This window comes from Phytopseudomonas straminea (assembly GCF_900112645.1).
In the GTDB taxonomy this organism is placed as follows: domain Bacteria; phylum Pseudomonadota; class Gammaproteobacteria; order Pseudomonadales; family Pseudomonadaceae; genus Aquipseudomonas; species Aquipseudomonas straminea.
Genome location: NZ_FOMO01000003.1, coordinates 285436 through 342765, shown reverse-complemented (window position 1 = coordinate 342765; position 57330 = coordinate 285436). Strand labels below are relative to the sequence as shown.

Here is a 57330-nt window from a genome sequence, read left to right as displayed (position 1 = left end):
ACAACCTGGCGCTGTTCACCTTTGGCAAGGAGCCACGGCAGTTCACCTCGGCGCTGGCCAACCAGCATCTGGAGTTGTTGGGCAACAACGTCGGCGTGCTGCAACTGCTGATTCCGCTGGTAGGCGGCGGCATCGCCCTGGCGTTGTTTCTGGTACGCCGCCATACCCGCCTGGGCAAGGTGCTGGAAGCCTGCGTGCAGAACCCCAGGGCGGCGATGCTGATGGGCATCCGCGTCAACCGGGTGGTGGCCGTGGCCTTTGCCGTGTCGACCGTGTTCGCCGCCATCGCCGGCCTGCTGATCGCGCCACTGTTCAGCGTGAATGCCGAGATGGGCCTGCTGTTCGGCCTCAAGGCCTTCGCCGTGGCGATTCTCGGCGGCATCGCCAGCGCTGGCGGGGTATTCGCCGCCGGCCTGCTGTTCGGGTTGGTCGAGGCGCTGGTGACCCTCTATTTCGGCTCGGCCTTCACCCAGTTGTTCACCTTCGCCCTGGTCATCCTGGCCCTGGCGCTGCGCCCCAATGGCCTGTTCGGCAGCAAGACCCTGGTGAAAGTATGACCCTGAAGAATTCGCTGTTCGCTCCCGCTTCCCTGGCCCTGCTGACGCTGGCCTGCATTGCCGCCACGCTGCTGCTCGACAGCTACTCGCTGCTGGTCTTCACCTTCTGCGCGCTGGCCGTGGTGGTCGGCGTGGGCCTGAACATTCTGATCGGCCTGAGCGGGCAGATCTCTTTCGGCCACATCGCCTTCTACGCCATCGGCGCCTATGTGTCCGCGCTGCTGACCATGGCCGGCCTGCCCCTGGGCCTGGCGATGATCGCCGCCGGCCTGGCCTGCGCGGCCATCGGCGCGTTGCTGGCGATTCCGGCCCTGCGCGTCAGCGGCCCGTACCTGGCGATGATCACCATCGCCTTCGCCCTGGTGGTGCACCACGGCTTGATCGAATGGCGCTCGCTGACTGGCGGGGCCAACGGCCTGATGGGCATTCCCATGCCGGAAATCGGCAGCCTCGATCCCAGCGTGAGCCTGGCCCTGATCGCCAGCGGCCTGATGATCGTCGCCCTGGCGCTGTTCCAGCGCCTGCGCCGCAGCGGCTGGGGCATGGCCATGCGCGCGGTGAAGTCCACCGAGATCGCCGCCCGCTCCCTCGGTTTCAACCCGGTGCAGACCAAGACCCTGGCCTTCGCCCTGTCCGCCCTGCTGACCGGCCTGGCCGGTTCCCTGGTGGCGCCGCTGATGATGTTCATCAACCCGGCCTCGTTCCCCTTCTCGCAATCGATCCTGTTCGTGCTGGCCGTGATCGTCGGCGGCAGCGGCACCCTATTCGGCCCACTGCTCGGTGCCCTGTTGATCGTGCTGCTTCCAGAGATGCTCTCGGATTTCGCCGAATACCGTCTGCTGATCTTCTCGGTGCTGCTGCTCTGCGTGCTCTGGGCTGCACCGCGAGGGCTGCTCGGCACCCTGGCCAGCCTGTGGCTGCGACCTGCCCACCAGGCCGCCCCGGCGACTTTCGATCAGGCGCAACTGAGCGCCTTCTTCCAGCAGGACAATGCCGCCCCCGAAGGCCTGAAGGTCAAGGACATCGGCATCCGTTTCGGCGGCGTGCAGGCGGCGCAGCACGTCAGCCTGCAGGCGCCACCGGGCAGCATCACCAGCATCATCGGCCCCAATGGCGCGGGCAAGACCACGGTGCTGAACATGATCAGCGGCTTCTACACACCGGACAGCGGCAGCATCGACTTGGGCCGCCCCCTGGCGGGCCTGCCGGCCTGGAAAATCGCCCGTGCCGGCATCGCCCGCACCTACCAGACCACCCAGCTGTTCGGCGAACTGTCGGTGCTGGAGAACCTGCTGGTGGCCATGCAGCAAGGTCGTATCGGCATGCCCTTGAAGTGCGCCAGCGAAACCCGCCGCCAATTGGCGCTGCAGTTGCTGACGCTGGTCGGTTATGGCGGTTCGGTGAACACCCCGGCCGATGACCTGGCCCACGTCGACCGGCGCCTGGTGGAAATCGCCCGCGCCCTGGCCACCTGTCCACGCGTGCTGCTGCTCGACGAGCCGGCGGCCGGGCTCAGCCGCAGCGACACCGATCGCCTGGCGGGCCTGTTCAGAACCCTGGCCGGGTTCGGCATCGCAGTCATCCTGGTCGAGCACGACATGGGCCTGGTGATGGCAGTGTCCGAACATCTGCTGGTGCTCGACGCCGGCAAACCCATCGCCTGGGGCGTACCGGACGAGGTGCGCAAGAACGAACGGGTGATCGCCGCTTACCTGGGCGGCACCCGCTATCAGGCCACGCCACGGGCCGAAGCCTGGGATGGCTCGCGCGATGCGCGCCTGTTCATCAAGGACCTGGTGATCGACTACGGCGCCGCACCGGTGGTCGACAAGGTCAATATCGTGGTCAACCCTGGCGAGCTGATCGCCATCCTGGGCGCCAACGGAGCCGGCAAGTCGAGCATCCTGCAGTGCCTGGCCGGGCTGCACAGAGCCAGTGGCGGCAGCATTCTGCTCGACAACGAGAACATCGAACACGCCGACGCCAGCACCATCGCCACCCAGGGCCTGGCCCTGGTGCCGGAGGGCCGTCAGGTGTTCGCGCAACTCAGCGTGCGTGACAACCTGCTGCTCGGCGGCTACTCGCGCAAGGAAGCCTTCGATGCCGAGGCGGAAATCGACAGCATCCTGCGGCGCTTCCCGCGCCTGCGTGATCGCATCGACAGCGCGGCCGGCCTGCTCTCCGGCGGTGAGCAGCAGATGGTGGCGATCGGCCGCGGGCTGATGGCCAAGCCGAAGATCCTGCTGCTCGACGAGCCTTCCCTGGGCCTGTCGCCCGCCATGATCGGCGAGCTGTACGACGCCCTGGCCGCCCTGCGCGACGAAGGCGTGACCCTGCTGCTGGTCGACCAGATGGCCAACCTCGCCCTGCAGGTGGCCGATCGCGCCTACGTGCTGGAAACCGGACGCATCGTCAAATCCGGCAGCGCCGAAGCGCTGCGCGGCGACCCGGAACTGGAAGCGGCGTACCTGGGAGGCGCAGCAGCATGAGCGCCCTGACCCTCATCAACGCCCGCCTCGGCGCCGAAGCCCAAGCGCTGCAAACCCTGTACGTGCAGGACGGCCGCTTCGTCAGTGCACCAAGTGCCGGCGCCGAGATCCTCGACCTGCAGGGCAAGCTGCTGCTGCCGGGCCTGGTGGAAACCCACATCCACCTGGACAAGGCCTGCATCATGCAGCGCTGCCAGCTCAGCGAAGGCACCCTCGCCGAGGCCATCGCCCAGACCCGTTCGGCCAAGGCCGACTTCACCGAAGCGGATGTCTACCAACGCGGTGCCCAGGTGCTGGAAAAGGCCATCACCCAGGGCACCACGCACATGCGTACCCACGTCGAGATCGACCCGCAGATCGGCCTGACCGGCTTCAATGCCGTACGTCGCCTGCAGGCCGACTACGCCTGGGCCATCAGCCTGGAAATCTGCGTGTTTCCCCAGGAGGGCCTGCTCAACAACCCCGGTACCGAAGCCCTGCTGTGCGAGGCGCTGGCCATGGGCGCCGAGGTGCTGGGCGGCTGCCCGTACACCGATGCCGACCCTGACGCGCAGATCCGCCGGCTGTTCGAGCTGGCGGTGGCATTCGACAGCGATCTAGATTTTCATCTGGATTTCGACCTCAACCCCGAAGGCATGACCATCGGCGAGGTGATCCGCTGCACCCATCAGCATGGCTGGGCTGGGCGGGTGACCATCGGCCATGTCACCAAGCTGTCGACGCTGCCCCGGGACACCCTACTGGAGGTTGCCGCGTCGCTGGCCGAGGCCGGCGTGCAGGTCACCTGCCTGCCGAGTACCGATCTGTTTCTCACCGGCCGCGAGCACTTCCACAACCGCCCCCGCGGCCTGGCGCCCCTGCAGCATCTGCACGCCTGTGGTGTGACCTGCTCGCTGTCGACCAACAACATCGGCAACCCCTTCACCCCTTACGGAGACGCCTCACTGGTGCGCCAGGCCAACCTGTTCGCCAACGTCAGCCAGCTGGCTACCGAGGCCGAACTGCTGCGCTGCCTGAGCTGGGTGTCGAGTGAGTCGGCGCGCCTGCTGCGCCTGCCCGACTACGGCCTGACGCCCGGCTGCCGCGCCGACTTCATCGTCTTCGATGCACCCTCGCCGGCCGCCGTGGTAGCGGAGATCAGCCCGCCGCTGATGGGCTACAAGGCCGGCCGCAAGACCTTCGAACGCGCCCAGGCACGGCTGCTCAAGCCATGACGGCGCCCATGGTGAAGGTCGCAGGGTCGGCAGCCGAGGCTCGTGCACCAAGCTGGGGCCTATTCATCCACGCTGCGCAGATATCGCCGCGATCAAGCTACTGAAAACAGGGAAAACCGATGAAAGACCGCAAACCTGAAAACCGTTCTCTCCAGCTGGATCGTCGCCAATTGCTGAAGTGGCTGGGCGTGACGGGAAGCGCGCTGACGCTCGGCAGCCTGCTTCCTGCCGGTGCGTTCGCCGCCGATGACGAGGAAATTCGTATCGGTTACTGGCCCATCGTCGGCGGCCTGCCGCTGTATGTCGGCCTGGAACAGGGCTTCTTCAAGGACACTGGGCTGAACGTCAAAGGCGTCAAGTTCTCCAGCCCGCAGCAAATCGTCGAGGGCATGATCACCGGGCGCATTCATGGCTGTGCCAACGGCACCGCGACCGGCGCGCTCGGCCTTGGCGCGATCACCATGCCGGGGCTGTTCAAGATCATCTGCTCCAACCCGTCGAACCACCGGCTGGTTCTGGACGAGTTTCTGGTACCGCTCAACAGCACCGCGCAAAGCATCAGCGACCTGCAAGGCAAGAAGATCGCCTGCGGCCCCGGCATCCAGAACGTCACCATGGCCAAGATCATTCTGGAAAAGAATGGCTTTGTTGATCCGTCAGTCATCGAGCTGCCTGTCGGCCAGCACGCGCCAGCCCTGGCGGCCGGCCAGATCGACGGGGTCTACACCCTGGAGCCGACCGGCACCGTGGGGCGCATGAAGAACCTGTCGCGCACCCTGGAAACCGGCGTCATCTCCAAATACGTGCTCGGCAATGCCGATGCGCCCTGGTTCGGTGGTGCGGCGGCGCTGAACAGCAGCTTCATCGAGCGCAAGCCGGAGCAGGCGAAGGCCTTCATCGCCGCCTACCAGAAGGCCGTGGAGTTCATCGCCGCGCAGCCGGAGCAGGCACGCAGGAGCATCGTCGGTTACACCAGCATCGAAGCGGATCTGGTCAACGAGGTGCCGTTGCCGGGCTTCGTCATGTATTCCGAATTGCAAGGCGACAACCTGCAGTGGTTCCAGAAGTTCTATGACGTGTTCACCGAGCGGAACATCTTCAGCAAACCGATCGATGTGGCTGCGCTGATCTATCAGGGCTGAGGAGAATCGTCATGACATCACCCTGGTCCTCGCGCCTGCTGCCGCTGATCGGCCCACTGCTGCTGTTCGCGTTATGGCAGCTGGCCGTAAGCGCACAGTGGCTGAATCCGGTTCTGCTGCCCTCGCCGCTGGACACCCTGGGCTTCATGTTCCAGTCGTTCGCCGAGCCGTCCATGCGCACCGACATCACCTCGACGCTGTACCGAACCCTGGCCGCGTTCGCTTTCGCGGCCGCGGTTGGGGTGCCGCTGGGCGTGATTCTGGGCAGCAGCGAAAAGGTCTACCGCAGCCTGGAGTTCCTGATCGACTTCTTTCGCTCGACGCCCTCCTCGGCGCTGATCCCGCTGTTCATGCTGATCTTCGGCATCAGCGATGCGAACAAGATCGCCATCGCCGCGTTCGCCGCCGTGCTGGTGATTCTGTTCAACAGCGCCTACGGCGTGATGAACGCCAAGAAAACCCGGCTGATGGCCGCCAAGGTGATGGGCATATCGCGCTGGCACATTTTCAAGGACATCCTGCTGATGGAAAGCCTGGCGCAGACCTTCGTCGGCTTGCGTACCGGGGTGTCCATCGCCCTGGTCATCGTGATCGTCGCGGAAATGTTCATCGGCTCGGAGAACGGCCTGGGCCACCGGATCATCGATGCCCAGCAGGTCTTCAACATCAAGGACATGTACGCCTCGATCCTGATCACCGGCGCCCTGGGCTATCTGCTCAACCTGGCGTTCCTGCTCATCGAGAAGAAAACCGTCCACTGGAGTAGCCAGGCATGACGCACGCACTTTCCCTCGCCGCCCTCGGCACCTCGCCAGCAGCACCACGCGCCGACACCCACGTCACCATTCGCGGCTTGAGCAAGGCCTTCGCCGGCCAACCGCTGTACACAGACCTGGACCTCGATCTGCCGCGCGGCAAGATCGTCTCGACCTTCGGGCCCAACGGTTGCGGCAAGTCGACCCTGATGAACATGATCGCCGGGCTGCTGCCGATGGACAAAGGCGAGATCCTGTTCGATGGCAAGACGCTCGCCCAGACCACGATCGGCTACGTGTTCCAGAACTATCGCGATGCGTTGTTTCCGTGGATGAGTGCACGCGCCAATATCGCCTATCCGCTGGTTCGCCAGGGCATGAGCAAGGCGGATGTGAACGCACGCGTCGAGGAACTCACGCAGATGTTCGATATCCGCTTCGATCTCGACCGTTACCCCTACGAGCTCTCCGGCGGCCAGCAGCAGACCGTGTGCATCATGCGGGCGCTGGCACCGCGCCCGGAGGTGATGTTCCTCGACGAGCCGTTCTCCGCGCTGGATTTCGAGATGACCTTGTTCATCCGCGACAAATTGCAGGAGGTACAACTGGCGACCGGCGTCACCATGCTGATCGTGTCTCACGACCTGGAAGACGCGGTATTCCTGGCGGACGAGATCCTGCTGCTGACCCGGCGCCCCACCCAGATTGCCGAAATCGTCAGGTTCGACCTGCCCCGCCCACGGGGTGCGGAGATCATGAGCCATCCCGAGTTCGTTCGGGTCAAGGCCCATACGCTGGAGGTGTTCAGGCGCGAGATGGCGCTTTGAGCAGCGGTTCGAGATCGGCCGCGCCGATGGCAGCGCTGTGCGGTGGCGGAAGCCGTCGCCTTACAGTCCCGCCAGGGCCTGGCGCAGGTTGATCTCGGGCTCGGCCTGGTCGTCCAGGTCCAGCTGATCCTCGAGTTCGCCCAGGTGTTCGAGCATCACCGCGACCGCCTGCTGCTGGTCACCCTTCTCCAGCGCGGCGATGATCTGCTGGTGCTCGTCCGAGGCGCAGGACGGCACGTCATTGCGCTGGTAGAGGGCGACGATCAGTGAGCTGCGCACCATCAGGTTGGCGAGAATTTCACTGAGCACCGAATTGCCGCTGATCTCGCCGAGCATCAGATGAAACTCGCTCAGCTCGCGGACGATCGCGCGGCGATCGGTAGCATTGGTGGCCTTGCGCTCGTTGCGCATGTGCGTGGTCACCCGCTGGCGTTGCGCGTGCATGATTGCCGGCGTGATGCTTTCGACGATGGCCCGCTCGATGGCGCGCCTCGCCGCGAATATCTCCCGCGCTTCCTTGGCACTGGGCTGAGCGACCATCGCGCCACGGTTCGGCTCGATGGTCACGACCCGCTGTAAGGCCAGGCGCTGCAGCGCCGCCTGCACGTGGTTGCGGTTGGCCTGGAGGGTCTCGACGATCTGCGCTTCGATCAGGCGCGTTCCGGGCGGCAAGCGATGCTGCGCGATGGCCTTGAACAGCACATCGACGATGCGCTGCACTTCGGCTTGCTTGCTGGTGACGGTCTTCGCGGCCATCTCTTCCTCTGATCCTGGGTAGACGAGCCGTACTGACTCGTCGCGAACACTACGGCTGGCGCATTATCCGCCAGCTACGTGAGCGGGGTAAATACGCTTGGCTAGCGCTAAGCCAACGCCCAGCCGGCATGCCAAACCCTGGCGCCAGCCGCAAAGGCCAGCATGGCATACCTACACGATAGCGTGGTGTTGCTAGCTATAAGCGGTAACGATGCTAACGAAGCGATATCTTTTACGTTTGCCGATTCGGAACGAATGCGCTGCGTCATCGCTCTACCATGCCGCGAGCCCGATGCACTCGGCGGATGCCCGAGAGATTGCGATTCGAATAATTGGCTAAGCACTGCCGCCATGAGCGGCAGCACAACAGCGTCAAGGAGCGCCTCAAGCATGACGACCCCAACTCCCCAGCAGCAGTGGCAAGCCGCCGTGCTGGACTACGCCCGGCAGGTCAATCGCTACGTCGAGCAGGGCCTAAGCCAGGGCTGGGATGGCCTGAAAGAACCACAACTGGCGCCGACCGAGCATTTGCTGCCGGCTCTGCTGGAGGCGTTGCAGGCCGCCAATGAAACCAACGCGGATGACGCCAGCCACGCCACCTTGCGTACCGACTGGCCACCGGCTCATCTGCCGCTGGTGCCCCTGCTGGATGCGCAGGCCCAGGCGATCAGCGCGCTCGCGCTGATCGATGACGGCAGCCTGCTGGCCCGCGTCGGTAGCGCCTACGAGCGTGGACGCCTGGTGCATATTCACGGCAACCAGTGGCACGACGTGATCGGCATCGATTTTTTCGGGCGCTGCCCGGCACGCCGTTATTTCGCGTTCGCCAGAGCATCCGGCATCAGCGTGCACGATGGCTGGAACGGCCCGCAGGTCGCTCAGTTTAAGTGGCCCACCGGCCTGGAAGGCTTGCCGGAGGATGCCGGGTTTACAGCGCTTGAACATCCGCCGACGCCGACCGCACTGATTCCCTTCCCGGATGGCCAACGTGTGCTGCTGGTCAGCTCGGATGGAATTTTCGTGCTGGCCAAGGAGGCCACCACGCGCTTGTTGCCGCGCCCGGCAGATATCCGCGAAGACTTGCGCAGGGGCACGCCCACCTATGACATAAGCCTGGGCCTGTCGATGGAACACGGCGCCATATCGGCGGATGGCCGCTGGATCGCGGTCGGCGAGCAGTGTGGTAGTCATCTGGTATTCGACAGCGACCTGCAGCAGGTCGCCGAGGTCGGTCCGGCAGGCGAGTATCCGCATTTCGCCCTGTTCAACAACCGCAGCGACCGCCTGATCCTCAACGCCTGCCACTTCTACAACGGCGCCACACTGAGCGTCGCCGTGGCCGACTTGCCAGGCCTGCAAACCGATTTCTACAGTGATGATGAGCGCACTCCGGTCGTGCAGGAGGGTGCCCGTGTGTACGCGGGTGTTTCCCGTGGCGATACGTTCATCGTCGGTGATGCTTACGGCTATCTACGCGCCTTCGACGACCAAGGCAACGAACGTTGGCAGCACTTCATTGGCTCGACCATCTGCGCCATGGACCTGTCGGCCGATGGCAACACCCTGGCGGTGTCGAGTTATGCGGGCTTCGTCTGCGTGATCGATCTGGACGCCGGTCGCCCGGCCTGGCAGATCGGCACCGGCGAACACCATGAACGGCAACGCTGGCTGTTCTGGAAAGGCCAAAGCAAACCGCTGCGTTGGTGAGAGCACGCGGTATCGAACGTGAACCTCGGCCAGCGACGTGGCGCTGCGTTGCGCACAAAAGCACGCAGCACAGCGCCCTTGTGCACCAGTATGCCTGAGGTAATCAAAACGCCAGCTTGTAACCGATCACCATCAGCATGATCGCCAGGAACGGGCGCAGCACGTTGTCCGACACGCGACCGGACAGGTGGCTGCCGAAGAAGATGCCCGGCAACGAGCCCAGCAGCAGGTAGCCCAGCACACCCCAGTCCAGATTGCCGAGCCCGGCATGGCCAAGACCGGCCACCAAGGTAAGCGGCACGGCATGGGCGATCTCAGTGCCCACCAGGCGGCGCGTGGCCATCAGCGGATAGAGCAGAAACAGCGCCACGGTGCCCAGAGCGCCGGCGCCGATGGAGGTGAGGGTGACCATGAAACCGAGAACCGCCCCCACCAACACGGTCAGCCCGTTGAGGCGGGCCGGGCTAAAGTGGAAGCCGTCACCGGCATGGCGGCTGGCGAAGGCGAACAGTTGCTTCTTGAACAGAATCGCGGTGGCGGTCAGCAGCAGCACGATACCCAGGGCGTTCTTGATCAACGCATTGGTGGCGTGCTGGTCGCCTGGCATCAAGGTCAGCGCCAGCAAGGTGAGCAACGATGCCGGCACGCTGCCGGCCGCCAACCAGCCGGTCACCGTCCAGTCGATATTGCGGTTGCGCTGGTGAACGAACACGCCCCCCGCCTTGGTGATCGCCGCGTACAGCAGGTCGGTACCCACGGCCGCCGCCGGATTGATGCCGAACCACAGCAGGATTGGCGTCATCAGCGAACCGCCGCCCACGCCCGTCATCCCCACGATAAAGCCTACTACCAGCCCCGCGATGACGAAGCCCAAGCCACCAAAATCCATACCTGCCCCAATTGCCGTCGTCGGCTCATTTGTCAGGCGCGCAGGATAACCACTTGAACATAAAGGACATATACCGAGTAAGCATTTGCTTATAACAGTTATATAGATTGAGCTTTCCGCTGCCCGGCGCTACTCAATCTGCGGCGCGTCGATAGGCCATATGGATCAGCGGAAACGGCCGCCCTTCTCCATCGGTATCACTACGCCCGGTGTCCTGAAAACCGTAACGGCGGTAGAAGCCATGAGCTGCCGGGTTCTGTTCGTTAACGTCTACGGTCAGCGGGCCGAGACGACACCGGGCATAGTCCAACAGCCGTGAACCCACACCCTGGCCGTGGCAATCGGGATCGACAAACAGCATTTCCACATGGCTTTCGTTGAGGCCGATAAAGCCCAGTATCCGCTGGTTTTCATTTACACAGACATGCAAGGCCACCGCATGCAGGTACAGCTCGCCCACCTGACGGTGCAGCAGGTCGATATCCACCGCACTGAGAAAGTCGTGGGTGGCCAGCACCGCACGGTGCCAGATGGCCAGCAACTCGTCGTGGTCAGCTGCCAGGGCAGGACGGATCAGCATGCTCAGCTCCAGTAAGCTCGAAAAGGCGATGCAGCCTAGCCAGTGCGGTCGTTACGGGCAAACCCAGGTTTTCATAACATGTCCAGGCCACACGCCTGTTAGCATGGCCCGCCGCTCTTCGCCCGGCACCTGAGGACGCCCATGTCGCCACCGCCACACGCCCCCCTGCAACGCTATCGGCATGCCGTCGAGGAATTGGGCTTCGTTGCCGATGATGCTCAACTGGCCGCCGCCCAGGTGCTGCAGCGCTGCCATGACGAGCTGCACGCCGCGGCTGCCCATTCCGTTCAAGGCGTCTATCTCTGGGGCCCGGTCGGGCGTGGCAAGACCTGGCTGATGGACAGTTTCCATGGGGCGCTGCAGGTGCCCGCCCGGCGTCAGCACTTTCATCACTTCATGCGCTGGGTGCACCGCCGCCTGTTCGAGCTGACCGGCACCGCCGAGCCGCTACAAGTGCTGGCAAAAGAACTGGCGGCGGAGATCCGCGTGCTGTGCTTCGACGAACTGTTCGTCAGCGATATCGGCGACGCCATGCTGCTGGGGCGGCTGTTTCGTTCCCTGTTCGACGAGGGCGTGGTGCTGGTCGCCACTTCCAACCAGCCGCCGGAGCAGCTGTACGCTGGCGGCCATAACCGCGAGCGCTTCCTGCCGGCCATCGACGCCCTGCTGCAGCACATGCAGGTGGTGGCGGTGGACGGCAGCCAGGATCATCGCCAGCACCCCGGCCAGCGACACCAGCGCTATTGGGTTCGCCAAGCCGGCCAGCCGAGCGCCCTGCCCGCGCTATTGGCGGCACTGCGCCAGGGCGAGCCGGTCCGTCGCGAGCCGCTGCAGGTCGGCCATCGTCGGATCACCGTGCACGACCACAGCGAACGGGTGCTGCACGGCGGCTTCGACCAACTTTGCGAGCAACCGCTGGCGACCGGGGATTTCATCCTGCTCTGTGATCGTTTCAAGGCCATCGTGCTGGGCGACGTACCGGCCCTCAGCGCGCAGCAGCGCCCGGCGAAGATCGCCCGCGGCACCGAAGACGCCGCCGAACGGGTGGAGGCCGGCGACCGCCAACTGCCGGCGCTGTCGATTCATGACAATGCCGTGCGCCGCTTCATCGCCCTGGTGGACGAGTGCTACGACCGTCGCGTGCCGCTGTACATGGAAGCCGCCGTGCCGCTGGATGCTCTGTATACCGAGGGCTACCTGGCCTTCGCATTCCGCCGCACCCTGAGCCGCCTGCAGGAAATGCAGCTGGAGCGGTTTGGCTGACGGTGCGCGCAATCCAATAGGTAGCCTGGGTTGAGCACAGCGATACCCAGGATCGACGACTCAGCTTGCAGTTGCAGGCACCAGCCCGAGAAACGCCTGGATCTGCGCCTTCTTGGCGATGGCGTCCTGATAGCCCAGCTCGATCAGTTCGCTGCAGTAACCCGGCTCGAACAGCAGGTAGCTGAGCACACCGCCGCCACCGTCGCGGGTCGCCCCAGGGCCGCGCAGGAACAGGCGTAGCGCCGCCGGCATCTCGCGGCGGTGGCGTGCGGCAATTACATCCAGCGGTTGGCTCGGCGAAATCACCAGCACTTCCACCGGGGTGAGCCCATAGGTGCGGCTGCGCTGCTCGGCGGGCACCAGACGGCCCAGCTGGTTGAGGCGTTCGAGCAATTCGATGTCGCTTTCCACGTTATCGATGAAGGTGCTGTTGAGCATGTGCCCGGCGATCTGCGCCAGGCTCGGCTGCACGCCGCCGGGCACCGGCACGGGCGCGCCGCCGGCCTGGTTGCCGACCGGATTGCCACTGACGCCCACCACCAGCACCTTGGTCGCCCCCAGGTGCAAGGCAGGGCTGATCGGCGCCATCTGCCGCACCGCGCCGTCGCCAAAATACTCGCGGTTGATCTTTACCGGCTCGAAGATCAGCGGAATCGCCGTGCTGGCCAACAGGTGCGGCAACGCCAGGCGCGTCGGCACACCGACCCGGCGATGCCGGAACCAGGGGTCGATAGCCGCACGTCCCTGGTAGAAGGTTACCGCCTGGGCCGACTCGTAACCGAACGCGGTCACCGCCACGGCGCGCAGCTGACGCTGGCGAACCGCGGCGGCTATACCGGAAAAGTCCAGTTCCCGCTCGAGGAGCTTGGCCAAAGGAGAGCTATCGAGTAGCGCCACCGGCACATGCTTGCCGAGGCCCAGCATGCTATGGCCTATAAAGCGGCTGGCCTGGCGCAGCACGCCGGGCCAGTCGCTGCGGTACACCTGATGGGTATGGAAGCTGCGCCAAACGGTGCTCAGGCGCTTGACCGCCTCGCGAAAATGCAACGCCCCGCAGGCCAGGCTGACGGCGTTGATGGCCCCTGCCGAGGTGCCGACGATGACCGGAAAGGGATTATGCGACGACTCCTCGGGCAACAGCTCGGCGATCGCCGACAGCACACCGACCTGATACGCAGCCCGTGCGCCACCGCCTGAAAGGATGAGCCCGGTGGTGGTCGAGTGGCCGCTAGCGTCCTGCTTCATTCGTCGATTCCGCTTCTGGGGTCAGTAGAGTTTGGGCTCGCCTGGTGGGCGAGTCTTGAAGCGCCGGTGCGCCCACAGGTACTGCTCGGGGCATGTCACGATGGCCTGCTCCACCCACTGGTTGACCCGCAGGCAATCGGCCTCCTCGCTCTCGCCAGGAAAATCGGTTAGCGGCGGGTGGATGGTCAAGCGGTAGCCGCCACCATCGGGCAGGCGCATCTGGGTGAACGGCAGCACGATGGCACGCCCCAGACGCGCGAACTTGGTGGTGGCCGTGACGGTTGCGGCCTGAATGCCGAACAGCGGCGCGAACAGGCTCTGCTTGCGGCCGTAGTCCTGGTCCGGTGCGTACCAGATCGCCCGGCCGGCGCGCAGCACCTTGATCATCGCCCGCACGTCCTCGCGCTCGATGGCGGTGGCGTCCAGGTTGTGGCGTTCGCGACCGCGGCGCTGCACGAAATCGAACACCGGGTTGCCATGTTCACGGTACATGCCGTCGATGGTGTGCACTTGGCCGAGCAAGGCGGCGCCGATTTCCAGGGTGGTGAAATGCACGGCCATGAGAATCACGCCCTGCCCTTGTGACTGCGCCTGCTGCAGGTGCTCGATACCCTCGATATGGGCCAGGCGCGCCAGCTTGTGGCGCGGCCACCACCAGCTCATGGCCATCTCGAAGAAGGCGATGCCGGTGGAGGCGAAATTCTCCTTGAGCAGACGCTCACGCTTGTCTGCCGGCATCTGCGGGAAGCACAGTTCCAGGTTGCGCGTGGCAATACGCCGACGCGAGCCGGCCGCGTGATACATCAACCAGCCCAGGCCACGGCCCAGGCGCAGCAGCGCACCGTAGGGCAGCTGCACGGTCAGCCACAGCAGGCCGAGCCCGGCCCACAGCGGCCAGAACCGCGGGTGAAGGAAGGTGCGACGAAAGACGGGACGATCCATTGACGATCCAGGATGGCGTTCAAAGCCGCCTAGTCTACCAGCACGTTCACCGCTCTCGGGAGTGAGCAGTCAGGGCGCTCAGCGCTGCCAGTCGATCTGCAGGGTTTCGTCGGCCACCATGCGCTGCATGTGGTCGGCCACCACCGGCTCCAGGCGATCGAGCGCGGCACTGTCCGGCGCCTTGATGACCGCCGTCAGGCCGCCCTCGAAACGGGTCAGGGTGAGGCGCGCCGGGTCAAAGACGATCTCGCCGCGCTGCTCGTAGAAGCTCACCTGGAACTTGTGACTCCAGTGCCGGCACAGTCGGGTCAGACAGCGCAGCCCCTGTTCAGTGGTGACCGTTGCACGAGACTCAGGCATGGGAATGCTCCTGATGGGATTGAAGAGGCCCGGAATCTAGCACGCTGCTACGCGGCCAGGCATGCAGCATTGTCGATGCAATCAATCGAAAACCCCGGACTTGCACGGCAGCCGAGGCGGCGTCAGGATCGTGCCCAGCCAATAACAACATCCGCCCACCTGGCCTGGAGAATGTCATGCAAGAAGTCGTCATCGTCGCCGCTACCCGTACCGCAATCGGCAGCTTCCAGGGAGCGTTGGCCGATGTGCCGGCCACCGAACTCGGCGCCGCGGTGATCCGCCGCCTGCTCGAGCAGACCGGCCTGGACGGCGCGCAGGTCGACGAAGTGATTCTTGGCCACGTGCTGACCGCCGGCGCCGGGCAGAACACCGCCCGCCAGGCCGCGATCAAGGCCGGCCTGCCCCACGCCGTGCCGGCACTGACCCTCAACAAGGTCTGTGGCTCGGGCCTCAAGGCCCTGCACCTGGGCGCCCAGGCGATCCGCTGTGGCGACGCCGAGGTGATCATCGCCGGTGGCATGGAGAACATGAGCCTGGCGCCCTATGTGCTGCCCAAGGCGCGTACCGGGCTGCGCATGGGCCACGGGCAACTGGTCGACACCATGATCAGCGATGGCCTGTGGGACGCCTTCAACGACTACCACATGGGCATCACTGCCGAGAACCTGGTGGACAAATACGCCATCAGCCGCGAGGAGCAGGACGCCTTCGCCGCTGCGTCACAACAGAAGGCCATCGCCGCCATCGAAGCCGGGCGTTTCGCCGACGAAATCACTCCGATCCTGATTCCCCAGCGCAAGGGCGAGCCTGTCGCCTTCGACACCGACGAGCAGCCCCGCGCCGGCACCACGGCCGACACCTTGGGCAAGCTCAAGCCCGCATTCAAGAAGGACGGCAGCGTGACCGCCGGCAACGCCTCGAGCCTCAATGACGGCGCCGCGGCGGTGCTGCTGATGAGCGCGACCAAGGCCCAGGCGCTGGACCTGCCGGTGCTGGCTAAGATCAAGGCCTACGCCAACGCGGGCGTCGACCCGGCGATCATGGGCATCGGTCCGGTATCGGCCACCCGCCGCAGCCTGGAGAAAGCCGGCTGGACGCTGGATCAGCTGGACCTGATCGAAGCCAACGAAGCCTTCGCCGCCCAGGCCCTTTCGGTCGGCAAGGAGCTGGGCTGGGACGCCGGCAAGGTCAACGTCAACGGCGGCGCCATCGCCCTCGGCCACCCGATTGGCGCCTCCGGTTGCCGAGTGCTGGTCACCCTGCTCCACGAGATGCTCAAGCGCGATGCCAAGAAGGGCCTGGCGACCCTGTGCATCGGTGGCGGCCAGGGCGTGGCGCTACTGCTCGAGCGCGACTGAAAACAGTGCGGCCCAGCTATTAGCTGGGCCTGCCCTTTCAGGCCCGGTTCGCGATACGATCAGGTCCCCTCCCGATGAAGCTGCCCATGAGCGACCTCCCAACGCTGCACTACCTGTTCGCCGAATGCCGCAAACCATGCCCCGAGCGCCCGGACGTCACGGCCATCGTGCTATTCGCGCTGCTTAGCGAAGACGACGAAGTGGTCTACCTGGAACTGCGCTACACCGACTTCGCCAGCGGTCAGTTTGAAGGCGACCACCTGTGGCTGTCGCTCGAAGACGCGCTCGACGGCACACATGAGGATTACGGCATCAGCGAAGATGACTGGCGGCCACTTACCGTCCGGGAAATAGCCCGTATCGACCGGACCATCGAATAACCGCAGCGGCTATGTGCCCGGCGCTAGCGACGACAGCCGTCCCACAGTTTCATGATCTGGGTCACCGCAGCATCCAGCGCTAAATGCTCGATGCCGTCACGGGCCAAGGTGGACAGCCCCAGAAGAAAACTGTCGTAAGCCGATGTCAGTGCCTGAACATCGGTATCGCCCGCCAACTCGCCATCGGCGATGGCCCGCTCGATACAGGCACGAATACCTTCACGCGTGCGCTGGCGATTCTCGCTCGGCAGCGTCGCGCCGTCCTGGGGCATGCACACACCAATCACCCCAAGGGCCACCATACAGCCGCGTGGATGGCCCGCTTCGCACTGCATTTTGGCCGAACGGCGTAACGCCAGTTCGATGGCCTCGCGCGGCGGCAGCGTGTCATCAAACAGGCTTTCGGTGACCCTGCCATGGGTCTGCAGATACAGCGCCATCACCTCGTTGTAGAGCGCCTCCTTGGAGCCGAACGCGGCGTAGAAACTGGGCGCGGAAATGCCGCCAGCGATACCGGCCTTCAGCTGACTCAGGGAGGTGGCTTCGTAGCCGTGCTCCCAGAACAGGTGCATGGCCTGCTCCAGTGCTGCCTGCCGATCGAATGTGCGTGGGCGCCCCATCTGTGCCATGTGAATCCTCCTGCCTGACGATATAAATACTAGTCGATACAAAAGTCATTGACCATCGGGAGCCGACAAGCCTACATTTGTACCGAACGATACATAAATGAGCACTTCCCCATGACCGATTCCACGAAACCCGACACCCTGCCCGTGTCCGCGCTACTTGCCCTGGCGATGACCGGCTTTATCTGCATCCTCACCGAAACCCTGCCGGCTGGCCTGCTTCCCCAGATCAGCGCTGGCCTTGGCGTATCGCCCGCCCTGGCCGGCCAGTTGGTGACCCTCTATGCCCTGGGCTCGCTGCTGGCGGCGATTCCGCTGACAATCGCCACCCAGGGCTGGCGGCGGCGCAACGTGCTGCTGCTGGCCATCGTCGGCTTTTTGCTGTTCAACTCGATCACCGCATGGTCGTCGAACTACGTGCTGACTCTGGCAGCACGCTTCTTCGCCGGCATGGCGGCGGGCCTAGCCTGGAGCCTGATCGCCGGCTACGCGCGGCGCATGGTCGCCCCGCACCAGCAAGGCCGAGCTCTGGCGTTGGCCATGGTTGGCACGCCCATCGCGCTGTCCCTGGGCGTGCCCATCGGTACCTGGCTCGGTGGCGTGGTGAACTGGCGTACCGCGTTCGGTTTGATGTCGCTGCTGAGCATCGGGCTGATCGCCTGGGTGCTGGCCAAGGTGCCGGACTATCCCGGCCAGGCGCGTACTCAGCGTGTGCCTCTGCGGGCGGTATTGCTGACCCCAGGCGTGCGTCCGGTGCTGGCCGTGGTGCTGACCTGGATGCTCGCCCACAACATGCTCTACACCTACATCGCGCCCTTCATCGCCCCAGCCGGGCTGGGCAGCCAGGTCGATAGGGTGCTGCTGGCATTCGGCGTCGCTGCGCTGATCGGCATCTGGATCACCGGCCGACTGGTCGACCGCCATCTGCGCCAGGCGGTACTCACCAGCCTCGCCACCTTCGCCCTGGTCGCGTTGGTGTTCGGCCTGCACGCCGAATCGGCCGCCGTTTTGTACCTCGGCGTGTTCGTCTGGGGGCTGACCTTCGGCGGTGCCGCAACGCTGCTGCAGACCGCCCTGGCCGATGCCGCCGGCCCAGGCGCCGACGTGGCGATGTCGATGAACGTGGTGATCTGGAACAGCGCCATCGCTGCCGCCGGGCTTATCGGCGGCCTGCTGCTCGGTCAGTTCGGTGCAGGCGTATTCCCCTGGGCCATGCTGGCACTGCTGCTGGTCGCCCTGTGGATCGCCTCGGCGGCCAGCCAGCACGGTTTCCCTTCCGGCCAGCGTCGCAGCGACGTGCTCGTCGCCGGCCACTGACCTCAACCTTGTGCAAACAGGAGATAGCCCTATGTCCCACTCGAATCGCCCATCCGTTCTCGTGCTTGGCGGCAGCCGTGGCATCGGCGCCGCCATCGTGCGCCGCTTCGCCGGTGATGGCGCCCAGGTCAGCTTCACCTACGCCAGTTCGGCCGCACCAGCGCTCAAGCTTGCTGAGGAAACGGGCAGCACCGCCATGCAACTGGACAGCGTCGACCGCCAAGCCCTGACAGCAGCCATCGAAAGCCTGGGCGTCCTCGACGTGCTGGTAATCAATGCCGGTATCTTCATAGCCGGCGACCCGCTGGAGCTGGATGCCGATGCCATCGACCGGCTCTTCACCATCAATATCAACGCGCCCTACCACGCGGCGGTCAGCGCAGCACGGCAAATGCGCGAAGGTGGGCGGATCATTCTGATCGGCTCGACCAATGCCGATCGCGTACCGATGCAGGGCATGGCCGCCTATGGCGCCAGCAAGGCGGCGCTGAGCGGGATGGTCAAAGGGTTGGCACGGGACTTCGGCCCGCGCGGCATCACCGTGAACGTGGTACAGCCGGGCCCGACCGATACCGACATGAACCCAGTCGATGGGCCGCTGAACGAAGTGATGCACAGCTTCATGGCGATCAAGCGTCATGCCCGCAGCGAGGAAATCGCCGGCATGGTGGCCTGGCTGGCGGGCAGCGAAGCCGGGCTGGTCACCGGCGCGGCGCTGACCATCGACGGCGGCTTTGCCGCCTGACGGTCGCCTGCAAACGCCTCAGCTCACCCGCTCGGCCACTGGCAGTTTGGCGATGGCCTCGCGGGTTTCCCGATCCTGGGCATCGCGCCAGGTGCGAAACGCGTCCAGCTCGCCGCCCCAGGTCTTCATCACCCAGGCAAGCACCGCCAGGTCGTCGACCAGGCCCAGGCCGGGAATGAAGTCGGGAATGGCATCCACGGGCGAGACGAAATAGATCAGCCCCGCCACGATGGCTACCAGCGCCTGCGGGTTGATCGCCCGGTAACTGCCGCGCCACCAGGCCACGCACAGCTCCTGCAAGAGGCTCAGGTCGCCCCTGATCGACGTCAGGCTGCGGGCGCCACCACCACTTTTGCGGGTGACCGCCAGCAACAATGCCGGCAACCGACCGCGCTTGAGAAAGCGCTGGGCGATAGGCAGATAGCGGGCGAAATTCCACGGTGCTTTCATGGTCACTCCTCGTCAGCCCGCATCGCTGCTGGGCTGCCTGTGGTTATCCACCATAGCTGTGGATAACCTTGTGAACAGTTATGGGATTAGCTTACCAAAGCCCCCTGTCATGCGGCCTCGCCACAGATCGGACATTTTTTATCCAGCCGATAAAACCTTGCTAAATCAATCAGTTAAAAAAATCAAAAGATTTCGTTAAAAACCTGACCAACTGAATAAGAAGCCTTGTCGCAATGTGCATAACCCGGCATGTCAAGACTTGCATTGGCGCACATTTTGCGATTGGCAGACTGCAGAAACGACAACGCCCCGACAGGCGGGGCGTTGTTTTCAAGCAGCTGACGCTTACTTGGCCGGAGCGGCCTCAGGTGCTTGCGGAGCGGCTTGCTCCTGAGCGTTCTGATCCTTGATGCCGAGCAGCTCGAGGTCGAACACCAGTACCGAGTTGGCCGGAATGGCCGGGCTCGGGCTCTGGGCGCCGTAGGCCAGTTCGGCCGGGATGTACAGCTTGATCTTCTCGCCTACGTGCATCAGTTGCAGGCCTTCGACCCAACCCGGGATCACGCCGCCAACCGGCAGGTCGATCGGGGTGCCGCGCTCGATGGAGCTGTCGAATACGGTGCCGTCGGTGAGCTTGCCTTCGTAGTGAACGGTGACCACGTCGTCAGCCTTGGGCTGCGGGCCGTCGGCCTTCTTGACGATTTCGTACTGCAGGCCCGAAGCGGTGGTGGTGACGCCGTCACGCTTGCCGTTCTCTTCGAGGAATTTCTTACCGGCGGCAGCGGCTTCTTCGTTCATCTTGGTCATGCGCTCTTCGGCACGCTTCTGCAAAGAGGCGAAGGCCTCGATCAGCTCGTCGTCCTTCAGGCGCTGCTCTTTCTTGCCGATGGCGTCTTCGATGCCCTGGGCAACGGCTTTCGAATCCAGGTCGTCCATACCTTCCTGAGCCAGGCTCTTGCCCATGTTCAGACCGATACCGTAGGACGCCTTCTGCGCCGGAGTTTCCAGTTTTACGTCGCTGGTTTGCGAATCACAACCGGCGAGCACCAGGCCCACCAGGGCGATCGCTGCTGCCAAACGATGCTGTTTCATGCTGATTCCTTGTCCGCTGCGCCCTAGGGCTGTCGAGTGAAGGCGCGAGCTTAGGGTGTGTGAGTGTATCAACGCAAGCCGCGGCGCCCGGATTTATCCGGGCAGGTCACACGCGCTGTGCGAGAAGTGGCGAGCGGCGGCACGAAAGCCAACCTGATCGTTCAGCACGCCGCATCGATCTGCCGAAACTGCGACGTAACTGACTAGCCGGTAAGAGTTTTTCTGCAGACAGAAGTTCAGTGGTGGCCGGGCTCATTCGAGCTACGCGCGCGCCCGCGCCACCCGCGAAGCGGACTCACGCCCCAGCACCCGACTGATGCGTTGCCCAGCCTCGATCAGGCGCGGCAGATCCACTCCGGTTTCGATGCCCAGCCCCTGCAGCAGGTAGAGCACGTCCTCGCTGGCGACGTTGCCGGTAGCGCCCTTGGCGTAGGGGCAACCACCGAGGCCAGCGACCGAGCTGTCGAATACCGCGATACCTTCGAGCAGGCTTGCATAGATATTCGCCAGCGCCTGGCCATAGGTATCGTGGAAATGCCCGGCCAGGCGTTCACGGGGCACGTGCCGACCGACCACCTCGAACAGATGGCGCACACCGCCTGCGGTGCCCAAGCCGATGGTGTCACCCAGGGACACCTCGTAACAGCCCATGGCCTGCAGCTCGCCGGCCACCGCAGCCACCTGCTCGGCAGCCACCTCGCCCTCGTACGGGCAACCGAGCACGCAGGACACATAGCCACGCATCTGCACGCCATGCTGCCGAGCCGTGTCCATCAATGGCTCGAAGCGCTTGAGGCTTTCGGCAATGGAGCAATTGATATTGCGCTGCGAGAACGCCTCGGAGGCTGCGGCGAACACCGCCACCTCTTTCACACCGGCCGCCAGAGCCGCTTCAAGGCCCTGCAGATTGGGCGTCAGCGCCGAGTAGGTAACGCCGGGCTGCTGCTCGATACCGGCAAACACCTCGGCACTGCCGGCCATCTGCGGCACCCATTTGGGCGACACGAAACTGCCGACTTCTATATAGCCCAACCCGGCAGCGCTCAGGTCGTCGACCAGACGTACCTTGTCGGCCACGCTGATCGGCTGCTTCTCGTTCTGCAGGCCATCACGGGGGCCGACTTCTACCAGACGAACGTGCCTTGGCAGGCTCATGACTGCGCCTCCAGTTCGACCAACACCGATCCCTCTGCGATCAGCTCGCCCTCGGTGCAGTAAACGGCTTTGATGGTGCCGGCCTGGGGCGCGCGAATGCTGTGCTCCATCTTCATGGCCTCCAGAACCACCAGCGCAACGCCCGCCTCGACGGGTTGGCCGGGCGCAACCAGTACGCGCACGATGCTGCCGTTCATGGGCGCGGTGAGTCCGCCCTGATGGGCCGTGCTGGCCGCGGCGGCGGCAAGCGGATCGAACCGACGCACCGCCAGCCACTCCACGCCCCTGCGCTGGTAAAGCGTATCGCCTTCACGCACCGCGCTTTTCGGCGCGGCGGTTACCGGCTCGACGTGCACGCGACGGGTTATGTCGCCGCAGGTCAGAGTCATTGGCGTGCTCGCTGGCAAGGCGCTGCGCCAGGCGTTGCGGGCAGCCCAGGGCGAATGGGGATCGTCGGCTCGCTGGCGGTCGGCATCGGTGGCCAGCAAGGCAGCACCCGCCTGTTGCCAGAAGGCGTCCGGCAGCTCCTGCATTGGCGGCAGTAGCTGCGCCTGATGCCGTTCGATGAAGCCGGTGTCCAACTCGGCAGCGGCGAACGCCGGATGAGCGAGAATGCGTTGCAGAAACGCCAGGTTGGTCTTGAAGCCGCCCACCAGCGTCTCGGCCAACATGGCCAGCAGCCGCTGCCGCGCTTCCTCACGGTTTTCGCCCCAGGCGATCAGCTTGGCCAGCATCGGGTCGTAGAACGGCGATACCTCGTCGCCCTGCTCCACGCCGCTGTCGACCCGCCGCCCCGGCCCCGCCGCGGGCTCACGGTACAGGTCGAGATGCCCGCTGGCCGGCAGGAAGCCACCTTCGGGATCCTCGGCATACAGGCGCACCTCGATGGCGTGCCCCAGCAGCGGCACCTGTTCCTGGCTGATCGGCAGCGGCTGGCCATGGGCCACGCGGATCTGCCAGGCGACCAGGTCGAGGCCGGTGATCGCCTCGGTCACCGGGTGCTCGACCTGCAGGCGGGTGTTCATCTCCATGAAGAAGAAGTCGCCGCGGGCATCGAGCAGGAATTCCACGGTGCCGGCGCCCACGTAGCCGATGGCCTGGGCGGCCCGTACCGCGGCCTCGCCCATGGCGCGGCGCAGTTCGGGCGTAAGCCCGGGCGCCGGGGCTTCTTCGACCACTTTCTGATGGCGGCGCTGGATCGAGCAATCGCGCTCGTTCAGGTACAGGCAGTTGCCATGCCCGTCGGCGAATACCTGGATCTCCACGTGACGTGGTTGCAGCACGTACTTCTCCACCAGCATGCGTGCATCGCCGAACGCCGACTGCGCTTCACGCTGCGCCGAGGCCAGCGCCTCGGCCAGATCCACCTCACGCTCGACGATCTTCATGCCCTTGCCGCCGCCGCCAGCCGTAGCTTTGAGCAGCACCGGGTAGCCGATCTGCTGCGCCGCCTGGCGGAAGGTTTCCAGATCCTGGGCTTCGCCGTGGTAGCCGGGCACCAGCGGCACGCCGGCCGCCTCCATCAGCGCCTTGGCCGCCGACTTGCTGCCCATGGCGTCAATGGCGCTGGCCGGTGGGCCGAGAAAGATCAGCCCGGCGGCTTCGAGCTTGCGGGCGAAGGTGGCGTTCTCGGACAGGAAACCGTAGCCGGGATGGATGGCCTCGGCGCCGCTGGCCCGAGCAGCCTCGATGACCTTGTCCATCAGCAGATAGCTGTCGCCGGGCTTGGCGCCGCCCAGATCGATGGCGACATCCGCTTCACGCACGTGGCGGGCACTGCGGTCGATAGCGCTATGCACCGCCACGGTGGTGAGCCCCAGCGCCTTGGCGGTGCGCATGACCCGGCAGGCGATTTCGCCACGATTGGCGATCAGCAGTGTGTTGATGGTTTTCATGACTGGGCCTGCCAGGCGGGAGTGCGTTTTTGCAGAAAGGCGTCGAGGCCCTCCTGCCCTTCGTCGCTGATGCGGATGCCGGCGATCACGCTCTCCGTGCGCTGGCGCAGGGCATCGCTCAGCACGCCGCTGCCGACGCCGTGCAGCAGCGCCTTGGTTTCGCGCATGGCCTGCGGGCTGTTGAGCAGCAGCGTGGCGATCCACTGCTCCAGCTCACTCTCCAGTTCCGCCGGCGGATAGCACTCGGCGAGCAGGCCCAGCTCCCGGGCGCGTTCACCGCTGAAGCGCTCGGCACTCAGGGCATAACGGCGCGCCGCCCGCTCGCCGATAGCCTGCACCACGTAAGGACTGATCACCGCCGGCGCCAGACCGATGCGCACTTCGGAGAGGCTGAACAGCGCGTCACTGGCGCCTATGGCGATATCGCAACAGGCGGTCAGGCCCACCGCACCGCCGAACGCCGCGCCCTGCACCACGGCGAGGGTCGGGCACGGCAGGTGATAGAGCAGATTCATCAGTTCGCCCAACTCATGGGCGTCATGCAGATTGGCGGCGTAATCCAGCTTGGCCGAGGCCTGCATCCAGGCCAGATCCGCGCCGGCAGAAAAGTGTTTGCCGCGCCCGCGCAGAATCACGAAACGCAGGCCGTCATCGGCGGCCAATTGGCGCAGCGCCTGGATCAGTTCCGCGATCATCTCGGCATCGAAGGCGTTGTGCTTGTCGGGGCGGTTCAGCCACAGGGTGGCGACGCCACGCGGTTCGATGTGCAGTTCGAGGGTATTGAAGTCGGTCATTGCTCGATCCTCGGCCGGGCTACATGCGGAACACGCCGAAGCGCGTCGGCTCGATGGGCGCATTGAGGCTGGCGGAAATCGCCAGGGCCAGTACGTCGCGGGTTTGCGCCGGGTCGATCACGCCGTCGTCCCACAGCCGTGCACTGGAATAGAAGGCATGGGCCTGGCGTTCGTACTGTTCGACGATGGGCTGTTTGAGGCGCTGCTCGTCTTCGGCGGAAAACACCTGGCCGGCGCGCTGCGCCTGCTCGTGCTTGACCTGCACCAGCACGCCGGCGGCCTGCTGGGCGCCCATCACGCCGATCCGCGCGTTGGGCCACATCCACAGGAAGCGTGGGTCGTAGGCACGGCCGCACATGCCGTAGTTACCGGCACCGAAGCTGCCGCCGATGATCACCGTGAACTTCGGCACCCGGGCGCAGGCCACCGCGGTGACCAGTTTGGCGCCGTGCTTGGCGATGCCGCCCTCCTCGTATTTCCTGCCGACCATGAAGCCGGTGATGTTCTGCAGGAACAGCAACGGAATGCCGCGCTGACAGGCCAGCTCGATGAAGTGCGCGCCCTTCTGCGCGGCCTCGGCGAACAGGATGCCGTTGTTGGCCAGGATGGCGATCGGGTAGCCGTGCAGATGGGCGAAGCCGCACACCAGGGTGGTGCCGAACAACGCCTTGAATTCGTCGAACTGCGAGTCGTCGACGATCCGCGCGATCACTTCGCGCACGTCGAACGGCTGCTTGGCGTCGGCGGGAATCACCCCATACAGCTCATCAGCGGCATGACGCGGCGCTGCCGGCGTTTGCACCTGCAACTGGCCGAGCTTGCGCCAGTTGAGGTTGGCCACGCAGCGCCGCGCCAGGGCCAGCGCGTGTTCGTCGTTCTCGGCGTAATGATCGGCCACGCCGCTGGTCTTGCAATGCACATCGGCGCCGCCCAGTTCCTCGGCGCTGACCACCTCACCGGTGGCGGCCTTCACCAGCGGCGGGCCAGCGAGAAAGATGGTCGCCTGTTCGCGCACCATGATGGTTTCGTCGCTCATCGCCGGCACGTAAGCGCCGCCGGCGGTGCACGAGCCCATCACCACGGCGATCTGGGCGATACCCTGGGCACTCATGTTGGCCTGGTTGAAGAAGATCCGCCCGAAGTGCTCGCGATCCGGGAACACCTCATCCTGGCGCGGCAGGTTGGCGCCGCCGGAGTCCACCAGATAAATGCACGGCAGACGGTTTTCCAGGGCGATGGCCTGGGCACGCAGGTGCTTCTTGACGGTCAGCGGGTAATAGCTGCCGCCCTTCACCGTGGCGTCGTTGGCAATGACCATGCACTCGACACCTTCGATGCGGCCGATGCCGGCGATCACCCCGGCGGCGGCGACCTCCTCGTCATACACCTGATAAGCGGCCAACGCGCCGATCTCCAGAAATGGCGAGCCGGGGTCGAGCAGCCGGTCGATGCGCTCGCGCGGCAGCAGCTTGCCCTTTGCGGTGTGCCGTTCCTGAGACTTGGCGCCACCGCCCTGGCGGGTGTGGGCCAGCAAGGTGCGTAGCTCTTCGACCTGGGCAAGCATCGCGTCGCGGTTGGCAGCGTACTCAGGCGAACGGGTATTCAATTGCGTGTGCAGTGTTGCCATGGTGCGGCTCCGACTGACGTCCACCTTTAAAAACCACCTGCGTTTTTAAAGGTGTCCGGTAACAGGAAAACGAGGGGCTGCGATCAAGCCGTTTCGTTGAACAGCTCGCGGCCGATCAGCATGCGGCGGATCTCGCTGGTGCCGGCGCCGATCTCATAGAGCTTGGCGTCACGCCACAGGCGGCCGACCGGAAACTCGTTGATGTAGCCGTTGCCGCCGAGAATCTGGATCGCCTCGCCGGCCAGCCAGGTGGCCTTTTCAGCGGCGTAGAGAATCACCCCGGCGCAGTCCTTGCGAACCTGGCGCACATGCTCGCTACCGAGCGCATCGAGCTGCTTGCCGACGGCGTACAGGTAAGCGCGACAAGCCTGCTGAGTGGTGTACATATCGGCCAGCTTGCCCTGAATGAGCTGGAATTCGCCGATGCTCTGGCCGAACTGCTTACGGTCGTGAACATAGGGCACCACCACATCCATGGCGGCCTGCATCAGCCCCAACGGCCCGCCGGAAAGCACGGCACGCTCGTAATCCAGGCCGCTCATCAGCACCCGCGCGCCTTCGCCAACGCCGCCCAGCACGTTTTCGGCCGGCACCTCGACGTCCTGAAACACCAACTCGCCGGTGTGCGAGCCGCGCATGCCGAGCTTGTCGAGCTTCTGCGCCACCGAAAAACCCTGGCTGCCCTTCTCGACAATGAAGGCGGTCATGCCCTTGGCGCCGGCGGCCAGATCGGTCTTGGCGTAGACCACCAGCACGTCGCAGTCCGGGCCATTGGTGATCCACATCTTGCTGCCGTTGAACACGTAATGATCGCCCTTGCGGTCAGCGCGCAGCTTCATCGACACCACGTCGGAGCCGGCGTTTGGCTCGCTCATGGCCAGGGCGCCGATATGGTCGCCACTGATCAGCTTTGGCAGGAAGCGGCGCTTCTGCTCGTCGCTGCCGTTGCGGTTGATCTGGTTCACGCAGAGGTTGGAATGGGCGCCGTAAGACAGCCCGATGCCGCCGGCCGCGCGGGAGATTTCCTCCATGGCGACCATGTGCGCGAGGTAACCCATGCCAGCGCCACCATATTCCTCACTGACGGTCAGACCAAGCAGACCCATGTCGCCGAACTTGCGCCATAGATCCATGGGGAACTGGTCGGTGCGGTCGGCTTCGGCAGCGCGCGGGGCGATTTCCTTGGCGGCGAAGCCGGCAACCGCGTCGCGCAGCATGTCGATTTCCTCACCGAGGAAGAAATTCAGGCCTGGCAGGGTGCTCATGTAACGACTCTCCTTTGTTGTAGTTGTAGGAAGCGTCAAACGGTCAGTGATCGGTAGTTCAGGCGGTTGCGGGAATATCCTTCAGGGCGCTCAGGCAACGCTGCTCGGCGGTGTCGAGTTCGCGTTGCATCTGCTGGATGTCGAGCAGCTGACGCGCCAGATGCTCGCGGCGCTCGGCGATCTTTTCCAGAAAGTGGTCGAGCTGCTTGCGATTGCCGCCGGCCGGGTCGTAGAGGTCGATCAGCTCCTTGCACTCGGCCAGGGAAAAACCGATGCGCTTGCCGCGCAGGATCAGCATCAGCGTGACCCTATCCCGAGCACTGTAGATGCGTTCCTGGCCACGCCGCTCGGGCGCCAGCATGCCCTGTTCTTCATAGAAGCGAATGGTGCGGGTGGTGACACCCAGCTCCTGGGCGAGATCGGAGATGCTGTAGGAAACGCTCATGATGGGTAGCCAGTAAAAATTACCTTTACGTAAACGTAAGCTTGCAATTGCAAGGCTGTCAAATCAATCGGTAACCGCCTGACTGAAACGAAAAAGGCACGGCCATTGCGGCCATGCCTTTGATTGCTCAAGGCTGCGGCTTGCCGTCCCACGGCACGCCATCGAGAGGGCGGCGGCGCGCCATTTCTTCTTCATCGAGGCCTTCCCCGGCGCCTATATCGCCTTCGCTTACCACGCTCAGATCGCGGTCGGCCGGCATGTCATCGCCATGCTCACGTGGCGAGCGGGCGCCGGTATCGTCGATCAGGGTTTCCGGGCTTAGGTCATCCTGGCTAACGCCATCTTCGTGGCGGCCTTCGCCCAGGGTTTCGCCGCCGCTCTGCCCGGCTTCGCGGACGCGTTCGTCCGGATATTCGTGCTGCACTTCATCGGCCGGGCGACGGTCACCAATACGTCCCTCGCGCTCGTCCTGACGATCGCTGAAGTCGAGCTGCTCGATCGAGCCCATGCGATCCTCCATGTCGTCGATCTCTTGGGGCGTGGCAGATTGCTTGGATGTACTCATGATGGTCTCCACTGTGGGTCTATCTGGTGGACTCGCCCCACAGCGGGAAAATTCAGGGAAAGTGACGAGCTCACCCCTCGCCGACCAGCTGCTCGAGCGCCTCTTCGATCACACTGACATTGGTCGGCCGTACCAGGCGAGTGACCTCCACGCCGTCGCGCAGCAGCACCAGGGTCGGCCACAGCTTGACGCGCAACGAGCGGCCCAGCGGGCGCCCGCTGCCGTCCTCGATTTTCAGGTGCTGCACTTCCGGGTAATCCGCCAGCACCTTGGCGATCAGGGGCTGGGCAGCCTGGCAGTGGCCGCACCAGTCGGTGCCGAACTCGAGCAGGGTCATGCCAGGCATCGCCTGCACCTCGGCAGGTGTGGGGGCTGTGGCGTTATAGGAATTGCTCATGAAACCTCCTTGCCGATGGCAGAAACGAAACCGCCCCGTGCAGGCGGGGCGATCGAGAATTGCAGCGTATCAAACGCCGTCGCTGAGCTTCTTGGCGACTGGCTTGACCTTGTCGGCGATCTCGCCTTCCAGGCGGCTCACGGTATCAGTGATGCGGTCCACTTCGGGGCGCATCGAGCGAGCGTCTTCCATGATGCTCTTGAGCCGGCAGTGACCGCTCAGGCCGCGGGCCACCAGCATGCCACCAAAGGCCGCACGCACCAGGCCGAGCACGCCGCCACGCTTGAGGCCGCCACGGGCCATGACAATGCCGCTGCCGATGGAAAGCGCACGTTCCCAGGCCTGTACGTTACTGCTGCCGTGTTTATCAGATATGGACATCGCGTTCGCTCCGGTCGGTGATGGATATGCAACCGACTGATCAAAGCGATCCGACGTTCGCCTCCGCCGACAGGCGGATGAGCGGTTATGAACGAAAACGGCTGCCCATAGGCAGCCGTCGCGTACAGCGCCAGTCGATCAGACCAGAAAGGAAATGGCCCCGGTGATTACCGCCACGAAGGTGATGGCCAGGGACAGCAACACCGCCCACTTGACGGTGGACTTCTGGAAGTCGCCGATGTCCTTGTCGACCATGCCGACCAGCAATAGGGTGGACGCCACCAGTGGGCTCATCAGGTGCACCGGCTGGCCGAGGATCGACGCACGGGCGATCTCCAGCGGGCTGATGCCATAGGCAGCGGCGGCCTTGGCCAGAATCGGCACCACGCCAAAGTAGTAGGCGTCGTTGGACAACACGAAGGTCAGCGGCATGCTGGTGATTGCCACCACCAGCGGGAACAGGTGCCCCCAAGATGGCGGAATCATGTCGACGATGCTCTGGGCCAGCGCATCGACCATCTTGGTGCCCGAGAAGATGCCGGCGAATACACCGGCGGCGAACACCAGCAGCACCACGGTCATGGCATTGCCGGCGTGGGACAGGATGCGCTCTTTCTGGATGTCGAGTTGCGGGTAGTTGATCATCAGGGCGATCACGAAACCGACCAGGAACAGTACCGCGGCGTGGGCCAGGCCCATCACCAGAGCGGTCATCACCGCGACCACCAGCAGCAGGTTGATCCACACGAAGCGCGGGCGCTTGTAGGGCTGGTCGCCGAGGATTTCCTTGATATAACACTCTCCACCGCCGGTCTGCAGCTCCGTGTTGCCGATGCGTGCACGCTCCTTGCGACCCAGCATGTAGGCGATCAGCACCACGCACGCGGCACCAGCCGCCATGGTCGGCAGCAGCGGGATGAAGTAGTCGGAGGCGTCCAGGCCCAAGGCGGCGATGGCCCGGGTGGCCGGGCCGCCCCACGGTGTCATGCCGCTCATGATGCTCAACGAAAGCATCGATACCGTGGCGAGAATCATCGGGTTCATGCCGATGCGCCGGTACAAGGGCAACATCGCCGCGCAGGTGATCATGTAGGTGGTGGTGCCGTCGCCGTCCAGGGCCACGGTCAGCGACAGCAGCGCGGTACCGACCGCGATCTTCACCGGGTCGCCGTTGACCTTGTGGAGGATCACCCGGATCAGCGGATCGAACAGACCGGTGTCGATCATCAGGCCGAAGAACAGGATCGCGAACAGCAGCAACGCTGCCGACGGCGCGACCATCTTCAGGCCGTCGAGGATCATCTTGCCGGTGGAGTCGCCGAAGCCGCCGGCAATGGCGAAGACAATGGGGATGAAGGTGAGTGCCACGATGGGCGACATGCGCTTAGACATGATCATGTAGGTGAACACGACCACCATCGCCAACCCGAGTAGAGCGAGCATCTGAATTCTCTCTTGTATTGTTATTGAGACGTACAGCGGATGCCGCGCCGGTACGACCGGCGCGGCAGAATGTTGCAGGGCGCGTTACTTCAGTGGCGACTCCGAATGAGCAACCGCCTGCCAGCCGGGCTGCTGCTCGCCGCTAGGTGGCTGGGGACGCTCGTCGAGCACGGCGTGCAGCGTACGGCGGTCACAGGCGTTTTCGGAGAGCGACACCACCACGGTGGCTACCGCGTTGCTGGCCAGGCTGGTCAGCGCACGGGCCTCGGACATGAAACGGTCGATACCGATCAGCAGCGCCAGGCCAGCCAGCGGCAGGTCGTGCATCACCGACAAGGTCGAAGCCAGCGCCACGAAACCGCTGCCAGTCACGCCGGCAGCGCCCTTGGAGGACAGCAGCATGACGGCCAGCATGGTGACGACCTGGGTCAGCGACAGGTCGATGTTGCAGGCCTGGGCGATGAACACCGCGGCCAGCGACAGGTAGATGGCGGTACCGTCGAGGTTGAACGAGTAACCGGTTGGCAGCACCAGACCGACCACCGATTTGCGGCAACCGAGCGCCTGGAGCTTTTCCAGCATGCGCGGCAGCACCGGCTCGGTCGACGAGGTGCCGAGCACCACTAGGAATTCTTCGCGGAAATAGCGCAGCAGCTTCCACAGGCTGAAGCCGTACATCCGGCACAGGCCGCCAAGCACCACGAAGACGAAGAACGCGCAAGCGATGTACAGCGTCATGATCAGCTTGGCCAGGGAGCCCAGCGAAGTGATGCCGTACTGGCCGACGGTGAAGGCGATGGCCCCGAACGCGCCGATGGGCGCGAAGCGCATCAGGTAGGAAAAGATCTTGAAGACCATCTTCGAAGCGGCTTCGAGCACATCGAGCACCGGCTTGCCCGCTTCGCCGATCGACGACAAGGCGAAGCCCGACAGCACGGCGATAAACAGCACCGGCAGCACCTCACCTTCGGCGAACGCGCCCATGAAGGTGTTGGGGATGATGTGCATGAAGAACTCGACCACGCCGAGCTTGGCGGCCGAAGCGGTGAACTGGGACAGGCCTTCGGTGCTCAGCTTGCTGGGATCGACGTTCATGCCGACGCCCGGCTGGAACAGGTATACAGCACAGAGGCCGATCAGCAGGCTGACCACCGTCAGGACGAGGAACAGGCCCAGGGTCTTGCCCATCAGGCGACCCAGCGTGCTCTTCTCGGTCATGCCGGCAATACCGGTGACGATGGTGCAGAACACCACCGGCGCGATCATCATTTTCACCAGCTTGATGAAGGCATCACCCAGCGGCTTGAGTGCAGTGGCTTGCTGCGCCCAAAAGTGGCCGACAATCACGCCCAGCAGCACGGCGCAGAGGATCTGGAAATACAAGGATCTGACGAGTTTCATCAGGCATCACCCATTTATAGAAATTGTTCGGATGCGCAAATTTTCGTGCCGGCCGGCGATTCAGCCGGCCAGACGTTGCCCTTCCGGGGCGTGTACTTCTCCGGAAAACAGCCGGCGGGCGGTACGCACTACGGAGGCGCGGATCGTCTGGCCATTTTCACCCACGTACGCCAAGGCGACTTCGATCGACCCGCTGGGGTGCTCGATGCGTACGTGGCTCAGGCGCTCTGCATTGTCATCGAGCCCCAGCAGGTCAGCCGCCACGGTATTCGGGCTGACGCAGGCAGTCGCCAGGCCGATCGAGCCGGTGATCGCCAGGGCGCGATGACAGTTGTGAGGCATGAAGTAACGGACCTGAATGGTGCCGCCTGCCGAAGCAGGCGCCAGCAGGACCGGCTTCGGAATGACTTTTTCGCTGACATCGCCCAGGCCCATGGCCAGGCCCGCCTGCAGGCGGATCGATTCGAGGCGAGCGAGAAACGCCTTGTCGGCGTCCAGCTCGGCCGGCGATTCCTGGCCAGTCTTGCCCAGAGTTTCAGCATGCACCAGCACCATGGGCATGGCCATGTCGATGCAGGTGGTCTCTACGCCATCGAATACGTCGCGGGTGTTGCCGGTGGGGAACAGCTTGCCGGTCTTGCTACCCGCCGCATCCAGGAAGGTCAGCTCGATGGGCGCGGCAACGCCCGGTACGCCGTCGATGCGGGTATTGCCCGCGTAGGTGACCACGCCGCCTGGGGTCTGCACTTTCGAGCAGACGAAGGTGCCGGTGTTGAGATTGCGAATACGCACTTCGGTGGTTGCCGGGCCGGCCTTGACCAGACCCTGCTCGATAGCGAACGGGCCAACGGCGCACAGCATGTTGCCGCAGTTCGGCGCGGTATCCACACGACGCTGGGACACCATGACCTGCACGAACAGGTAGTCGACATCCGCATCCGGATGGCTGGACGGGCTGACGATGGCCACCTTGCTGGTCTGCGGGCTGCCGCCGCCGATGCCGTCTATCTCGAGTTCATGCCCCGCCCCCATGACCGACAGCAGCACTTCGTTTCGCTCGTCAATCGACTCAGGCAGGTCGCTTGCCAGGAAAACCGGTCCTTTGGAGGTACCTCCGCGCATGAGCACACAGGGGATTCGCATGACTTTCTCTCTTATACTGATCAATCAGGCCGATTGATGCCTTGAGCAAAAGAGTCACACGCCCTAACAATTCCATCAAATGCAAATATTGGAGATTTTGATGCGCGCAACGCATCACTAATTGCCTGAGAAGATTGAGTGAAGAAGCCGCTACGCTCATAAAAAATGGCGAATAAACAGGAAAATCAGCAGCAATATGTCGGTATAAGCTGATAACTTTTAGCAAAGCCCTGAAAAGATCAATGCTGTTTTCAGACGGAAGATCACCTCGGAAATAAGCCAAGCCGAAGGTCGGCGAGCTGGCTTCGACCACAAAATCGGCAGGATTTCGCTCAAAAAAAACGCCGCGAGATGCGGCGTTTTGTTAACTCCAAGGCCATTTCGTCGCCGGGCGCGGCCGAAATGGCTTTATCCAAGCGCATTCAGGTGGGCTTGTCGGCTCCGAGGGCGGTATAGCCAGGCCATTGCTTGAGCAGAGTCTCGACGAACTGCTCGGCGGCTGGCGACAGCGAAGAACCATGGCGACGCACCAGACCCAGGGTGCGGCTGATCACCGGATCGACCAGCGGGCGCTGTACCAGGATTGGGTGGTCCTCGACCGGCATCGCCAGACTCGGCATGGCGGCAATGCCCAGTCCCGCCTCGACCATGCCCAAGGAGGTGGACAAGTGCTGGACCTCGTAGAACCAGCTGGGGCGCCAGTCCAGATGAGCCAGACCGTGATCGAGCAGCACGCGGTTGCCGCTCAGCCGGCCAACACCGATCAGCCGGTAATCGCTTAGCTCGCGCCAGGCCACTTGCGGCTGTTCGGCCAGCGGATGATCGCGCCGGCAGGCGAGCACGAACGGCTCGTTGACCAGCGGCGTGAAGTCGATCTCGGCGTGTTGGCCGCTGAGCATGTTGATGCCGAAATCCGCCTCGCCGCGCAGCACCGCTTCCAGGCCCTCATGGGCGCTGAGGTCAAGAATACGGATGCGGATCTTTGGATACTGGCGGTTGAACTCGCGGATCACCGTGGGCAGAAAGTAGAACGCCGCCGTCGGGATGCACGCCAGCGTCACCTGCCCGGACTGGCGCTCGGCCAGCTCGCGAATGCCGAGAATCGAGCGCTCGAAATCGTCCAGCAGACGCCGCGCCTTGGGTAGGAAATCCCGCCCCACCGCCGTGAGGCTGACCCGCCGTGTGGTGCGATCGAGCAGCTGGGTGCCAAGCCCCTCCTCGAGCTTCTGCATGCGTCGGGTAAGGGCCGGCTGCGAAAGGTGAATGGCGTTGGCCGCCTCGTGAAAATTGCCGAACTCGGCGATCTTGACGAAAGCGCGCAGGTCCTGAAGTTCGTAATTCATGCAAAAAACCTATCAATCCATATTTTTATTTTTCAGCGCAGATTAGTGCATTAAACAACATTCGGAGCCTCGCGCCCAATCCGAGCGTACTACAGACGCATTAATGCAAATAATCAATCAATATAAAAAATATATGCAATTTACAAAACAAAACCCGATCACCACCATTTAAGGAAAGCAACAATAATCAGCTTTATTGCACTGGAGACATCATGCAAGCCATCCCCTGCGTGCTGATGCGCGGCGGTACCTCTCGCGGCCCGGTTTTTCTGGCCAATCACCTGCCCACCGATATTGCCGCACGAGACGAGTTGCTCCTCAACGTCATGGGCTCCGGACACGAGCTGGAAATCGACGGTATTGGCGGCGGCAGCCCGCAGACCAGCAAGGTCGCTATCGTCAGCACCTCCAGCCATCCTGACGCCGATGTCGATTACCTGTTCGTGCAGGTCATGGTCAACCAGCGCCGCGTCGACACCGCACCCAACTGCGGCAATATGCTGTGCGCCGTCGGTCCTTTCGCCATCGAACACGGCCTGGTCAACGCCAGCGCGCCGGTCACCCGCGTGCGCATCCGCAACCTCAATACCAATACGCTCGTCGACTCCGAAGTGCAGACGCCCAGGGGCAAGGTGCGCTACGAAGGCGACACCAGCATCGACGGCGTGCCCGGCAGCGCCGCGCCGATCAAACTGACCTTCCTCGACGCCGCGGGCGCCAAGACCGGCCAGTTGCTACCCACAGGCAAGGTGCGCGACCAGTTCGACGGCATCGACGCCACCTGCATCGACATGGCCATGCCGATGGTGCTGCTGCATGCCGAAGCCCTAGGCAAGACCGGCTACGAAACCCCGGCCGAACTGGATGCCGACAGCGAACTGCTCGAGCGTCTGGAGCGCATTCGCCTGCAGGCCGGTATCGCCATGGGGCTGGGCGACGTCAGCCAGATGGTGATTCCCAAGCCGGTGCTGCTCGCGGCGCCGCGCAAGGGCGGCACCCTGTCGGTCCGCTACTTCATGCCCCACAACTGCCACCGCTCGATCGCTGCCACCGGCGCCATCGGCCTGGCCAGCGCCTGCGCCCTGCCCGGCAGCGTGGCCTTCGACATCGCGCCGATTACCGGCGCCGCGCTGGTGCGCCTGGAGCACCCGGGCGGCGAGATCGAAGTGTCGCTGGCCCCTGGTGAAGACGCTCAGCCGCAGAGCATGCAGGCCTCACTGATTCGCACCGCGCGCCGCCTGTTCGCCGGTGACGTGTATGTGCCGCAGACCAGCAGAGGCACCCCTAACAAGAATTAACGCCAACGATCGCTTCACCCAACGAGTAAATAATAATGACAAGGAAGAATCTGTTTTACGTCTCGGTAGCCCCTGCTGCCGTTCTCGCCAGCCTGCCCCTGGCCGTCAGCGATGCGCTGGCCGAAGGCTTCTTCGAAGACAGCAAGGCCAACCTGGAGCTGCGCAACTTCTACCTCAACCGCGACTTCCGTGAGGGGCGCGGGCAGAACAAGCGCGAAGAATGGGCCCAGGGTTTCATCCTCAACATGGAATCGGGTTACACCAGCGGCACCGTCGGCTTCGGCCTCGACGCCCTGGCCATGCTCGGCGTCAAGCTCGACTCCTCGCCTGACCGTACCGGCACCGCGCTGCTGCCAAGCGACAGCAAAGGGCGACCTGAAGACGACTACAGCAAGCTCGGCGTGACCGCCAAGGTACGCGTCGCCGACAGCGTGCTGAAGGCCGGCACTCTGCTGCCGAAAATGCCGACGCTACAGTTCAGCAACAGCCGCCTGCTGCCCCAGACCTTCGAAGGCTGGCAGGTGCAGAGCAAGGACATCGAGCGCCTGACCGCCTCCTTCGGGCAGATCTCCCGCGTGGTGCAGCGCGACGTTTCGGGCTCCGCCGACCTGACACTGAACAACAAGAATGGCCGGTTCGGCGGCAGCCCGAGCAGCGACCACCTGCGTTTCGTCGGCCTCGATTACGCACTGACACCCAACACTCAGCTGAGCTACCACCAGGGCCAGCTCACCGACATCTACCGCCAGCACTTCCTCGGCCTGCAGCACACCCTGGCGCTTGGCCCGGGCAAGCTGAAAGCCGACCTGCGCTACTTCAACAACAGCGAAAGCGGCCAGGCGCGTGCCGGTGACATCGACAACCAGGTGTACAACGCGATGTTCACCTACAGCTTGGCCGGCCATGCCCTGGGCGTTGGTTATCAGCAGATGCGCGGTGACGAAGGCTTCACCTACGTCAACGGCGCCACGCCGTATCTGACCAACTTCCTGCAGCTCAACGACTTCGCCGGGCCCGACGAACGCTCCTGGCAGGTTCGTTACGACTACGACTTCAGCAAGGTGGGCATCCCCGGCCTGACCTTCATGACCCGCTATGTGCGCGGCAGCGGCATCGACCTGGCCGACGGCAGCAATGGCAAGGAATGGGAACGCAACACCGACCTTGCCTATGCGTTCAGCGAGGGCGCGCTGAAGAACCTTAAGGTTACGTGGCGCAATGCGGTGTACCGCAACAATTTCGCCCCCCGTGGAATGGATGAGAACCGCCTGATTCTGAGCTACGTCCTGCCGATCTGGTGATCCGGCGAACCACCTGCAAACAACTCCAATACAGGTAAAAACCCGATGAAACTGCTGAAAAATTGCCTTCTTCTACCCCTCGCCGGTGCCTTGCTGATAACCAGCCTGCAGGCCAACGCCGACCAGCCCAACCGCCCCGAGTGCATCGCCCCGAGCAAACCGGGCGGCGGCTTCGACCTGACCTGCAAACTGGCCCAGGCCGGCTTGAAGGACAACAAGATTCTCAAAACGCCGATGCGCGTGACCTACATGCCAGGCGGTATCGGCGCCGTGGCCTACAACGCGATCGTCGCCAACCGGCGCAATGATCCCGGCACGCTGGTGGCCTTCTCCGGCGCTTCGCTGCTGAACCTGGCACTGGGCAAATACGGCCGCTTCGACGAGAACGAAGTGCAGTGGCTGACCACCATCGGCACCGACTACGGCACCCTGGCGGTACGCGACGACTCGCCGTACAAGAACCTCGACGACGTGGTCAAGGCGCTCAAGAAAGATCCGAAAAGCATCGTCGTCGGCGGCGGTGGCAGCATCGGCGGCCAGGGCTGGATGAAGATTGCCCTGCTCGCCAAGGCCGCCGGCATCAACCCGAGCGAACTGCGCTACGCCGCCTTCGAAGGCGGCTCGGAGCACTACATGGCGCTGATGGGCAAGCACGTCGATCTGGTCACTGGCAGCGCCAGCGAAATCGCTTCGCAGAAAGGCAACAACATCCGCACCCTGGCGGTATTCAGCGAAGAGCGCCTGCCGGGCGATCTGGCCGAGATTCCGACCGCTCGCGAGCAGGGCTACGAGATCCAGTGGCCGCTGATCCGTGGCTACTTCCTCGGCCCGGATGTACCCCAGGAGCAGGTGCAGTGGTGGCGTGAGTCGTTCGCCAAGCTGGAATCCTCGCCCGAGTTCGAGCGCTACATGGTCGACCGCGACGTGCTGCCGATGTACGTGAATGGGCCGGAGCTGCAGGCGCTGGTCAAGAAGCAGGTCGCCGAGTACCGCGAGCTGGGCCGCGAGTTCGGGCTGGTCGAGTAAGCCCTCCGGGCACCTTCGTACTGCCGTAGCAGCGTCTCGAAGGTGCATGCGGCAGAGCCGCCCGGCTCTGCCCATGGAGCAAGATCCCTATGGAGCCTCCCCATGCAAGACCGCATTTTTGCAGGCGTCAGCCTGCTGCTTTGCCTTGGCCTGTCGCTGGCCGCCTGGAGTTACCACGCGCCCTTCTCCTATGAGCCAGTGGGCCCGCGAGCCTTTCCGCTGCTGCTGTTGGTGATGATCGCCCTGGGCGCCATCTACCTGCTGGTCAAGCCGTCGCACGCCAGCGCAGAAGGCACCGAGCCGGCGCTGGATCGTCACGTGATCCGCAAGATCGTGCTGTGCATCGTCGCCTTGACCATCTACGCGGCGCTGTTCGAGCTGGCGGGTTTCATCGTCGCCAGCACCGTTTTCGCCATCGCCATGGCCCGTCTGTACGAAGGCAGCTGGAAAGCCAGCCTGACCTCCGGCGTGCTGCTCACAGTGGGTCTGTACCTGCTGTTCGACAAGGCCCTCGACGTACCGCTGCCACTCGGCCTGCTTTCCAGCCTGGAGTTCTGACCGCATGGATACTTTCAGCTACCTGGGTCAGGGCTTCGGCGTTGCCCTGAGCCCCTACAACCTGTTCACCGCCCTGTGCGGCACCCTGATCGGCACCATCGTCGGCCTGCTGCCGGGCCTGGGTCCGATCAATGGCGTGGCGCTGCTGATCCCGATCGCCTTTGCCCTCGGCCTGCCGCCAGAAACCGCGCTGATCCTGCTCGCCGCCGTGTACCTGGGCTGCGAATACGGCGGTCGTATTTCCTCGATCCTGCTGAACATCCCCGGTGAAGCCTCGGCGGTGATGACCACTCTGGACGGCTACCCACTGGCCCGTCAGGGCAAAGCCGGTGTGGCCCTGTCGATCTCCGCCTGGAGCTCGTTCGTCGGCGGCCTGATGGCCACCTGCGGCGTGGTGCTGTTCGCACCGTTGCTGGCCAAATGGGCGGTGGCCTTCGGGCCGGCCGAATACTTCGTGCTGATGGTGTTCGCCATCACTTGCCTGGCCGGGATGGCCGGCAACAAGCCGATGAAGACCGCCATTGCCTGCTGCATCGGCCTGCTGCTGTCGTGCGTGGGCATCGACTCCAACAGTGGCGTGTACCGCTTCACCTTCGGCAGCCTGGGCCTGGCCGACGGCATCCAGTTCGTGGTGCTGGTACTGGGTCTGTTCTCGGTCAGCGAGATCCTCGTACTGCTCGAACGCACCCACCATGGGCAGAAGGCCATCGAAGCCAAGGGCCGCATGCTGTTCAACCTCAAGGAAGGTCTGTCGGTGCTGGCCACCAACCTGCGCAGCGGAGCGGTCGGCTTCGGCCTGGGCATCCTGCCGGGCGCCGGTGCGACCCTGGCCAGCGCCGTGGCCTACATGAGCGAAAAGCGCCTGGCGCACAAGGACAACAGGTTCGGTGACGGCGACCTGCGCGGCCTGGCCGCCCCGGAAACCGCCAACAGCGCCTCGGCCTGTGGCTCTCTGGTGCCGATGCTGACCTTGGGCGTGCCCGGCTCCGGTACCACCGCGGTAATGCTCGGCGCCCTGACGCTGTACAACATCACCCCGGGCCCGCTGCTGTTCCAGAACCAGCCGGATATCGTCTGGGGCCTGATCGCCTCGCTGTTCGTGGCCAACATCATGCTCATCGTGATGAACGTGCCGATGATCAAGATCTTCACCAAGATCCTCGCCGTGCCTTACTGGGCTCTGGTGCCGGCCATCGCCATCATCACCTCGATCGGCGTCTATGCCGTGCACGCCACCGCGTTCGACCTGTACCTGATGATCGGCATCGGCGTCGCCGGTTACATCCTGCGCAAGATGGACTTCCCGTTGTCGGCGATTTTGCTGGGCTTCATCCTCGGTGGTCTGATGGAGCAGAACCTGCGCCGCGCCCTGTCGCTGTCCAACGGCGACCTGAGCATCCTGTGGAGCAGCTCGATCAGCCTGGCCGTATGGGCGCTGGTGGCTATGATGATAGCCTTGCCCATCTGGCGTATATGGCGGGCCCGTCGCAAGACGGCGACACTGCAGAGCGCCAGCTGATACCTCATCGAATCAGGCTCCTCAGGGAGCCTGAACCGTTTTTGGAGCCGCCATGCATATCGTCATTCCCGATGATTACCAGAACGTCATCCGCACCCTCGACTGCTTCCCTACCCTGGCCGATCACCGGGTCAGCCTTTACCACGACGCCGTGGACGATGTGCAGGTACTCGTCGAGCGCTTCGCCGACGCCGATGCCCTGGTGCTGACCCGCGAACGCACCCGTATAGATGAAGCGCTGCTGGCGCGCCTGCCGAACCTCAAGCTAATCAGCCAGACCGGCAAGGTCTCCAACCACCTGGATGTCGAAGCCTGTACCCGCCATGGCGTGGCGGTGATGGAAGGTCGCGGCTCGCCGATTGCGCCGGCAGAACTGACCTGGGCGCTGATCATCAACGCGCGGCGCCAGCTGATCCCGGCCATGCAGGCGATGTACGCCGGCCAATGGCAGGTCAATATGGGACAGCGCCTCGCCGGGCAAACCCTGGGCATCTGGGGTTACGGCAAGATCGGCCAGCGCCTGGCTCGTTACGCCCAGGCTTTCGAAATGCCGGTATTGGTATGGGGCAGCGAAACCTCGCGGCAAGCAGCCGTTGCCGACGGCCACCAGGCCACCCCGTCGCGCGAAGCCTTTTTCGCCAGCGCCGATGTGATCAGCCTGCACCTACGCCTGGCTGCGGCCACCCGCCATCTGGTCACCGCCGCCGACTTGGCGCTGATGAAACCCAGCGCGCTACTGGTCAATACCAGCCGCGCCGAGCTGATCGCACCAGGCGCGCTGCTCGAGGCCTTGAACAAGGGCCGACCCGGTTTCGCCGCGCTGGATGTCTTCGAGCAGGAACCACTGAACGACCCCGACCATCCCCTGCTGCGACACCCTGGCGTGCTGTGCACACCGCACCTGGGCTATGTGGAGCGTGAGGGTTATGAGCTGTACTTCGGCGATGCTTTCGCCAACGTCCGCGCCTTCTTCGCGGGTGAAGACTGCGTACTGGCCAACCCGCAAGTCCGTACGCGACGCTGACGCTGATGACAACGCGCCAGGCGGCGCGTTGTTTCCCCCGCCGGCAGGCTATTCATACCTGGCGGCCTGCCGATGGCCTCTTTATATAAACGGCAACCAACAACTTGTGCTGTCGTATTGCCGCATCGCTCAGCGGCAGATATGGCAGTGGGCCAGCAACTTGATACCCCTCTTTATATATAGGTCGGGTAATGCACCAGTGAACCCACACGCAATATTGCAATGCCAGCAAGTAACATTGATTTGATATTGCTACTCCCCGCGCTTTCGAACTACTCGGCCAGCTTAGCGTCAGCCAAAATCATTCAGCTTGAGGGCACGAGGCTGCCGGCCCTGGCGGCCAGGCTTCTGCGCCTCTAGAGCGCCCCTCCACTGATACGCCAATGCCGTATACACCGAAAACTCAGCGGCAAAATTGCCATGTCTCTTGGCGCTTCCCTTTCATATATAAGCTCGACACTTCAAATCAATACCGCGCCGGCACGAACATTGCTGAGAATATATATGCAGGTCACAATTTAATCTGACTGTCATGCAATGACTTTAATGTCCGGGCGTCAGTAACAGCAGGTTGACTGAAAAACCAAGTGCCTGAGAAGGAGCAACTTTCACGCTAAATTATTGAATTATGGCTTGCCGGTCGCACTACGATGCAGCGCATCTGCCTCGAGTGCGCCAAGAACACGCACGGAAAAGTTCAGGTTTTTTTTGTAAAGCCAAGGGCCAGGAGTTTGGGGGCCGCCGGGGAACTTCTTACGAGAGCCGACAACCAATGACTCATGAAAAATGGCCGCAAGTCAATGCGATAGGTGACTGAGACACACTTCTCAGAGCGCCTCACCGCAATGTCGACCGGCCTTCCCCATCAGCAACAGACCCCGGGAAGGGATTTGGCACCATGAAACTCACCAAGATACTGACGGCTTCACTTGCAGGTTCGCTGTCTACAGCCAGTTGGGCAACAGACCCACAACATATCGACCTGGCTGGGTTCGAGTTCACGCCAACCCTCAACGTCGGCGAAAGCTACGACAGCAACTACCGCGGCCTGAACAAGGCCCGATCCTCCTGGGTGACCAGCATCAACCCGAAATTCCTGCTCAGCGCCGAGACGCGCAACACCGGCTACCAGCTCGAGTACGAAATCGACGACCAGAACTACCATTCCGACGACAAGGCCAGCCACACCGATCAGCACCTGCGTTTTCGCAGCATCATGGAATTCAACTCGCGCAACCGCTTGCGCTGGAACCTGGGCTATCACCGCGTCGAGGAAACCACCGACGTGCGAGACCCCGACAGGGACGAAAACGACAAGTACGACCGCGGCGTGGCCGGTGCCGTCTACACCTACGGTACCCAGACCGGGCTCAACCAGATCGACTTCGGCGTCAACTACGAGTCAATCCGCTATCGCAACAGCGGCGGTCTGAACGACGACCAGGACCGCGACAGCACCACCTTGAACTCCGTCTGGTACCACCGTCTGGGTGGCAGCACCCGCTCCCTGGTAGAGGTGCGCCATACCATCAACCAATACGTGCTCAGTGAGAGCGACCGCGACAGCACCGACGACGCCCTGCTGTTCGGCGCCACCTGGGATGCCACCGCCAAGACCTCCGGCACCGTGCGCCTGGGCGCCCAGCGCAAGAATTTCGACAGCAGCAGCCGCGAGGATTACACCAGCCCCATGTGGGAAGTTGGTTTGAAGTGGGAACCGCGCACCTACTCCATCGTCAAACTCGACACGCGTCGTTCTTTCGACGAAGGCGAAGATGGTGCCAGTACCGTTCAGGACACCACCACACGCCTGGGTTGGGAGCACGAATGGTCGGCCTTCATCCGCTCGGATCTGTTCTATCGCTACTCCGTACGCGACTACAAGGCAACCGACCGCAAGGACGACCGTACTGGCTACGGCTTGGAGTTGACCTACTCCCCGCTGCGCTGGGCTGATGTATCGCTGGGTTACCGCCACACCGACAACGATTCGAGCGTGCGGGAGAAATCCTACGACCGGGACATCTATCAGCTGTCGTTGAGCTTGAGCCTCTAACACCCGGGCTCCTCAACAGGGTGACGCTGGCGTCACCACCCTTATCAACCCTTTCCCGTTTGTCCTTGCAGGCGAGCGGCGGGCGCTCTTTTTCCAGCGCCTGGTATTCAAGTAACCATCAAGGAGTATGCGGATGTCAGTCCACCATCTGTTCAAAGCCTTCTCGCTGCTGCTGATGCTCGCATTCGCAGCAGGCGCACAGGCAAACCCGCAGTATCGGCTGAGCTCTGGCGACGTGATCAAGATCAGCGTCTTCGGTGAACCGGATCTGTCGTTCGAGGAAATCCGCCTCAACGACGCCGGCAACTTCTCCTACCCCTTCCTGGGGACGGTCGATGCCAAGGACAAGACCGCGGCAGACATCGAACGCATCCTCACCGAACGCCTGAAGGCCGATGGCTACCTGGTCGATCCGCGCGTCTCGGTCGCCGTTACCACCTACCGCGAGTTTTACATCAGCGGCGAAGTGAAGTCGCCGGGCGGCTATCCCTATCAACCCGGCCTGACCCTGGACCGTGCCATCGCACTGGCCGGCGGTCTGACCGAGCGGGCATCGACCAAGCGCATCACCATCTCACGCGGTAACGGCGAAAGCCGCGCCGAAGAAAAAGCCACGCTCGACACCCTCGTCAAGCCGGGTGACACCATCACCATCGATCAAGGGTTCTTCTGAATATGAACAGTCCTGCACGAACGATCCGACAGTGGCAGCCTTCGCCCTCGGAAGCAGATAGCGATTACATTGACCTGCGACGCATCTGGAATGCCGTATGGTCGCGCAAGTGGGCCATCATCCTGTTCGTCGTGGTGGTCACCCTGATCACCGCCATCGCCGTGTCCCGCATGACGCCGATCTACCGCGCAGTGGCATCGGTGATGATCGAAACCAAAGGCACCCAGCTGGTTTCCTTCCAGCAGGTGACCGACACCACTGGTGCCGTCAACGAATACCTGCAGACCCAACTGGGCCTGGTCAAGAGCCGCGTGGTTGCCGAGAAGGTGGTGCGTGAGCTCAACCTCACCGAGCACCCGGACTTCGATCCGCGCCAGCAGCCGCAACCGCTGATCAACTTCAGCGCCATCACCAATGGCATCCAGAGCGTGCTGTCATACACCGGCCTGGTGGACGCGCCAGAGCCGTCCGAGCCGATGACCGAAGCCGAGCTGATGGACATCGTGGTCAAGAACCTGATGGACCGCACCAACGTCTGGGTCGAGGGCAAGAGCCAGCTGGTCAACATTTCCGTCGACCTGCCTGATCGCCTGACCTCCGCCGCCATCGCCAACTCCATCGCCAGCAACTACATCGACAGCCAGCTCGATGCGCAGATGGAAATGTCGCTGCAGGCCACCACCTGGATGAACACCCGCCTCAACGAGCTGCGCACCTCGCTGCAGGAAGCCGAGAACCGTCTGCAGGCCTTCCGCGAAGCCGAAGGCCTAGTCGACGTCAACGGCGTGCAGACCATCAGCAACAACGAACTGTCGCTGACCGGTGACCGCATGATCGACGCCCGTCGCCAGCGTGCCGAGGCCGAGAGCCAGTATCGTCAGGTGCAGTCCATGGGCAGCGGCGACTGGCGCCGCCTGGCCAGTGTGCCGGCCGTACTGGGCAACCCGCTGATCCAACAGTTCAAGTCCGAAGAGGCCCGCGCCCGCGCCAAGGTCGAGGAGCTGTCGCGTCGCTACGGTGACCGTCACCCGGCCATGCTCGCCGCCAAGTCCGACCTCAGCGCCGCGACCGCCAGCCTGCGTGCTCAGGTTGAGCAGGTAGTGGCCAGCATCGAGCGCAACTACCAGTTGGCCGTGGCCAACGAGAACTCTCTGAATGCCTCGTTCGACAAGAACAAGGAGCAGATTCAGGACATCTCGCGCAAGGAATTCAAGGTGCGTGAGCTGACCCGCGATGTGGAAAGCAACCGCTCGTTGTATGAGACCTTCATGACCCGCCTGCGCGAAACCGCAGCGACTCAGGACGTCAACTCCAGCAACGCACGCATCATCGACAAGGCCGTTGCCCCGCTGACCCCAGCAGCGCCGAACCAGAAACTGCTGATCGTACTGGCTGCAGGTCTGGCCTTGGTATTCGCTGTGGCCTTGGCCATCGTGCGCGACATCCTGAGCAACACCTTCAAGGGCGTCGAGGACGTGGAGAACAAGCTGAACCTGCCGGTACTGGGCATCGTTCCGCTGATTTCCAACAACGCCAAGTACACCGCCGCGCACCTGTTCGAGCACGGCGAGGATCCACGCTTCTGCGAGTCGATCCGTACCATTCGCACCAGCCTGATGCTGGCCGACAGCAACCGTTCGCAGAAGGTTCTGGTGGTCACCTCCTCGTCGCCGGGCGAAGGCAAGAGCACCCTGGTGGCCAACATGGCGTTCGCCCTCAGCCAGCTGCAACGCGTATTGCTGATCGACGCCGACCTGCGCCGTCCGACCCTGGCCAAGAGCTTCGACTTCCCGGTCGGCACCCCTGGCCTGGCCAACCTGATCACCGGCAGCGCCAAGGTCGAAGAGTGCATTCACAACATGGGCACCAACCTGGACATGCTGCCAGCCGGTGCCGTGCCGCCAAACCCGCTGGAGCTGCTGGCCTCGCCGCGCTTCGCCAAGTTCCTGGACATGATCAAGGAGCGTTACGACCACATCATCATCGATTCGCCGCCTAGCCAGGCCGTGAGCGATGCCGTGCTGCTGTCCACCTTCGCCGATGCGGTGATCTACGTGGTCAAGGCCGACGGCACGCCAATCCCGATGGCTCAGCGTGGGGTTGGTCACCTGCTGCAGAGCGGTGCCTCGGTGATGGGCGTGGTGCTCAACCAGGTGGACGTGGAAAAAGCCGCTCGCTCCGGCGAATACGGCGGCTACTACGACCAGTACGGCTACAGCGAAGGCAAGGCCTGACAACGCCATGAACAACCAGCGCATGACAGCAGGAGGTGCCCGATGATCGATCTGCACAATCACCTGCTGCCGGGCATCGACGACGGCCCGGCAGACCTGCCGACCGCGCTGGACATGGCCCGCATGGCGGTCGCCAACGGCATCAGCCACGTGGTGTGCACGCCGCACATCCACATCGGCCGCTACGACAACGACAGCCGCAACATCGCCGAAACCTGCAGCCGCTTCAATGCGGCGCTGGAAAAGGCCGACATCGACCTCAAGGTCAGTGCCGCGGCTGAGGTGCGTTTCTGCGGCGAGCTGATGACCCGAGTGCTGGATGGCAGTATCCCGTTCCTCGGTCAGTGGGAAGGCAGGAAAGTGCTGCTGCTGGAGTTTCCTCACGGGGAAATGCCATTCGGCGCCGAACGCCTCACTCAATGGCTGCTGGACAACGGCGTGGTACCACTCATCGCCCACCCGGAGCGCAACAAAGCGCTCATGAACATGCCGAGCAAGCTCAAGCCGTTTATCGAGCAGGGCTGCCTGTTGCAGGTGACGGCTGCCTCTGCCGCTGGTCGTTTTGGCGAACGTGCAATGCACCTGGCTCACGAACTGCTGAGCAATCGTGTGGTCAGCATTATGGCGACTGATGCCCACAACCTGGATCACCGCCCTCCCCTATTACAAGAAGGTCTCCTGCAAGCCGCCCGGATCCTGGGCGAGAGAGAGGCCGAACGTCTGGTCATCGACACGCCTTGGCGCATCGCACACCAGCATTTCGCTTAGTTGACTGCCTGATAAACGCGTGCCTGTCGGTTCAGGCCGCAGGATTCGTATTTGTTGGAGGTTGGAAAACCATGCGTCGAGAGATCAGTTTCAGGGCGCAACCCTTTCAGCAGGCGCTGATGCGCCGCGAGACCCTGGGCACGCCCACCACCGCTGCAACCAAGGACATGTCGCCTCTCGTGCGTTTTCCGGAGGCCACTTACTTCATCGAAGATTTGCACGAGGATCGCCGCAAATGATTTCCAAACGGATCAATCCTGCCGAGAACCGCAGGGGACTCACGTTCTGGGGTCAATGGACCTGCGCCATTACTCTGGTCAGCATGCTGCTCTGCTACCTGGTCGTTCAGCGCTACGGCGACGTGCCCACCGAATATCGCCTGCTGATCGTCCTCACCGTGCTCGGCTCAGTACCGGCGTACGGCATGCTGCGCGTCTACCACAAGCGCTTCGGCTACCTGACCGGCCTGGCTCACCTGTTGGCTGGCTGGCTAACCCTACTGGCGGGCCTGTTGTTCATTGCCTACTTCAGCCAGAGCCTGGATCGCTTCTCCTTCGAGATCATGCGCGAGTGGGCGCTGCTGGGCTTCCTCGCTCAGGCCATCGCCTTCATTCCGCTGCGCTACTTCGCTCGTCTGCACTCGCAGAAGCTGCGCAACGAGCGCGTTTCGCTGATCATCGGCTCGGGCGAGAAAGCTCATGAGCTGGCCGAGCGCCTGACCGCCAACAACCGCGTGCCCCTGGTCGGCCTGATCGCCTCCAGCGACGACGCCCACACCCAGGACGGCCGCTTCCCGATTCTCGGCAAGCTCAAGGAGCTGCGTGACGTCACCGAGCAACACGGCGTGCGCCGCGTGTACATCGCGCTGACCCTGGACGAGATCTCGCACATCGAGAAGCTTTACATCGACCTGCTGGACATGAGCGTCGACGTAGTATGGGTACCGGACTTCGGCAGCATGCCGCTGCTCAACCAGTCGATCTCGCAGATCGAGCAGTTGCCGGCCATCTACCTCAACGAAAGCCCAATCAGCTCGCACCCGGCTGCGGTATTCAGCAAAGAGCTGATGGATCGCACCCTGGCCCTCCTGGCGCTGCTGGCCCTGAGCCCGGTGTTCATCATCGCGGCCATCGCCGTGAAGCTCTCCTCGCCTGGCCCGGTGTTCTTCCTGCAGCCGCGCCACGGCTGGAACGGCGGCGTGATCCTGGTGTGGAAATTCCGCTCCATGCGCATGCACGACGACAAGGCCGTCAAGCAGGCGACCCGCGAAGACCCGCGCATCACCCCGGTCGGCCGCTTCCTGCGCCGCACCTCGATTGACGAGCTGCCGCAGCTGATCAACGTGCTGCGTGGCGAGATGTCCCTGGTTGGCCCGCGCCCCCATGCCGTGGCGCACAACAACTACTACAGTGACAAGATCCTCGCCTACATGGCCCGTCATCGCCTCAAACCCGGCATCACCGGCCTGGCCCAGGTGACCGGTCACCGCGGTGAAACCGAAACCCTGGAAAAGATGCAGCAACGCGTGGAGAAGGACCTGGATTACATCAACAACTGGTCCCTGTGGCTGGACATCAAGATCCTGGTGAAGACGCCCTTCACCCTTTTCTCGCGCGACATTTACTAATGCGCCCGTTTGGCGCAGTAACGATTAACGTTAACTCAAGGAAAGTTTATCCATGAATATCACTGTCGTTGGAACCGGCTACGTCGGCCTCGTCACCGGTGCCTGTATCGCCGAGATGGGCAACACGGTTGTCTGCGTGGATGTCGATCCGAAAAAGATCGAGAACCTCAAGAAAGGCATCCTGCCGATTTACGAGCCGGGTCTGGAAACTGTGGTGGAAGAGAACTTCGCGGCCGGTCGCCTGCTGTTCACCACCCAGCTGACCGAAGCGATGGAGCAGTCGGACATCATCTTCATCGCGGTCGGCACTCCGCCCGGTGAAGATGGCTCGGCCGACCTGCGTTACGTCTTGGAAGTCGCCCGTCAGGTCGGCAGCCTGATGACCCGCCACACCACCGTGATCAACAAGTCCACCGTACCGGTGGGCACCGCCGACCTGGTTCGTGCCGAGATCCTCGAGCAGCTCGAACTGCGCGGCAAGACCATCAGCTTCGACGTGGTCTCCAACCCGGAATTTCTCAAGGAAGGCGCCGCGGTCGACGACTTCATGCACCCGGACCGCATCATCGTCGGCACCGACAGCGAGCGCGCTCGTCAGGTGATGAGCGAGCTGTACGCCCCCTTCATTCGCAACAACCCGCGCATCAAGTTCATGGGCGTGCGCGATGCGGAAATGACCAAGTACGCCGCCAACGCCATGCTGGCCACCAAGATTTCCTTCATGAACGAGATCGCCAGCCTCTGCGACCGCCTCGACGTAGACATCGAGAACGTGCGCCTGGGCATCGGCTCGGACCAGCGTATCGGCTACCACTTCATCTACGCCGGCTGCGGCTACGGCGGCTCGTGCTTCCCGAAAGACGTCAAGGCGCTGATCAGCATCGCTCACCAGAACGACTTCGAGCCCAAGCTGCTGCAGGCCGTCGAAGCGCGTAACGATCAGCAGAAGCAGTCGCTGTTCAACAAGCTGGCCGCCCACTTCGAAGGCGACCTCAAGGGCCGCACCTTCGCCGTCTGGGGCCTGGCGTTCAAGCCGGGTACCGACGACATGCGTGAAGCCCCCAGCGTGGTGCTGATCAACAGCCTGATCAACGCCGGCGCCAAGGTCAAAGCCTTCGACCCGATCGCCCGCGAAACCGCCGCCCGCGAGTTCCCGGAGCACTGGTTCAACGAAGGTCGCCTGCAGATCGTCGACGGTCAGTACGAAGCCGCCATCGATGCCGACGCCCTGGTGTTGGTCACCGAGTGGAAGCCGTTCCGCCGCCCAGACTTCAAGGCACTGAAGAAGCTGCTCAAGCAGCCGGTGATCATCGATGGCCGTAACCAGTACGACCTCGGCCAGGTGAACCGCGAAGGCTTCGACTATTACGGCATTGGCCGTAAACAAGTGAACGGCTGAGCCAACGCTGACATGGACGTCATCACCCACACCCCCTTGGCCCGACGCAACATGCGCGAGGCCATAGCGCTGCACTCCCCCTCTGCCACTGCCCGCCGCCTGGTTTTCGATCAGGCGTGCGAAGCGGTGCGCGCTAAGGAGCGCCGCGCGGTGCCAGCAGTGATTGGCTCAACCCTTTTTTGAAGAGACCGGTTTCGATCCCATGACCGAACAATTACCCACTATCGTCGTCATCGGCTACAACCGCCCCAAGAGCCTCAGCCGCCTGCTGGGCTCGCTGATCCAGGCGCAGTACCCCGAAGGCAACGTGCGCCTGGTGATCAGCCTGGACAACTCCGGCAATCCGGCGCCGCGCCAGGTCGCCGAAGCGTTCGACTGGCCCCACGGCGAAAAGCTGATCATCGCCCACCCGCAGCGCCTCGGCCTGCGCCAGCACGTGCTCAGCTGTGGCGACCTGACCGAGCAGTACGGTGACGTGATCATCCTCGAGGACGATCTGTTCGTTTCACCGTTCTTTTACGACTACACCCACAGGGCCCTGCAGGCCTATGCGGACGATACCGGCGTGGCCGGCATCAGTCTTTACAGCGTGCAGTTCAGCCAGACCGTCGACCTGCCCTTCATGCCGATCGACGATGGCGATTCTCACGTGCACTTCATCCAGATGGCCGCCTCGTGGGGCCAGGCCTGGTCGCGCCGGCACTGGCAGGGCTTCCGCCAGTGGCTGGAAAACAACGGCACCGATATCAGTCACATCGACGGCATCCCGGCAGATATTCGCGGCTGGCCGGAGTCCTCGTGGCTCAAGCTGTACACCGCCTACATCATCGCCAAGGACCTGTACTTCGTGTACCCGTTCCGCTCGCTGACCACCAACTTCGGCGACCCGGGCCAGCACTTCAACATCGCCTCGTCGCGTTTCCAGGTGCCGATCCAGCAAAAAGCGGTGGACTACAAGTTCGCTCGCCGTGAGGACAGCCTGTCGATCTACGACGCCTACTGCGAGCTGCTGCCTGCGTGCATCAAGCGGCGCAATCCGGTGCTCGCCGACTACGACTTCGCCACCAATCTGTACGGCAGCAAGACCTGCAAAGGCCTGCAATTGACCCGTACCAACGCCCGCGGGCTGCACAATTTCGCGCTTTCCATGAAGCCCATGGAACTGAGCATCCTGCACAACATCGAAGGTGAGGGCCTAGCCCTGATCGACTCCGCCGACCTCATCAGCGACAGCAAAACGCGGCAGAAGGCGGAGTACGACATCTACCGTTTCTTTTACAAGTTTCCGTCGGTACGGATCATTTTTCTCGGCGTCATCGAACGCCTGCAAATGCTGCTCAAACGCGCCTGATCCACCGACCGCGCGCAGCGATTTTGGCTACAGCTCTCTAATCAATTGGACATCGCAGGTATTGCAATGGAACAGAAAAAAGCACTCATCACCGGTATCACAGGTCAGGACGGTTCCTACCTCGCCGAGTTCCTGCTGGAAAAGGGTTACCAGGTGCATGGCATCAAACGCCGCGCGTCGTCCTTCAACACCCAGCGAGTGGATCACATCTATCAGGATCCGCATGTCGACAACCAGAACTTCATCCTGCATTACGGCGACCTGAACGACTCGTCGAACCTGACCCGCATCATCCAGGAAGTGCAGCCTGACGAGGTCTACAACCTCGGCGCACAATCCCACGTAGCGGTCAGCTTCGAAGCCCCGGAATACACCGCTGACGTCGATGCCATGGGTACCCTGCGCATCCTCGAAGCCATCCGCCTGCTGGGTCTGGAGAAGAAAACCCGTTTCTATCAGGCCTCCACCTCCGAGCTGTACGGCCTGGTGCAGGAAATTCCGCAGAAGGAAACTACCCCCTTCTACCCGCGCTCGCCTTACGCGGTCGCCAAGATGTACGCCTACTGGATCACCGTTAACTACCGCGAAGCCTATGGTATGTACGCGTGCAACGGCATCCTGTTCAACCACGAGTCGCCGCGCCGTGGCGAAACCTTCGTGACCCGCAAGATCACCCGCGGCCTGGCCAACATCGCCCAGGGTCTGGAGCCTTGCCTGTACATGGGTAACATCGATTCGCTGCGCGACTGGGGCCATGCCAAGGACTACGTGCGCATGCAGTGGATGATGCTGCAACAGGAGCAACCGGACGACTTCGTGATCGCCACCGGCGTGCAGTACTCGGTGCGTGAGTTCATCACCTGGTCGGCTGCCGAGCTGGGCGTGCACCTGCGCTTCGAAGGCACCGGCGTGGACGAGCAAGGCATCGTCGAGCGCATCGAAGGCGACAAGGCACCGGCGCTGAAAGTCGGCGACGTGATCGTACGCATCGACCCACGTTACTTCCGCCCTGCCGAAGTCGACACCCTGCTGGGCGACCCGACCAAGGCCAAGACCAAACTGGGCTGGACGCCGGAAATCACCGTACAGCAGATGTGCGCCGAAATGGTTCGCGAAGACCTCAAGGTCGCTCAGCGTCACGCGCTGCTGCGTGAGCACGGCCACGAGCTGCCGGTCTCCGTGGAGAACTGAGCATGAGCGCGCTTCTCAACCAGCGCGTCTTCGTCGCCGGCCATCGTGGAATGGTCGGTTCGGCGATCGTGCGCCACCTGCAGAGCCTGGGTTACCAGAGCATCATCACCGCGCCGCGCGAAAGCGTCGATCTGGTCGATGCGGCCAGCGTGAAGCGTTTCTTCGCCGAGCAGCGCATCGACCAGATCTATCTGGCTGCGGCGAAGGTCGGCGGCATTCATGCCAACAACCAGTATCCGGCCGACTTCATCTATCAGAACCTGATGATCGAGGCCAACGTCATCAACGCGGCCCACGAAGCCGGCGTCCAAAAGCTGCTGTCGCTGGGCAGCTCGTGCATCTACCCCAAGCATGCCGAGCAGCCGATGCGTGAAGAAGCCCTGCTGACCGGCGTGCTGGAGCCGACCAACGAGCCCTACGCGATCGCCAAGATCGCCGGGATCAAGCTGTGCGAGAGCTACAACCGCCAGCATGGCCGTGACTACCGCAGCGTGATGCCGACCAACCTGTACGGCCCGCACGACAACTACCACCCGGAAAACAGCCATGTCATCCCCGCCCTGCTGCGCCGCTTCCACGAAGCGACCCTGCGTGGCGACGATGAGGTGGTGATCTGGGGCAGCGGCACGCCGATGCGCGAGTTCCTGCACGTCGACGACATGGCCGCGGCCAGCGTTCACGTAATGAACCTGGATGAGGTGAGCTATCAGGCGCACACCCAGCCGATGCTCTCGCACATCAACGTTGGTACCGGCCAGGACTGCACCATTCGCGAGCTGGCCGAAACCATCGCGCGGGTCACCGAGTTCCAAGGTCGCCTGACCTTCGACTCGAGCAAGCCCGATGGCACGCCGCGCAAGCTGATGGACGTCTCGCGCCTGGCCAAGCTCGGCTGGACGGCGAGCATCGACCTGGAAACCGGTCTGCGCGACGCCTACCGCTGGTTCGTCGACAACATCGACGACGTACGGGGCTGACATGTTCCTGCCGGCCGATACCTTCAAGACCGTGGTCGCCAGCACCCCGTTGGTGTCCATCGATCTTCTGGTACGTAACCCGCAGGGCGAACTGCTTCTGGGCGAGCGGCTCAACCGCCCCGCCCAGGGCAGTTGGTTCGCCCCAGGCGGGCGGATTCAAAAGAATGAAACGCTGGACGCGGCATTCGCCCGCCTGACCCGGGAAGAACTGGGCCAGGCATTCAGCCGCGACCAGAGCAGGCTGCTCGGCGTGTACGAGCACTTTTATGACGACAGCGTGTTCGGCGACTCGCCGGATACCCACTACGTGGTCATTGCCTACGCAATCGAGCTGGGCGCGCAGCAGAACCTGCAGCCGCCGAGCGTGCAACACGGTCGCTACCGCTGGTGGCCGATCGATGAGATGCGCGACGAGCCGCGCATCCACAGCAACACCCGCGATTACTTGCAGGCGCTGTACTAGATACCTCGCAAGCCACGCCTACGCGGCGTCGCCTGTGGGCCAAGACAATTTCGATATGGGAAGGCGAGCTTGTTCAAGCAACTCCTGGCATACCGCAATCTGCTGCTGATCTTGTTTGTCCTGAACTCGGCCTGTTTCTTTCTGACCGACGACAAAAAGGCTGGCATCCCCTACCTGCGCGAGCTCTGGCTGCTCGGTATTCTGGCTGCCTCCGGGGCACTGTTCCTGGTCTGGAAGCGCATCTACCAGTCCAAGACCAGCCTGTGGATCATCTTCATGGGCCTGGTGCTGCCGGTCGTCTCGGCGATCATGGCCGAGCTCAACTTCGACCAGCCGTTCATCTACGGCCTGCTCGAGGAGCGCCGCAGCTTCGCCTACCTGGTGTTCTTCCCGGCGCTGTATCTGATGATCAAGACATCGCCGACCCAGAAGCACCTGGAGACCTTCTTCCTGTACTCGGGCCTGACTTGCGCCTTCGTGGGTTACTGCTACTTCTTCAAGATCATCCCGGAAAACGCCGGCGTGTCCTTCACCATGGACGCCAAGGACGCCGGCAGCCAGCTGCTGCGCCCTGATCGCTACCGAATCGGTTCAAGCTACGTGACCATCTGCGCCTTCATGTTGATGTACAGCATGAAGGAGCGCATTTCGGTGGCCAGAGTCTGCATCCTGTTGTTCTTCGCCTCCTACCTGTGGCTGGTACTGCAGACCCGCCAGACCATGGTCATCTGGGCCCTGGCCGGTATCTGGATCTTCCGCGACCGTATCGACTCGCTGCTCAAGCTCGGGCTGCTGGCCGCCACCATTCTGGTCGCCTCGTTCGCCATCTTCCCCGAGTTCTATTACGCGCAGTTCGACAAGTTCCAGGCACTGCTCGACGAGGCCACCACCGGCCCCGGCGTGCGCGACAACACCACGGCGATCATCCTCGGCGCGGTCGCGGACAACATGTACATCGGCATGGGCTCGCTGTCGCTGCAGTGGAAAGGCGGCTTCGGGGCGCTCTACAACGAGCACTTCTACCTCTCGGACGTGGGCATCGTCGGCGTCTACTACCGCTACGGTTTCCTCACTCCGCTGATCGCGCTGATCTTCTACTTCGGCTATCTGCGCATCATGAAGCGCTGCCCCGAAAAAGGCCCGTTGCTCAGTGCCTTCCAGCTGATCTTCTGGTTCCAGATGCTCAACATGTTCCTATCCAACTCGATGATGTACGGCGGCGATGTACTGGGTATCGGCGCCGCCTGCTTCCTTTACTTCTCCCGCGCCTACGTTGCGCAAGAATCCCCGACTCGTGAGATCAGAGGCACACGCCATGACCCAATTCAGTATCGTAACCATCAACTGGAATAACCTGGAGGGTCTCAAGCAGACCTACCAGAGTGTGGCGGCCCAGACTTACCGCAACTTCCGCTGGATAGTCGTCGATGGCGCCTCCACCGATGGCGGCGCCGAGTGGCTGGCGACCATCGACGAGCCCTACGCCGAGATCACCAGCGAGCGCGACAAGGGCCTCTACGACGCCATGAACAAGGGCCTGATCAAGGGCTCGGCGACCGAGGGCTACACGCTGTTCCTCAACAGCGGCGACTTCTTCTACGACGAGAACGTGCTGCAGAAGGTCGCCGATGCCATCGAGAAAGCACCCGGCAAGCCTCGCTACGTGTACGGCGACTACTACCTGCAGAATGCCGAGGGTCGCCTCACCCCGCAGAAGGCGAAGAAGATCGAGCACCTGGTGCTGGGCATGCCGTCCAGCCACCAGGCCATGTACTTCGAGAACGAGCGTCTGCGCAACGTGCGCTTTCGCGAGGATTTCAAGCTCTCGGCGGACTACTGCATGATCGTCGAATTCCTGCAGGGCCAGGATCATCAGCGCGACGTGCTGAAGATCGAGTCGCCGCTGTGCATCTTCGACACCACCGGGGTTTCCACCAGCCGCCGCTTCGACGCGCTGAAGGAAGACATGCGCATTCGTCGGGAGGTCATGAAACTATCCCCGCTGCATAGCATCTCTTTGTATGTCCTGCATTACCTGCATACGCACAGCAAATTGCTGAAGGCGGCATTGGGCAAATGAATCGCGAGCAACAGGAATCGTTGCCCGTGCGTGATACGCGCCAGTGGCGCAAAGAGGTGTTGATGAAAGCCTTTGATATCGAGTTCTACGGTGGCACCAAGGATCGCCTGATCGAGGACTTGGTTGAGCACAGCACCGAGAAATACAGCTATATCGTGACGCCCAACGTTAATCACGTGGTGCAACTGGAAACCGACCGTGACCTCAAGCGCGCCTACGCCGTGGCCCGCCACCGCATCTGCGACAGCCGCGTGCTGCTACCGCTGCTGCGCATGCTCAAGGTGCCGGTCGAGGACGCCATTCCGGGCAGCACGCTGACCGCGGAGCTGATGAATATCGCCGAAGAGCGCGCCTGGGGCGTGACCATCATCGGCTGCGAAGACGATGACGTCGCTCGCCTGCGTGAGCGCTTCCCGAGCATCACCTTCCACCACCACAACCCGCCGATGGGCTTCATCGACAACGAAGAAGCGGTTAAGGCCTGCCTGTCGTTCGTGGTCGAGCACCCGTCCAATCTGGTGGTGCTGTCGGTGGGCTGCCCACGCCAGGAGATTCTTGCCCACAAGATCTTCGAGACCGACCAGGCGGTCGGCATCGGCCTGTGCGTAGGCGCTTCGATCAACTTCCTGTCCGGCAAGCTGCAACGCGCCCCGATGTGGATGCAACGCTGCTCGCTGGAATGGCTGCACCGTGCTTATACCGAACCACGCCGTCTGGTGGGCCGCTACGTCCGCGACGCGTTTTTGATCATGCCGATTCTGGTCCGCGAATTCCGCCTTCGGCAATCACTCTTCATGGGAGGAGCTCCACGATGATTCCTGTCATTCTTTCCGGTGGTAACGGCTCTCGTCTGTGGCCACTATCGCGCCAACTGAACCCCAAGCAGTTCCTGCCGATCGCCGATGACTCGCTGTCCATGCTGCAGGCGACCATTCGCCGCCTGGACGGCCTGAACGCCAGCCAGCCGTGCCTGATCTGCAACGAGGAGCACCGCTTCCTCGCCGCCGAACAACTGCGCACCCTCGGCATCGACAACGCCAGCATCCTGCTCGAGCCGGTAGGCCGCAACACCGCACCGGCGGTGGCTCTGGCCGCGATCAAGGCGCTGGAAAAGGAAAATGATCCGGTGCTGCTGATTCTCGCCGCCGACCACCTGATCAAGGATGTGGACGCCTTCCACCGTGCCGTGGAAACCGCCCTACCCTTCGCCCAGGCTGGCAAGCTGGTGACCTTCGGC

General features: G+C 63.2%; 55 protein-coding genes (2 of these 55 cut by a window edge). 33 read left to right on the top strand and 22 right to left on the bottom strand.

The annotated features are described in order from the left end of the window. The 6 genes from BM279_RS09310 to BM279_RS09285 all read left to right on the top strand — a co-directional run. Positions 1–557, top strand: partial view of a branched-chain amino acid ABC transporter permease gene (locus BM279_RS09310; protein WP_093503083.1) — the 3' portion only. It extends 313 nt beyond the left edge of the window; only the last 557 of its 870 coding nucleotides appear in the window; its start codon lies off the left edge, out of view; its stop codon occupies positions 555–557. Next, on the top strand, positions 554–3046 hold the full coding sequence (locus BM279_RS09305; RefSeq protein WP_093503081.1) for a branched-chain amino acid ABC transporter ATP-binding protein/permease: 2493 nt from the start codon (positions 554–556) through the stop codon (positions 3044–3046). Before BM279_RS09310 ends, BM279_RS09305 begins: the two co-directional genes overlap by 4 nt. Further along, positions 3043–4260, top strand: a complete 1218-nt coding sequence (locus tag BM279_RS09300; RefSeq protein WP_093503079.1) for an amidohydrolase family protein — start codon at positions 3043–3045, stop codon at positions 4258–4260. Before BM279_RS09305 ends, BM279_RS09300 begins: the two co-directional genes overlap by 4 nt. Positions 4261–4379: 119 nt before the next feature. Further along, positions 4380–5402 carry an ABC transporter substrate-binding protein gene (locus BM279_RS09295; protein WP_093503077.1) on the top strand — a complete coding sequence of 341 codons (1023 nt, stop codon included), beginning with the start codon at positions 4380–4382 and terminating at the stop codon, positions 5400–5402. An 11-nt stretch (positions 5403–5413) separates the two neighbouring features. After that, positions 5414–6178: an ABC transporter permease gene (locus tag BM279_RS09290; protein ID WP_093503075.1), complete on the top strand. Its 765-nt coding sequence runs from the start codon at positions 5414–5416 to the stop codon at positions 6176–6178. Then, the gene (locus tag BM279_RS09285; protein ID WP_093503073.1) at positions 6175–6984 is read left to right on the top strand and encodes an ABC transporter ATP-binding protein; all 810 of its coding nucleotides are present in this window, start codon (positions 6175–6177) and stop codon (positions 6982–6984) included. Before BM279_RS09290 ends, BM279_RS09285 begins: the two co-directional genes overlap by 4 nt. A 60-nt stretch (positions 6985–7044) precedes the next feature. On the opposite strand, the gene BM279_RS09280 is transcribed toward BM279_RS09285, so the two are convergent. After that, positions 7045–7740 carry a GntR family transcriptional regulator gene (locus BM279_RS09280; RefSeq protein ID WP_093503071.1) on the bottom strand — a complete coding sequence of 232 codons (696 nt, stop codon included), beginning with the start codon at positions 7738–7740 and terminating at the stop codon, positions 7045–7047. Positions 7741–8130: 390 nt separating this feature from the next. Here BM279_RS09280 and BM279_RS09275 point away from each other — a divergent pair, with 390 nt between their 5' ends. After that, positions 8131–9447 (top strand): PQQ-binding-like beta-propeller repeat protein, encoded by a 1317-nt coding sequence (locus BM279_RS09275; protein WP_093503069.1) that lies wholly within the window; start codon positions 8131–8133, stop codon positions 9445–9447. Positions 9448–9550: 103 nt separating this feature from the next. Here the strand turns inward: BM279_RS09275 and BM279_RS09270 are convergent, their stop codons facing one another. Both BM279_RS09270 and BM279_RS09265 read right to left on the bottom strand, forming a co-directional pair. Further along, positions 9551–10336 (bottom strand): sulfite exporter TauE/SafE family protein, encoded by a 786-nt coding sequence (locus BM279_RS09270; protein ID WP_093503067.1) that lies wholly within the window; start codon positions 10334–10336, stop codon positions 9551–9553. A gap of 133 nt (positions 10337–10469) precedes the next feature. Next, entirely contained in the window at positions 10470–10916 is a 447-nt protein-coding gene (locus BM279_RS09265; protein WP_093503065.1) for an acetyltransferase, read from the bottom strand. A 141-nt stretch (positions 10917–11057) separates the two neighbouring features. Here BM279_RS09265 and zapE point away from each other — a divergent pair, with 141 nt between their 5' ends. After that, a complete protein-coding gene (gene zapE, locus BM279_RS09260) occupies positions 11058–12179 on the top strand; it encodes a cell division protein ZapE (protein WP_093503063.1) in 1122 nt (373 codons plus the stop codon). 60 nt (positions 12180–12239) lie between these two features. Here zapE and BM279_RS09255 read toward each other — a convergent pair whose 3' ends face one another. The 3 genes from BM279_RS09255 to BM279_RS09245 form a co-directional block, all read right to left on the bottom strand. Continuing rightward, positions 12240–13424 (bottom strand): patatin-like phospholipase family protein, encoded by a 1185-nt coding sequence (locus BM279_RS09255; protein WP_093503061.1) that lies wholly within the window; start codon positions 13422–13424, stop codon positions 12240–12242. A gap of 21 nt (positions 13425–13445) precedes the next feature. Then, positions 13446–14366: a lipid A biosynthesis lauroyl acyltransferase gene (locus BM279_RS09250; RefSeq protein ID WP_093503059.1), complete on the bottom strand. Its 921-nt coding sequence runs from the start codon at positions 14364–14366 to the stop codon at positions 13446–13448. Positions 14367–14444: 78 nt separating this feature from the next. Beyond that, complete coding sequence (locus BM279_RS09245; protein ID WP_093503056.1) at positions 14445–14726, bottom strand: DUF2218 domain-containing protein; 282 nt, start codon at positions 14724–14726, stop codon at positions 14445–14447. Positions 14727–14902: 176 nt separating this feature from the next. Between BM279_RS09245 and BM279_RS09240 the strand changes: the two genes are divergently transcribed. Both BM279_RS09240 and BM279_RS09235 read left to right on the top strand, forming a co-directional pair. Then, on the top strand, positions 14903–16084 hold the full coding sequence (locus BM279_RS09240; protein ID WP_093503054.1) for an acetyl-CoA C-acetyltransferase: 1182 nt from the start codon (positions 14903–14905) through the stop codon (positions 16082–16084). A gap of 86 nt (positions 16085–16170) precedes the next feature. Further along, positions 16171–16464, top strand: coding sequence for a hypothetical protein (locus BM279_RS09235; protein ID WP_244154145.1), 294 nt, complete (start codon positions 16171–16173; stop codon positions 16462–16464). A gap of 23 nt (positions 16465–16487) precedes the next feature. Here the strand turns inward: BM279_RS09235 and BM279_RS09230 are convergent, their stop codons facing one another. Next, positions 16488–17093, bottom strand: a complete 606-nt coding sequence (locus BM279_RS09230; protein WP_093503050.1) for a TetR/AcrR family transcriptional regulator — start codon at positions 17091–17093, stop codon at positions 16488–16490. Positions 17094–17204: 111 nt separating this feature from the next. Here BM279_RS09230 and BM279_RS09225 point away from each other — a divergent pair, with 111 nt between their 5' ends. Together BM279_RS09225 and bdcA are read left to right on the top strand one after the other, a co-directional pair. Continuing rightward, complete coding sequence (locus tag BM279_RS09225) at positions 17205–18407, top strand: MFS transporter (protein WP_093503048.1); 1203 nt, start codon at positions 17205–17207, stop codon at positions 18405–18407. A 31-nt stretch (positions 18408–18438) separates the two neighbouring features. Beyond that, on the top strand, positions 18439–19152 hold the full coding sequence (gene bdcA / locus BM279_RS09220) for an SDR family oxidoreductase (protein WP_093503046.1): 714 nt from the start codon (positions 18439–18441) through the stop codon (positions 19150–19152). An 18-nt stretch (positions 19153–19170) separates the two neighbouring features. On the opposite strand, the gene BM279_RS09215 is transcribed toward bdcA, so the two are convergent. The 15 genes from BM279_RS09215 to BM279_RS09145 form a co-directional block, all read right to left on the bottom strand. After that, complete coding sequence (locus BM279_RS09215; protein ID WP_093503044.1) at positions 19171–19602, bottom strand: YkvA family protein; 432 nt, start codon at positions 19600–19602, stop codon at positions 19171–19173. Between the two features lie 345 nt (positions 19603–19947). Further along, positions 19948–20694, bottom strand: coding sequence for a BamJ family beta-barrel-assembly machinery protein (bamJ, locus tag BM279_RS09210; protein WP_013790822.1), 747 nt, complete (start codon positions 20692–20694; stop codon positions 19948–19950). Positions 20695–20955: 261 nt separating this feature from the next. Continuing rightward, on the bottom strand, positions 20956–21849 hold the full coding sequence (locus BM279_RS09205; RefSeq protein ID WP_093503042.1) for a hydroxymethylglutaryl-CoA lyase: 894 nt from the start codon (positions 21847–21849) through the stop codon (positions 20956–20958). Continuing rightward, entirely contained in the window at positions 21846–23744 is a 1899-nt protein-coding gene (locus BM279_RS09200; protein ID WP_093503040.1) for an acetyl/propionyl/methylcrotonyl-CoA carboxylase subunit alpha, read from the bottom strand. The genes BM279_RS09205 and BM279_RS09200 overlap by 4 nt, the downstream gene beginning before the upstream one ends. Beyond that, a complete protein-coding gene (locus BM279_RS09195) occupies positions 23741–24538 on the bottom strand; it encodes a gamma-carboxygeranoyl-CoA hydratase (RefSeq protein ID WP_093503038.1) in 798 nt (265 codons plus the stop codon). The genes BM279_RS09200 and BM279_RS09195 overlap by 4 nt, the downstream gene beginning before the upstream one ends. A gap of 19 nt (positions 24539–24557) precedes the next feature. Beyond that, positions 24558–26165: a carboxyl transferase domain-containing protein gene (locus BM279_RS09190; protein WP_093503036.1), complete on the bottom strand. Its 1608-nt coding sequence runs from the start codon at positions 26163–26165 to the stop codon at positions 24558–24560. 83 nt (positions 26166–26248) lie between these two features. Then, positions 26249–27430: an isovaleryl-CoA dehydrogenase gene (locus tag BM279_RS09185; protein WP_093503034.1), complete on the bottom strand. Its 1182-nt coding sequence runs from the start codon at positions 27428–27430 to the stop codon at positions 26249–26251. A 58-nt stretch (positions 27431–27488) separates the two neighbouring features. Then, a complete protein-coding gene (locus BM279_RS09180) occupies positions 27489–27875 on the bottom strand; it encodes a MerR family transcriptional regulator (protein WP_208604530.1) in 387 nt (128 codons plus the stop codon). Positions 27876–28002: 127 nt separating this feature from the next. Continuing rightward, positions 28003–28440: a phosphotransferase system, HPr-related protein gene (locus tag BM279_RS09175; RefSeq protein WP_093503030.1), complete on the bottom strand. Its 438-nt coding sequence runs from the start codon at positions 28438–28440 to the stop codon at positions 28003–28005. 70 nt (positions 28441–28510) lie between these two features. Further along, positions 28511–28837 carry a thioredoxin family protein gene (locus tag BM279_RS09170; RefSeq protein ID WP_093503028.1) on the bottom strand — a complete coding sequence of 109 codons (327 nt, stop codon included), beginning with the start codon at positions 28835–28837 and terminating at the stop codon, positions 28511–28513. A gap of 69 nt (positions 28838–28906) precedes the next feature. Then, entirely contained in the window at positions 28907–29218 is a 312-nt protein-coding gene (locus BM279_RS09165; RefSeq protein ID WP_093503026.1) for a YgaP-like transmembrane domain, read from the bottom strand. Between the two features lie 138 nt (positions 29219–29356). Further along, on the bottom strand, positions 29357–30679 hold the full coding sequence (locus BM279_RS09160) for a CitMHS family transporter (protein ID WP_341864799.1): 1323 nt from the start codon (positions 30677–30679) through the stop codon (positions 29357–29359). Between the two features lie 66 nt (positions 30680–30745). Then, the gene (locus BM279_RS09155) at positions 30746–32062 is read right to left on the bottom strand and encodes a dicarboxylate/amino acid:cation symporter (protein ID WP_093503022.1); all 1317 of its coding nucleotides are present in this window, start codon (positions 32060–32062) and stop codon (positions 30746–30748) included. 60 nt (positions 32063–32122) lie between these two features. Continuing rightward, positions 32123–33205 carry a 4-oxalomesaconate tautomerase gene (locus tag BM279_RS09150; protein ID WP_093503020.1) on the bottom strand — a complete coding sequence of 361 codons (1083 nt, stop codon included), beginning with the start codon at positions 33203–33205 and terminating at the stop codon, positions 32123–32125. A gap of 422 nt (positions 33206–33627) precedes the next feature. Further along, positions 33628–34548, bottom strand: coding sequence for a LysR family transcriptional regulator (locus BM279_RS09145; protein WP_013790809.1), 921 nt, complete (start codon positions 34546–34548; stop codon positions 33628–33630). 212 nt (positions 34549–34760) lie between these two features. Here BM279_RS09145 and BM279_RS09140 point away from each other — a divergent pair, with 212 nt between their 5' ends. The 21 genes from BM279_RS09140 to BM279_RS09045 form a co-directional block, all read left to right on the top strand. Continuing rightward, positions 34761–35846 carry a 4-oxalomesaconate tautomerase gene (locus BM279_RS09140; RefSeq protein ID WP_093503018.1) on the top strand — a complete coding sequence of 362 codons (1086 nt, stop codon included), beginning with the start codon at positions 34761–34763 and terminating at the stop codon, positions 35844–35846. A 35-nt stretch (positions 35847–35881) separates the two neighbouring features. Continuing rightward, a complete protein-coding gene (locus BM279_RS09135) occupies positions 35882–37147 on the top strand; it encodes an OprD family porin (RefSeq protein ID WP_093503016.1) in 1266 nt (421 codons plus the stop codon). Positions 37148–37192: 45 nt separating this feature from the next. Continuing rightward, positions 37193–38173, top strand: a complete 981-nt coding sequence (locus tag BM279_RS09130; protein WP_093503014.1) for a Bug family tripartite tricarboxylate transporter substrate binding protein — start codon at positions 37193–37195, stop codon at positions 38171–38173. A 102-nt stretch (positions 38174–38275) separates the two neighbouring features. Then, positions 38276–38731, top strand: coding sequence for a tripartite tricarboxylate transporter TctB family protein (locus BM279_RS09125; protein WP_093503012.1), 456 nt, complete (start codon positions 38276–38278; stop codon positions 38729–38731). 4 nt (positions 38732–38735) lie between these two features. Further along, positions 38736–40250, top strand: coding sequence for a tripartite tricarboxylate transporter permease (locus BM279_RS09120; protein WP_093503010.1), 1515 nt, complete (start codon positions 38736–38738; stop codon positions 40248–40250). A gap of 52 nt (positions 40251–40302) precedes the next feature. Then, positions 40303–41274: a D-2-hydroxyacid dehydrogenase family protein gene (locus BM279_RS09115; protein ID WP_093503008.1), complete on the top strand. Its 972-nt coding sequence runs from the start codon at positions 40303–40305 to the stop codon at positions 41272–41274. Positions 41275–42172: 898 nt separating this feature from the next. Next, the gene (locus BM279_RS09110; protein WP_093503006.1) at positions 42173–43330 is read left to right on the top strand and encodes an outer membrane beta-barrel protein; all 1158 of its coding nucleotides are present in this window, start codon (positions 42173–42175) and stop codon (positions 43328–43330) included. A gap of 133 nt (positions 43331–43463) precedes the next feature. Next, the gene (locus BM279_RS09105) at positions 43464–44003 is read left to right on the top strand and encodes a polysaccharide biosynthesis/export family protein (RefSeq protein WP_027909509.1); all 540 of its coding nucleotides are present in this window, start codon (positions 43464–43466) and stop codon (positions 44001–44003) included. Between the two features lie 2 nt (positions 44004–44005). Continuing rightward, positions 44006–46237, top strand: a complete 2232-nt coding sequence (locus BM279_RS09100) for a GumC family protein (RefSeq protein ID WP_093503004.1) — start codon at positions 44006–44008, stop codon at positions 46235–46237. Between the two features lie 42 nt (positions 46238–46279). Then, the gene (locus BM279_RS09095; RefSeq protein ID WP_093503002.1) at positions 46280–47005 is read left to right on the top strand and encodes a tyrosine-protein phosphatase; all 726 of its coding nucleotides are present in this window, start codon (positions 46280–46282) and stop codon (positions 47003–47005) included. A 71-nt stretch (positions 47006–47076) separates the two neighbouring features. Then, positions 47077–47244, top strand: coding sequence for a hypothetical protein (locus BM279_RS23365; protein WP_167363125.1), 168 nt, complete (start codon positions 47077–47079; stop codon positions 47242–47244). Next, positions 47241–48632, top strand: coding sequence for an undecaprenyl-phosphate glucose phosphotransferase (locus BM279_RS09090; RefSeq protein WP_093503000.1), 1392 nt, complete (start codon positions 47241–47243; stop codon positions 48630–48632). Before BM279_RS23365 ends, BM279_RS09090 begins: the two co-directional genes overlap by 4 nt. Positions 48633–48684: 52 nt before the next feature. Further along, entirely contained in the window at positions 48685–50031 is a 1347-nt protein-coding gene (locus BM279_RS09085; protein ID WP_093502998.1) for a UDP-glucose dehydrogenase family protein, read from the top strand. 202 nt (positions 50032–50233) lie between these two features. Further along, positions 50234–51382, top strand: coding sequence for a glycosyltransferase family protein (locus BM279_RS09080; RefSeq protein WP_093503525.1), 1149 nt, complete (start codon positions 50234–50236; stop codon positions 51380–51382). Positions 51383–51448: 66 nt separating this feature from the next. Beyond that, positions 51449–52573 (top strand): GDP-mannose 4,6-dehydratase, encoded by a 1125-nt coding sequence (gmd, locus tag BM279_RS09075; protein WP_093502996.1) that lies wholly within the window; start codon positions 51449–51451, stop codon positions 52571–52573. 2 nt (positions 52574–52575) lie between these two features. Continuing rightward, on the top strand, positions 52576–53550 hold the full coding sequence (gene fcl / locus BM279_RS09070) for a GDP-L-fucose synthase (RefSeq protein ID WP_093502994.1): 975 nt from the start codon (positions 52576–52578) through the stop codon (positions 53548–53550). A gap of 1 nt (position 53551) precedes the next feature. Then, entirely contained in the window at positions 53552–54013 is a 462-nt protein-coding gene (locus tag BM279_RS09065; RefSeq protein ID WP_093502992.1) for a GDP-mannose mannosyl hydrolase, read from the top strand. Between the two features lie 69 nt (positions 54014–54082). Continuing rightward, positions 54083–55366: a hypothetical protein gene (locus BM279_RS09060; RefSeq protein ID WP_093502990.1), complete on the top strand. Its 1284-nt coding sequence runs from the start codon at positions 54083–54085 to the stop codon at positions 55364–55366. Next, complete coding sequence (locus tag BM279_RS09055; protein ID WP_093502988.1) at positions 55329–56093, top strand: glycosyltransferase; 765 nt, start codon at positions 55329–55331, stop codon at positions 56091–56093. The genes BM279_RS09060 and BM279_RS09055 overlap by 38 nt, the downstream gene beginning before the upstream one ends. 62 nt (positions 56094–56155) lie before the next feature. Beyond that, on the top strand, positions 56156–56908 hold the full coding sequence (locus BM279_RS09050; protein WP_167363124.1) for a WecB/TagA/CpsF family glycosyltransferase: 753 nt from the start codon (positions 56156–56158) through the stop codon (positions 56906–56908). Then, positions 56905–57330: the start of a mannose-1-phosphate guanylyltransferase/mannose-6-phosphate isomerase gene (locus BM279_RS09045; RefSeq protein WP_093502984.1), read on the top strand. 1005 nt of this gene lie beyond the right edge of the window; 426 of the gene's 1431 nt are visible here — the first part of the coding sequence; it begins with the start codon at positions 56905–56907; its stop codon lies off the right edge, out of view. Before BM279_RS09050 ends, BM279_RS09045 begins: the two co-directional genes overlap by 4 nt.

Excerpts from the sequence above, each read along its gene's own strand:
- BM279_RS09125 (WP_093503012.1), top strand. The coding sequence starts at position 38,276 with ATGCAAGACCGCATTTTTGCAGGCGTCAGCCTGCTGCTTTGCCTTGGC.
- BM279_RS09255 (WP_093503061.1), bottom strand. The coding sequence starts at position 13,424 with ATGAAGCAGGACGCTAGCGGCCACTCGACCACCACCGGGCTCATCCTT.
- bamJ (WP_013790822.1), bottom strand. The coding sequence starts at position 20,694 with ATGAAACAGCATCGTTTGGCAGCAGCGATCGCCCTGGTGGGCCTGGTG.
- BM279_RS09200 (WP_093503040.1), bottom strand. The coding sequence starts at position 23,744 with ATGAAAACCATCAACACACTGCTGATCGCCAATCGTGGCGAAATCGCC.
- BM279_RS09095 (WP_093503002.1), top strand. The coding sequence starts at position 46,280 with ATGATCGATCTGCACAATCACCTGCTGCCGGGCATCGACGACGGCCCG.
- BM279_RS09110 (WP_093503006.1), top strand. The coding sequence starts at position 42,173 with ATGAAACTCACCAAGATACTGACGGCTTCACTTGCAGGTTCGCTGTCT.
- BM279_RS09145 (WP_013790809.1), bottom strand. The coding sequence starts at position 34,548 with ATGAATTACGAACTTCAGGACCTGCGCGCTTTCGTCAAGATCGCCGAG.
- BM279_RS09235 (WP_244154145.1), top strand. The coding sequence starts at position 16,171 with ATGAGCGACCTCCCAACGCTGCACTACCTGTTCGCCGAATGCCGCAAA.
- BM279_RS09205 (WP_093503042.1), bottom strand. The coding sequence starts at position 21,849 with ATGAGCCTGCCAAGGCACGTTCGTCTGGTAGAAGTCGGCCCCCGTGAT.
- BM279_RS09190 (WP_093503036.1), bottom strand. The coding sequence starts at position 26,165 with ATGGCAACACTGCACACGCAATTGAATACCCGTTCGCCTGAGTACGCT.
- fcl (WP_093502994.1), top strand. The coding sequence starts at position 52,576 with ATGAGCGCGCTTCTCAACCAGCGCGTCTTCGTCGCCGGCCATCGTGGA.
- BM279_RS09230 (WP_093503050.1), bottom strand. The coding sequence starts at position 17,093 with ATGGCACAGATGGGGCGCCCACGCACATTCGATCGGCAGGCAGCACTG.
- BM279_RS09065 (WP_093502992.1), top strand. The coding sequence starts at position 53,552 with ATGTTCCTGCCGGCCGATACCTTCAAGACCGTGGTCGCCAGCACCCCG.
- BM279_RS09175 (WP_093503030.1), bottom strand. The coding sequence starts at position 28,440 with ATGAGTACATCCAAGCAATCTGCCACGCCCCAAGAGATCGACGACATG.
- BM279_RS09105 (WP_027909509.1), top strand. The coding sequence starts at position 43,464 with ATGTCAGTCCACCATCTGTTCAAAGCCTTCTCGCTGCTGCTGATGCTC.
- BM279_RS09170 (WP_093503028.1), bottom strand. The coding sequence starts at position 28,837 with ATGAGCAATTCCTATAACGCCACAGCCCCCACACCTGCCGAGGTGCAG.
- BM279_RS09305 (WP_093503081.1), top strand. The coding sequence starts at position 554 with ATGACCCTGAAGAATTCGCTGTTCGCTCCCGCTTCCCTGGCCCTGCTG.
- gmd (WP_093502996.1), top strand. The coding sequence starts at position 51,449 with ATGGAACAGAAAAAAGCACTCATCACCGGTATCACAGGTCAGGACGGT.
- BM279_RS09225 (WP_093503048.1), top strand. The coding sequence starts at position 17,205 with ATGACCGATTCCACGAAACCCGACACCCTGCCCGTGTCCGCGCTACTT.
- BM279_RS09150 (WP_093503020.1), bottom strand. The coding sequence starts at position 33,205 with ATGCGAATCCCCTGTGTGCTCATGCGCGGAGGTACCTCCAAAGGACCG.
- BM279_RS09165 (WP_093503026.1), bottom strand. The coding sequence starts at position 29,218 with ATGTCCATATCTGATAAACACGGCAGCAGTAACGTACAGGCCTGGGAA.
- BM279_RS09090 (WP_093503000.1), top strand. The coding sequence starts at position 47,241 with ATGATTTCCAAACGGATCAATCCTGCCGAGAACCGCAGGGGACTCACG.
- BM279_RS09180 (WP_208604530.1), bottom strand. The coding sequence starts at position 27,875 with ATGAGCGTTTCCTACAGCATCTCCGATCTCGCCCAGGAGCTGGGTGTC.
- BM279_RS09050 (WP_167363124.1), top strand. The coding sequence starts at position 56,156 with ATGAAAGCCTTTGATATCGAGTTCTACGGTGGCACCAAGGATCGCCTG.
- BM279_RS09300 (WP_093503079.1), top strand. The coding sequence starts at position 3,043 with ATGAGCGCCCTGACCCTCATCAACGCCCGCCTCGGCGCCGAAGCCCAA.
- BM279_RS09250 (WP_093503059.1), bottom strand. The coding sequence starts at position 14,366 with ATGGATCGTCCCGTCTTTCGTCGCACCTTCCTTCACCCGCGGTTCTGG.
- BM279_RS09195 (WP_093503038.1), bottom strand. The coding sequence starts at position 24,538 with ATGACCGACTTCAATACCCTCGAACTGCACATCGAACCGCGTGGCGTC.
- BM279_RS09275 (WP_093503069.1), top strand. The coding sequence starts at position 8,131 with ATGACGACCCCAACTCCCCAGCAGCAGTGGCAAGCCGCCGTGCTGGAC.
- BM279_RS09080 (WP_093503525.1), top strand. The coding sequence starts at position 50,234 with ATGACCGAACAATTACCCACTATCGTCGTCATCGGCTACAACCGCCCC.
- BM279_RS09290 (WP_093503075.1), top strand. The coding sequence starts at position 5,414 with ATGACATCACCCTGGTCCTCGCGCCTGCTGCCGCTGATCGGCCCACTG.
- BM279_RS09185 (WP_093503034.1), bottom strand. The coding sequence starts at position 27,430 with ATGAGCACCCTGCCAGGCCTGAATTTCTTCCTCGGTGAGGAAATCGAC.
- BM279_RS09155 (WP_093503022.1), bottom strand. The coding sequence starts at position 32,062 with ATGAAACTCGTCAGATCCTTGTATTTCCAGATCCTCTGCGCCGTGCTG.
- BM279_RS09140 (WP_093503018.1), top strand. The coding sequence starts at position 34,761 with ATGCAAGCCATCCCCTGCGTGCTGATGCGCGGCGGTACCTCTCGCGGC.
- BM279_RS09280 (WP_093503071.1), bottom strand. The coding sequence starts at position 7,740 with ATGGCCGCGAAGACCGTCACCAGCAAGCAAGCCGAAGTGCAGCGCATC.
- BM279_RS09100 (WP_093503004.1), top strand. The coding sequence starts at position 44,006 with ATGAACAGTCCTGCACGAACGATCCGACAGTGGCAGCCTTCGCCCTCG.
- BM279_RS09285 (WP_093503073.1), top strand. The coding sequence starts at position 6,175 with ATGACGCACGCACTTTCCCTCGCCGCCCTCGGCACCTCGCCAGCAGCA.
- BM279_RS09215 (WP_093503044.1), bottom strand. The coding sequence starts at position 19,602 with ATGAAAGCACCGTGGAATTTCGCCCGCTATCTGCCTATCGCCCAGCGC.
- BM279_RS09240 (WP_093503054.1), top strand. The coding sequence starts at position 14,903 with ATGCAAGAAGTCGTCATCGTCGCCGCTACCCGTACCGCAATCGGCAGC.
- zapE (WP_093503063.1), top strand. The coding sequence starts at position 11,058 with ATGTCGCCACCGCCACACGCCCCCCTGCAACGCTATCGGCATGCCGTC.
- BM279_RS09135 (WP_093503016.1), top strand. The coding sequence starts at position 35,882 with ATGACAAGGAAGAATCTGTTTTACGTCTCGGTAGCCCCTGCTGCCGTT.
- BM279_RS09055 (WP_093502988.1), top strand. The coding sequence starts at position 55,329 with ATGACCCAATTCAGTATCGTAACCATCAACTGGAATAACCTGGAGGGT.
- BM279_RS09265 (WP_093503065.1), bottom strand. The coding sequence starts at position 10,916 with ATGCTGATCCGTCCTGCCCTGGCAGCTGACCACGACGAGTTGCTGGCC.
- BM279_RS09115 (WP_093503008.1), top strand. The coding sequence starts at position 40,303 with ATGCATATCGTCATTCCCGATGATTACCAGAACGTCATCCGCACCCTC.
- BM279_RS09120 (WP_093503010.1), top strand. The coding sequence starts at position 38,736 with ATGGATACTTTCAGCTACCTGGGTCAGGGCTTCGGCGTTGCCCTGAGC.
- BM279_RS09270 (WP_093503067.1), bottom strand. The coding sequence starts at position 10,336 with ATGGATTTTGGTGGCTTGGGCTTCGTCATCGCGGGGCTGGTAGTAGGC.
- BM279_RS09295 (WP_093503077.1), top strand. The coding sequence starts at position 4,380 with ATGAAAGACCGCAAACCTGAAAACCGTTCTCTCCAGCTGGATCGTCGC.
- bdcA (WP_093503046.1), top strand. The coding sequence starts at position 18,439 with ATGTCCCACTCGAATCGCCCATCCGTTCTCGTGCTTGGCGGCAGCCGT.
- BM279_RS23365 (WP_167363125.1), top strand. The coding sequence starts at position 47,077 with ATGCGTCGAGAGATCAGTTTCAGGGCGCAACCCTTTCAGCAGGCGCTG.
- BM279_RS09130 (WP_093503014.1), top strand. The coding sequence starts at position 37,193 with ATGAAACTGCTGAAAAATTGCCTTCTTCTACCCCTCGCCGGTGCCTTG.
- BM279_RS09085 (WP_093502998.1), top strand. The coding sequence starts at position 48,685 with ATGAATATCACTGTCGTTGGAACCGGCTACGTCGGCCTCGTCACCGGT.
- BM279_RS09245 (WP_093503056.1), bottom strand. The coding sequence starts at position 14,726 with ATGCCTGAGTCTCGTGCAACGGTCACCACTGAACAGGGGCTGCGCTGT.